This window comes from Kitasatospora sp. NPDC052896, assembly GCF_044547075.1.
Taxonomy (GTDB): domain Bacteria; phylum Actinomycetota; class Actinomycetes; order Streptomycetales; family Streptomycetaceae; genus Kitasatospora.
Genome location: NZ_JBITZU010000038.1, coordinates 1 through 40,829 on the forward strand (window position 1 = coordinate 1; position 40,829 = coordinate 40,829).

Here is a 40,829-nt window from a genome sequence, read left to right on the forward strand (position 1 = left end):
GGCAGGGTGAGCGCCAGGTGGTGCCCGGCCGCGTCGGTGAAGCCGGCCAGCGGGCCGCTGCCGCCGCCGGAGAGGGTCACGCCCGAGGGGGTCGCGGCCGGGGAGAACGTGCCGTCACCGTTCTTGTCCAGTGTCGCGTTGACGGGGGTCCAGGAGCCGTTCTTCTGGACCCGGATCGGCTGTTCGTTGCGGGTGACGGTCAGTGAGCCGTCGGGGTTGGCGACCGTCATGCTGGTCTCGGTGGTCAGCGCGTCGACCGTGACCTGCTTGCCGGTGGCCCTGGCCCGCGCCTGCGCCTGCTGCACCGGGCCGTTCGGGGCACCCGCCGCGCCCGGCGCGGTGGGGCTGACCGCGGACTGCGACACCGAGGGTGTCGTCAGCGTCGGAGTAGCGGCCAGGGCCGGACCTGCGGCGGTCGCGACCACCGTGGAGAGCGCTGCTACGAGCGTGAACTGATGGCGCAGTCTGCGCCGTGACGATGGCCTGAGGCCGGGTCGCTGCACTTAAGACGTCCTTAAAGCGATAAAAGACTTGGCAAAATTTAGGAGGAATTTATTGGGCAACTCTTTACCCGGTCCGCCTGGATTGATGTCCGATTCGCGCGATCATGAGGGGCTTCGCCCCCCTCGTGCACGACCCCCACCAGCCGTGCGGGTCCCGTGAAGGATCGCGTGCCGCCGAAAGGCTATTGCGGCACCTGTTCGAATGGCAATACGGTTCCCGGCGATCAAGCCGTCTGTTCGGCTACGTGTTTGACGGTCCTTCGAGGCCGATATTGTGGTGGGGGTTGCGCGTGCGTACGCGTCTTCATTGGTTCCCAGGATCTCGGGGGAGGGAGTGGGGACGCCGGGGCACCGTCGTCGGTGCCGCATTGGCGGCGCTGACGCTGGTCGTTCCGGTCGCCGCTGCCGACACCGTGGTCGGTGGGTACCAGTACAAGGGCAAGCTGTGGGCGGCGGATCCGCTCCCGGCCCAGCCATCGGTCAAGGGCCATGCGGTTTCTGGCAAGTCGGGTTCGACCAAGGTGCCGGAGCCGAAGGGCTCACGGGCGCTGGAGACGCACAAGGACGCGTCCCCGTCCTGGCCCGCCGCGTCGAGCAGCACAGTGACGCTGGCGGCCGGCTCCCCGGCCGCTTCCTCTTCTCCGTCCCCGGCCGCGACGCCGGTGGCGAACTCCCCGGTGTCGGTGGCGCCGGTCACCTCGCAGTCGGCACCTGCGCCGACATCGGTGCAGGTCAAGACGGCCGATCACGGTACGGCGCAGGCTGCCGACGTGAACGGTCTGCTGGTCGGCCTGTCGCGCGCCGACGGCCAGTCGGCCACCGGCGACGTGAAGGTCTCGGTCGACTACAACTCCATCGCCCAGGCGTACGGCGGTGGCTGGGCCTCGCGCCTGCACCTGGTCTCGATGCCGGCCTGTGCGCTGACCACGCCGGACGTTCCGGCCTGCCGCACGCAGCAGCCGCTAGCGACGACCAACGACCCGGTCTCGCACAAGCTGACCGCGACCGTCGCCGTCCCGGGCACCCCGGCGCGGGCCGCGCGAGCCGCGGGAACGGCCGTGCAGGCGGACGCGACCACCCAGAACTCCGGCACCGCGGTCGCCGCGGTCGCCAGCACGGGCGGTTCGCAGGGCGACTACTCCGCGACGCCGCTCTCGGCTTCGGGAGCATGGTCGGAGTCGTCGTCCGGTGCGTTCGAGTACAACTACCCGATTCCGGTGCCGCCGGCGCTGGGTGGCGGTGGCCCTTCCGTGTCCCTGTCATATAACTCGCAGTCGGTCGACGGCGAGACCTCGGCGCGCAATTCGCAGTCCTCGTGGATCGGTGACGGCTGGGACTACAGCCCGGGCTTTATCGAGCGTTCGTACAAGTCCTGTGCCAGTGATGGGATCACGGGCTCGTCGGACGAGTGCTGGGCCGGTTACAACGCCACGCTCTCGCTCGGCTCGCACACGGGTCAGCTGATTCGCGACAGCAACGGTGTGTACCACCTGCAGGCAGATGACGGCACCAAGGTCGAGGATCTGTCGGGTGCGTCGAACGGTATGTGGAACGGCGAGTACTTCAAGGTCACCACGACCGACGGCACCCAGTACTACCTGGGTCTGAACCACGCCCCGGGGACGACGTCGGACCCGGCGACGAACAGTGCGTGGGGTGTGCCGGTGTACAACCCCAAGCCGGGCGACCCCTGCTACAACGCCTCACAGGGCAACAACTCGCAGTGCTCGGCGGAGATGGGCTGGCGGTTCAACCTCGACTTCGTGGTGGACCCGAACGGCAACGTGCAGCGCTACGACTGGGCGAACGAGGCCAACTACTACAACATGGGCTACGGCCAGGTGGTCCAGTCCGGTGGCGGCGGCAAGATGACCGCCTACACCCGTGGCGGCTACCTGACCCAGATCTCCTACGGCTACAAGCTCGCAGACGAGCAGGCAGGCCACGACCCGGCTGCCAAGGTGGTCTTCAACACCGCCCAGCGCTGCACCACCTCGAGCAGCGTCTGCCAGTACTCCAACCTCAACGGCACCACGGCCACCAACTGGCCGGACACCCCGTACGACCTGAACTGCCCCGCCAACGCGGCTACCTCGGGCACCGGCAGCAACGTCTGCCAGCTCGCGGCGCCGACCTTCTGGTCGACCTACCGGCTGCAGTCGATCAACACGCTGGTGAAGAACGGCTCCTCCTGGCAGCCCGTCGACTCCTATGCCCTGAGCCAGGTGTTCTCCGACGCCGGCGGGACGATGGACCCGGTCACCGGCAGCACCGTCGACCCCAAGGACGCCGGCCAGCTGCAGTCGGTGATGTGGCTCTCCTCGATCCAGCACACCGGCCAGGACACCTCCGCCGGTGGCAGCGGTCCGATCACCCTCGACCCGGTCACCTTCACCGGTGTCGAGACGGACAACCGGGTCGACGGCCTCACCCCAGCCGCCCCGCCGCTGTTCCACCCGCGGATCTCCAGCATCCAGACCGAGTCGGGCGAGTCCATCGCGGTGACCTACCGCGCTCCGGAGTGTTCGCGGCTCAACAGCCACATGCCCGCCTCGCCGGACAGCGACACGATGGCCTGCTACCAGGTCTACTGGAACACCCCGGGCGGCGTGACCCCGATCGCGGACTGGTTCAACAAGACCCTGGTCTCGCAGATCACCGACAACGACCTGACCAAGGCCGGCTCCCCGGCCAGGGTGACCAACTACACCTACAGCGGTGGTGCGGCCTGGCACCGGGACGACTCCGACCTGACCGACGACCAGTACCGCACCTGGAACGACTTCCGCGGCTTCCGCACCGTCACCACCACCAGCGGCGCCGCACCGGATCCGATCAGCCAGACCGTCACCTCGTACTTCCAGGGCATGGACGGCGACTACAAGGCCGACGGCACCCAGCGCAGCGTCACGCTGACCAACTCCCTGGGTGAAGCCACTACCGACAGCCCGTGGCTGGCCGGCACCGTGCAGGAGTCCGACACCTACACCCAGGCCGGCGGCACCGTCGTCGCCAAGGAGCTGAACAGCGCCCCAACCCTCACCACGACGGTGAGTGCGCCGCGTACCGCCTGGACATCCAAGACCCCGGCACCGGCCACGCTCTCCACGTTGCCGCCGCTGGTCGGGCGCCGGGTCCAGTCCAGCTCAACCCGTTCGCTGAGCCTGCTCGCCAACGGGACCTGGCGCACCACCCAGACCAACACCGGCTACGACAGCCTCGGTCGCCAGTCGCAGCTCGACGAGAAGGGTGATCTCTCGGTCCCCTCCCAGGAGACCTGCACGACCACGACGTACGCGACGCCGCCGGCGAGCAACCCGATGATGCTGATGGACCCGAGCGAGAGCATCACGGTCTCGGGTGGCTGTGGCACCACGCCCGGCAGCTCGACCACCATCAGCGACAAGCGGTTCTTCTACGACGGCGACGGCAGCATCAGCAACCCGGGCACGCTCGGCCAGCTCGGCGCCAACGGCACCACGCTGGGTCTGATCACCGCCACCCAGTCGGTGCAGTCCTACGACGGCTCAGGCAAGCCGGTCTTCCAGACCACGGACTCGGCCAGCTACGACCAGTACGGTCGCCAGACCCGCACACTGGACAGCGCCGGTTCGGCGACGACCGTCAGCTACACCCCGGCCACGGGCACGCTGCCGACCTCGATGTCGACCACCAACCCGCTCGGTTGGACGGCGACCAGCACGCTGGATCCGGCGCGCGGCCTGACCACCCATGCGGTGGACGTCAACGGTAGGGTCACCGACACCCAGTACGACGCGCTCGGTCGTACCGCCCAGACCTGGCTTCCGGGCCGGACCAGGGGCACACAGAGCGCGGACAAGGTGTTCAGCTACTCCGTGCACGGCGCAGGGACCAACCCGGACCCGTCGACGGTCACCACGCAGTCGCTGCGCGAGGACGGCTCCTACAGCACCGCCGTGCAGTTCTACGACGGTTTCCTGCAGGAGCGGCAGACCCAGACCACCACCGCGGACAACTCCGCGGGCCGCCTGATCTCCTCCACGCACTACGACAGCCACGGCCTCACGCACTCCGCGGTGGCGCCGTACGTGGACACCACGACCGGGCCGAGCACGACGATGTTCGCCGAGGTGGAGAACACGCTGCCGTCGGAGACCGTCACCGGCTACGACGGCATGGGTCGGCCGATCAGCAGCACGCTGTACTCCAAGGCCTCACCGTTGTGGACCTCGACCACCGCCTACCCGGGCGCGGACGAGACCGACACCACCCCGCCGCCCGGCGGCACCCCGACCAGCACGTTCACCGACGCCCTCGGCCAGACCACTTCGACGGTGGCGCACGGCGGCAACGGCATCGGTGACGTCACGACCAAGTACACCTATACCCCCGGTGGTCAGACCGCCACGGTCGCCGACAACGCCGGGAACACCTGGAGCTACACCTATGACCTGACGGGTCGCAAGGTGTCGCAGACCGACCCGGACACCGGTACGTCCACCACGACGTACGACCAGTTCGGCAACGTCGCCACGACCACCGACGGCCGCGGCCAGACCCTCTCCTACACCTACGACCTGCTCGGCCGTCGGACCGGCGAGTACACCGGTACCAACACGACCGACCAGACCCAGCAGCTGACCTCCACGGTCTACGACACGCTGGCCAAGGGCTACCCGACCTCCTCCACTCGCTATGTGGGCGGTTCGGGCGCGGGTGGCAGCGCGTACGTGCAGCAGGTGACCGGCTACAACACGGCCTACCAGCCGACCGGGACCTCGATCACGATCCCGGCGGCAGAGGGTGCGCTCGCCGGTACCTACACCACCAGCGCCACCTACACCCCGAACGTCGGTCTGCTGTCCGGCACCGCCTTCGGTGCGGACGGCAACCTGCCCGCCGAGACCGTGGGCTACGGCTACAACCTCCAAGGCGGACTGGTCTCCACCGGCGCCGGCCGCTTCACGCACTACCTGGACCTCGCCAACTACAGCCCGCTGGGCCAGATCGAGCAGTCCACCTACGGCAACTCCGGCGTCCAACTGCGTACCGCGCAGACCTACGACGACGCGACCGGCCGGCAGACCACCAACACGGTCAGCCTGCAGACCGCGACGACCAGCCCGATCGACAACACGACGACGGGTTACGACCCGGCCGGCAACATCACCACCATCTCCGACGTCCAGTCGAGTGGTGGAACCACGCAGGCCACCGACACCCAGTGCTTCAGCTACGACGGCCTGGACCGGTTGACCACCGCATGGTCGGACACCGCGGGCATCAGCAGCCCGACGGCGGGTCAGTTGTCGCACTGCAACACCACGACGCCCTCCGCGTCCACCATCGGTGGCCCGGCGGCGTACTGGCAGAGCTACAGCTACAACCTGCTCGGTGACCGCACCCAGCTGGTCAATCACGATGTCACCGGCAACACCGCCAACGACACGACGCAGAGCAGCACCTACCCCGGCAACGGCACCGCTCCGGCCAACCAGCCGAACACCGCCACCACCATCACCACCAGCAAGCCCTCGACGGGCACCAGCACCCTCACCCCCCAGTACGACAAGGAGGGCAACACCACCAGTCGCACCACCACCGGTGCGACCGCCACCAACCAGACCTTCAGCTACGACGCCGAGGGCCGCACGGCCGGCGTCACCACCACGACCGGGACCAGCAGCCCGCAGACCACCGGCTACCTCTACGACGCCGACGGCAACCTGCTGATGCAGCGCGAGCCGACCAGCACCACCCTCTACCTGTTCGGTGGCGCCGAGCAGCTCACGCTCACCGGCAGTACCGTCTCCGGTCAGCGGTTCTACGACAACCCCGACGGCACGGTGATCGTCCGCTCCAGCAGCGGCACCGTCACCTACGAGCCCAGCAATCCCCAGGGAACCGCGCAGCTCGAGGTCGACGCCTCCAGCCTGGCCGTCACCCGTCGTGCCTACGACCCGTACGGCAACGCACGCGGTGCCACCCCGAGTACCTGGGCCGACAACCACGGGTACCTCGGTAAGCCGACCGATCCCACCACCGGCCTCGACCTCCTGGGAGCCCGCAACTACGACCCCACCATCGGCCGCTTCCTCACCGCCGACCCCGTGTTCGAGGCCGGCGACCCCAACCAGATGGGCGGCTACACCTACGCCGGCGACAACCCCACCACCAGCAGCGACCCCACGGGCTTGTGGTCCCTGCGCGGCGCAGTTCATTGGGCGCACAAGAAAGCCAACAGCGTCGGGAGCTACTTCGCCGGCGTGGGCGACGCCGTGGTCGGCGACCCGTGGGCATTCACCGTCAACAGTGCTCAGAAGATCGGGCAGGGCTTCGAGAATCTCCCCTGCCTGGGCGACTTCTACTGCACCCCGAGCTACAGCAAGCCGATCGCGGACAACCACCCGCTCGCCGACCTCTTCCACGTCAACACCCACTCCACCGCCTACCAGGCCGGTCAGTGGAGCGGCATCATCGGCGGCGCAGTGCTCGACGGAATATCCGCCGTCAAGTGGATCAGCGAGGGCGTCAGGGCGGTCAGGGCGGCCGAGGGCGGTGAGGGCGCGTGGAACCTCGCGAAGAGGTTCTTCAGCCACAAATCACCGCACCTCACGTCAGCCGAACCTCACCCCACTACCTCCAAGCGTGTCCATAAGCCGACCGACCCCGGAGCTGGTACGGCCCGAGGTGGCAGCGGAGGTAGCAAGGCAAGCAAGAGCCTCCAGCCGGATCGAGACAAGTATGAGGCTGCGGAGAAGAAGGCTCGCGCGCTCGGGCAAGACGAGTACCATAACTTCATCTCTGGCTCGTCCCAGGGGCAGCAGCTGGCATCTCAATTTAGGATCGAGTCCGCCAGTTCCCCGTTCACTGAGGATGGGCGCCTGACCCAGGAGGCGCTCGACGCATCCGAGCCGGCCATTCCGGGGAGCAAGCTGGGAAACCCTGTGCTGCAGCAGAGGTTCGCCGCGCGAGGTGGTGCTGCCCAGTGGGCCAAGTACGCTTCTCCCACGTACGCCAGCCCATTCGGTGACTACCAGCTGCACTTCTACTACAACAACACCAGCGGTGAAGTGATGTATGACCTGGATTACAAGGCCGTCATGAATCGAAGGATCAATGGCTGATGAAGGTTAGATTCAAAGGGGTCGAGGGGGTTGAGCGGAGAGTCCGCCAAGGATCGGCCACGCTGCGCGAAGGCATCGACTACTCGGTGCTGGAGATCTTCTGCCAGTCGGACGGCGTGAACTTCTTCAGGATCGAATGTCGAGACGGTGATATTCCTGGGCTTTTTGACTCCAGGATATTCGAGCTGAGAGAGGCAGGATTCCAATCCTCCTGGACATTCACCTTGGAGGCCGATGGTTCGATGACCATCGGTCCGGCCTCCTGGGCTGAGCCAGGATTCTGGGAGGACTATATGGACGGTAAGGTGCAGGCGTACGAGGCCTACCGTTATGAGCGGGATCGAATTATGGGTTCCTAGTTCGACAGTGGGATGAGGGCAGGCTTCGGATGACTTCCGAAGCCTGCCCGTTATTTTGGCTTTCCTTCGAGTGGCTGCCGTCGAGATTTTGCATGAGGATCGCGATCCGGAATTGTGGCGGTACAGGGTCCAGGCGGGGCTGATCGGACCCGCCTGATCTGTCGTGGCTCGGCTCGTGCTGGTCTGTAGCGGGTGTGTCCCGGGCTGGGTGAAGATACCTTCGGGCGAGGACGAGTCTGGTTCGGTGACCGTCGATTGACCTAAATAGTGCGTCGCTGGGTGGCGGCGTCTTGCTGGCCAGTAAATGCTGTGGGCCCCCTCGCCGAAGCGAAGGGGCCCACAGTCTCACAGGTGCGCCGCCAGGGACTCGAACCCCGGACCCGCTGATTAAGAGTCAGCTGCTCTAACCAACTGAGCTAGCGGCGCCTGCTGACAGGGAAGACTGTAGCAGCGGGGGAGGGGCGGGCCAAAATCGAATACCGCTGGACGGGAGTGGACGGGGTCACGCGGTGGGGAGGGGGTGCAGGTGGACCGGGCGGGGGGTGAGCGGGGTGCGGGCGACGGCGGGCTCGGGGCGTGCGGGGGCGTGCGGGGTGTCCTCGCCGCGGGCGGCGCGGACGCAGGCCCAGAGCAGGACGGCCGCGCCCGGGAGCCAGGGCTCGCGGCTGTCCGGCGCGATTAGCCAGCGGCCGGGGCCGGCACCGGGGGAGTCGGGCTGGTCGACCATGCGCTGCACGGGCGGGACGGTGACCGCGTCACCCTGGCCGTGGCAGAGCAGTGGCGGGACGTCCCGAGCCCACTCCTCCCAGGCGAGCAGGGTGCGCAGCCGGGGGGCGGCGCCCGGCTGGACGAAGATCAGCAATCGCCCACGGTAGCTGGCCACCGGGCCGCAGCCCGGGCCGGAGGCCCAGAGCTCGTCCAGGGCCCGGCGGCCGAACAGGGCCGGCATGCTCACCACGTCGAAGGCCCGGCCGCACGGGAGCACGGTCGGGGCCCAGGGACGTGATTCCCACAGTGCCCGCATGCTGCGCGGGTACTCGCTGGCGGAGGCCAGCCAGGCCTCGCCGGCCACCGTGAGGTACTCGACTGATTGATACGTCCAGATGTCCACGCGCAGCAGAGTGCTCCGGTGGCCGGCCGGGAGGCAATGAAAGCCGGGTTCGCCGGACAGGACGGCGCCCAGCGGCGTACGCTTTCCGGCCGCATATGCCAAGGACACCGGACGGCGGGCTCAGTGGCCTTCCGCGCGCTGCTGTCGTTGCAGGCCACGACCGTAGTCGATCATTCGCGCCGCGTAGTCGGGCGTCCAGTCGACCCGGGCGCCGATCTCGGCGGGGGTGAGCGCGTCGAACCGTCGCGGGTCGGCCAGTTGGGCCGCCGCGAGGGCCTGGAAGTCGGTGGCCCGCTCCGCGGCGATCCGGAAGGCCAGCGCCAACTCGGTCGACCTGCGCAGCAGTTCCGCCGGGTCCTCGATGCTCTCCAGCTGGAAGAACCGCTCGGGTTCGGCGACCAGCGCGTCGGGTTCGAAGAGCAGTGGAGCCGGGCGCAGGCGGCGCGGCGGGTCTTGGCGATCTGGCATGCGGGGACACCTTCGGTACGAGGAACGGATCTCGGCCGCCGTCCATTGTCGCGCGCGGCACCCGGTCGGGGGAACGGTGCACGGGCCCGCAGTCGCGCCTGGGGCGTACTTCGGCAGGTCGGGACAGGTCGAAAGCAGGTCGAGAGCAGCTGGGAAGGGGCCGGGAAGGGGGCGGGAGGGCAGGTCGAAGCAGGTGGGGAAGGGCAGATCGAGTGGATCAGCGCAGCCGGACCCGGTGTTCGGCGAGGTGGGCCAGCACCGCGTGGTTGGCCTCCCAGCCGTCCGGGAACTTGACCGTCACGCCCAGTTGCACCGGTTCGGTGGCCGGGTGTTCGTCGAGCAGCTCGGGGATGCCGGCCCGGGCCACCACGATGCAGGCGTGCCGGTGTCGGGAGGCGAGCACGCACAGCCGCCCGGTCTCCAGGTGGAAGGCGGTGGCGTCGGGCCGGCCGGAGAGCGGGTGCAGGACGACCGTGACGTCGTACTCGCGCCCCTGCAGCCGGTTCGCGGTGTCCACCGTGACGGCCGGGCCGGCGGTCGGATCCACCGGCACGCCCAGCGCGGTGAGCGTGGCCCGGACGGCGGCCGCCTGGTCGCGGTGCGCGGTGCCGACGGCGATCCGGCCGGCGGTGAGCGGGGTGCGGCCCTGCTCGGAGTGCGCGCTCAGGCCGCGGTCGAGCAGCCGCCGGACGGTCGAGGCGACCGCGGCCACCGCCTTCGGGTCGGTCCGCACGGTGTGCCGGGCGGGCAGCTCCAGCAGCGCCCAGCCGTGCTCGGCGGCCTCGTCGATCGCCGCGTCGACCGCCGTACCGTCCGGCCGCACGGTGGGGACCAGCAGCCGGTCGCCCGGGCCGGTGCCGGAGCGGAACGGCGTGTAGGGGTAGAAGGCGGCGGAGATCAGCGGCGCGGCCGAGGCGGGCAGCCGCCAGGAGACCGGCAGCCGGTGCGGCACGATGGTCGGATTGTGTGCCAGCAGGGTGACCACCGCGCTGCTCGACGGGTCGTACGAGAGCCCGGCCCACTGCTCGGTGCCGACCACCGTGAACGGGTCCAGCTGGCCCGGGTCGCCGACGAACAGCGCCCGCTCGAAGAGCCGGGCGACGGCCAGCAGTGCGTCCGAGCGCATCTGGTAGGCCTCGTCCACGATCGCGTGCCGCCAGGGCCCGACCTCCTTCACCCACTGCCACTTGGCCGCGGTGGAGATCACCACGTCCTGCTCCAGCAGGTCGGCCGGCCTGGTCGAGGCGGTGACGTTGGCATGCCGCAGTGCCTCGGCGGCCGGTCGGGCGTCGCTGCTGTGCAGGCGGCCGACGGTCAGCCCGGGCGTCTTGCCGGCCAGCCGGTCGACCAGGTCGTCCACCTGGCTGTTGGTCTGCGCGACGATCATCAACCGCTCGCCCGCGCCGACCAGTTCGCGCGCCGCCCGGACCACCAGGGTGGACTTGCCGGCCCCGGGCGGGGAGTCCACCACCACGCCGCGCGCGGCGTCGGCGGTCGGGTGGACGGTGGCGTCCAGGATCGCGGTGACGGCGGCGTCGGCCGCCGCGGCCGGGTCGGCGGCGGGCGAGGGCTGCAGAGGGCTCACGCGGTGGATCATTCCCACTCTTCGGCGGTGCCAGGCGAATCCTGGGCGGCGGACGGGGGACCACCGTGCGTCCACGGGGTGTCCTCCGGGTCGGGCAGTGGCGCGGACTGACGGGCGGTCAACTCGAAGAGCGTGAAGGTGACCCGCTCGCCGACCTCGGGCAGGCTGCCGGGCTCGGGCTCCTTGCGGCGGCCCATCCCGTTCAGCACCCGGACGGTGATCAGCCCGTCCGCCGGGTCGGCCGCGATGATCTCGGCCTTCTGGGCCGCCGGGCCGCCCGCCCGGTGCACCTCGCGGCCCGGGTCGGCGTGCGGCCGGTCGGTGGTGCGCACGGTCAGCAGCGGGCGCGGCCTGGGCGAGCGCCCGGAGGTGTCCCAGTCCGGCACCAGCTCCACCACCACGCCGCTGAACGCCTCGCCGGCCAGCCGCCGTTCGGCCATCGCCAGCGGATCGTCCAGCGCCTCCTGGACCTCCACCCGAACCTGCTCGCGCTCGCGCTGGGCGAGCTTGCGGGCGGCGGTGACGGCGTCGTCCCGGCGCGGCTGCGGTGGCTCGCCGGCGGCCAGCCGGTCGCGGTGGCCGGTGTACGACCAGCGGTCGCTCTCCCAGCGCTCGGGCAGGTGCGCGGCCGGCGGCAGGGCACGCAGCAGCTCCAAGCCGTGCCAGACGTCGTGCCAGGTGGGCAGCAGGACGGCGGTGAGCAGCTCGCGCAGCCGGTCCACCGCGTGCTGGACGGCCTGCCGGGCCTCCCGGGCGGCCGGGCTCCGCTCGCCGTGGGCGTCGGTCGCGTGGCGCAGCGTGGTGGCCGCGGTGTCGTAGCGGGCGATCGCGGGGGCGAGCAGCTTCTCGTCGAAGCGCGGGTCGGTGGCCGGGCCGGCCGGCGGGTGGCGCAGCTGGCCGTGCTCGTCCCGCTCGGTCTCGGCCAGTTGGGCGGCCTCGGCGCCGGTCAGGCCCGGCGGCGGGGCGTGCCAGGCGAGTTGGGCGGCCAGGTGCTGGTCCTCCAGGTGGCTCTGGCCGGTCGCCCAGTGCCGGGCGAGCAGGCCGGTCATCGGCAGCAGCAGGCTCGAACCGGGCACCTGGGCACGGTCGGTGAGGTGGGTCAGCCAGCGGCCGAGCAGCGGCACCCGGGCCGGCGCGGGGTACGGGCCCGGGTCCGGGTCCTCGGCGGTGCGGCGGAACCGGGTGGCCCGGCCGAGCAGCGCCAGGTGCCGCACCGATCCGCTGTTCGGGACGATCAACTGCGGTGCGTCGGAACAGAGTTCGCGGACCACCGGGGTCTGCTCGCCGGTCTCCGGGTCCCGCTCGGTGGCCTCCAGGTGCTCGACCTCGGCGCCGTAGGACTCCAGGTACGGCAGCAGGTCGTCGGCGAGCGCGGCCAGGAACTCGTAGCGGCGGGTCCGGTTGAGCGGCTGCGGCACCAGGTGCAGCCGGGGCTCGGCGCGATCGGTGCCGAGCAGCACGGCGAGCGGCGCGCCGTCCTCCACCGCGGCGGCGAGCGGGACCAGGACCAGCGGGCGCTCGGCGAGGTGCCGGTGACGGACGGTGGCCAGCGGCTCGGCGCGGCCACTGCGCACCGCCTCCAGCCGGGCCAGCGTGCTCAGCAGGCTCATCCGGCCACCTCGGCGAGGGGCGCGGTCTCCGCCGGGCGGCCCAGCGCCTCGGCCCGCAGCGCACCGGCCCGGGCCAGCCGGGCGGCCGCCTCGTCGTCCTCGCCGCAGCCCGTCACCTCCCCGGGGTAGGCCGCCGCCAGCGCCTCGCGGACCGTGCGGATCCGGCCCAGGTCGGCCCGCACGCCGCTGCCCAGTTGCTCGACCGCGTCCGTGCCGCGGGCCTGCGCCCGGCAGTGGAAGCCGAGTTCGCAACCGGAGAGGCAGTCCGGGCGGTACGCGGCCGGCACCCCGTCCACCGCCGCCGCCAACTCCGCCGCCGGCCGGGTCGGTTGACCGGCGTCGTCGGGCGCGAGGTCGAAGCTGGTGCCGGCCGGCAGGGTGTCCAGCAACTGGTCGATCCGGGTCATCCGGGCGAACTGGCGCCGGGTTGAGGCCAGTTCGCGACGGACGTCGATCACGGCGGCGGTCGGCCGCTGGCCGAAGTCGCGCGGGCAGACCAGCAGCACGTCCAACTCCGGGCTCCCGGGCACGACTTCCTCGTCGTAGGGGCCGCTCTTCGGACTCCGCCCGGCCGCCTCCTGGAGCGCCAGCACGTAGACCGCGGCCTGCCGGGCGGCCGCACCGACCTTCGCCGGATCGGCCGAACCGTCCAGCACCGGAAAGGACTTGATCTCCACGACGGTACACCGGCCGGCGTGCACCACCACCGCGTCCGGCTCCAGGAAGGCGGCCGAGCCGGCGACGGTCAGCCGCAGCATCGGGTGGTCAAGCAGCGTCCAGGCGCTCTCGTCCGCCACCGCCTCGGCCAGCGCCCGCGCCGTCCGCTCGGCGCGCACCGCCGGACCGGAGCCGGTCAGCAGGTCGGGCACCAGCACCCGGCCGGCCTCGCCCGGCGGCAGACCGAGCCGTGCGCGCAGCGGGTCGAGCAGCGCCGCACAGCCGTCGGCCTTCAGCCGGGCCTCGAAGACCGTGCCGCGGGCGATCGCGAAGGGGGAGCGGCCGAACGGCGCGGGCCGGCCCAGCCGCCCGGCGACCGCGGCCTTGTCCACCCCGGCCGCGTCGAGCACCGCGCGGCGTCGGCAGCCGGGATTGGCGGCCAGGGCGGCCAGCGCCCGGGCGTCGAGCCGGCGCTGCTCCGCGCCGCCGCGCAGGACCGCGAGCCGCTCGGCGATCGTCCGCTCGGCGGTCGCGGGCAGCCCGCGGGTGTCCGTGGGAGAGACGTTCATGGTGCTCGCCAGTGTCGCACCAGGGTCGGACAATCCGCGGCACCGCATGCCGGTCGGCCGGCACCGGACGGCGTCCCCGCAGGTAGCGGCCAGGGTGCTTCCCGCCCGGAGCGAGGGGTAGGCAATCATGGAGGGGCACGGTTCACGGCGCCCGGCGCCGCGCCCCCAGGTACTCAGGAGCTCCTTCGATGCCCGCTCGTCTGATCCTCGTCCGCCACGGCGAGACCGCGTGGTCCGAGAGCGGCCAGCACACCGGCCGCACCGACATCCCGCTCACCGACGCCGGCCGGGCGATGGCCCGGGCACTCGGCAAGCGGCTCCAGAAGGCGCCGTGGCGTGGCCTGCCCGACGCCCAGGTGTTCACCAGCCCGCTCTCCCGGGCCCGGGAGACCGCCGAGCTGGCGGGCTTCGGCGCGCGGGCGGTGGACCGCCCCGAGCTGATGGAGTGGGACTACGGCCGCTACGAGGGCCGCACCGGCGCCGACATCCGGCGCACCGACCACCCCGGCTGGCTGATCTGGCGCGACGGGGTGCCCGGCGGCGAGAAGCTCTCCGAGGTGGCGGCCCGCTGCGACGCCTTCCTGGCCGGCCTCAAGGACGACCACGGCACCCCGCACCCGGAGACCACCACCATGCACTGCGCGGACCGTGACGTGGTGCTGTTCGCGCACGGTCACCTGCTGCGGATCCTGGCCGCGCGCTGGCTGGGGCAGGCGCCGGAGTACGCGCAGCGGCTGAAGCTCGGCACCGCGGCGCTCTCGGTGCTGTCCTGGGAGTACGGCCTGCCCGCGATCGAGATCTGGAACGACCACAGCCACCTGGACACCATCACCGGCTGAGGTGGGCGTCGGCCGTCAGGCGGCCAGCGAGCGGTCGTACCCGGTGAGGAAGACCCGCACCTCGCGGACCGACTCGTGCCCGCGCAGGCGCGCCGCGGTGTCCGCGAGCATCGCCCGGATCCGGGCCGAGCGCACCTCGCCGAGCAGGGCCACCGCGGCCGAGCCGTACTCGGCGGCGCCGGCCAGGTCGCCCCGGCCCAGCCGGTCGTGCGCCAGCTCGGCGGTGTACAGCATCCGGTTGCGGACGAAGTGCGGCTGCTGCAGCGCGATCGCCCGGCCGGCCCGGTCGCCGGCCAGGTCCCACTCGCCCAGCGCCGACCAGCACTGCGACTCCAGGCCGGCGAGCTCGGCCTCGCCGAAGAAGGACATCCACTCCGGGTCGGCCTCGCTCTCGCCCCGGTCGAAGAGCGTGTGGGCGCGGCTCAGCGCCCGCTCACAGGCCGCCCGGTCCCGCAGCACCGCCCAGGCGCCGGCCTCGCGCAGCGCCAGCAGCGCCAGCAGCCGGTCGGAGTCGAGCTGGCGGGCGGCGCTCTGGCCGGCCTGGGCGGCCCGCAGTGCCTCCCGCGGGCGGCCGGCGTCGCGGGCCAGGAAGGCGCTGTTGCAGAAGACGTGCGCCTCCAGCGCGGTGTCGTTGGCCATCCGGGAGGTGGCCAGGGCCTCGGCGTAGAACGAGCGCGCGTCGGCCAGCCGGTTGGAGTCGTGCGCCAGCCAGCCGACCGAGATGGCCAGCTCCCCGGCGGTGGCCTGGAGTCGGCGCTCGGTGGCGAGTGAGTACTCGCCCTCGTTCAGCAGGGTGTAGGCGCCGCGCAGCGACTGGCCGGCGAGGTCGAAGAGGTTGTCGGCGCCGTGCGCGTCGTCGGCCTCCCGGATGTCCCGGACCGCCTGTTCGACGGCCTGGACGTCGGCCGCGCCGACTCTGCGCGGGGCGGGGACACGGGCGGGCGGCAGCGCGCTGCCGGGGACCGCCGCCCGGGCGGGGTCGTCAAGGCCGAGCACGGCGGCCAGGGCGGTCGGGCCGCCGCCCAGGAACGTACGGCGACGCACGTCGTCGTTCTCCTCGTCGGGATGGCGCGGGGTGGGCGGCGTGACGCGCCGGGCCGGGAGCAGGCCGCGGAACGCCGTCCGGGGGGTGAAGCCGAGGTCCGTCAGCGACCGGTCCGGCCAGAGGTGGCGGAAGACGCGCTCGTAGGCGTAGTTGGGACAGCGGATCTCGCCGGCCTCGACCCGGCCGATGTACCGGGCGTCGCAGGAGACGTGCTCACCGATCTCCCGGGCCGCCCGGCGGATCACGACGGCGAACTCGGCCGGCGAGCGGTCACCGCGCAGCTCGCGCATCGCGGTGTTGGGGGTGGGCGCGGCGGGTGCGGCGGCTGCCATGGTGCGCTCCGGGGTGGTGCGGGGCGGTGCCGATGGTGCGGGGCGGTGCCGGTGGTGCGGCGCGGGCCCGGGTACGGCTGGGTACGGAGGTGCGCGGTGGTGCGGAGGCGCCCCGGCGGGACCGGAAGGGGCGACCGGGGCAAGTGGCTCGACAGTACCGGCTGTGTCCGGGGGCGCAGGGCGTAAGTGCGGGAAAATGCCGACTATTTGATGTCAAATCAGACATATCTCTGGGCTTCTGCCATGAAATGCCATGGCTTGCTGTGAGTCGCCCCGTGGCCATCTGGGCGATCGGCCCGTTGTGTTGATAACTGGAGGCCGAGTAGCACGGGACCCCTCGGTCACATTCATACCATCAGTTCACTTGTCTCACTGGCGTTACCTCAACTCGCTTTGCCAGCGGTGAGGTTGCGCAGCTGGGGTGCGAACGCGAGGGAAGCAGGAGGCCCGCATGATGTCCACCGGGACGCCGTCCACCGGAACCCCACAGTTCCGCGGCCTGGTCGCCGGGGGCACCCCGGCCCGGGGGGCGGGCGCCGGGGCGGGGCGGCCGGCGCCGGTCACCGCGGTGGCACCGCCGCCGTCCGCGGCGGCCGAAGCGCCGGACCGCCGGTGCGGCAGTGAGACCGTGACGGTGTCACTGCGCCACGGGCTGGAGACCCTGGACATCCTGCGGCTCCGCCGGGCCTGCGGCTCGGCCCTGCAGAGCCCCGCCGGGGCCACCATCTCCTTCGTGGTCCCGGCCGGCACCGCCGAGCGCTGGCACCTGCCCGGCACCTTGTGTACGGCCGGCACCCTGCCCGCCAGCTCGACCGACCCCCGCTGGCTGGTCCCACCGGCCGCCGACGGGACCCCGGCCGCGACCGACCCCTGGGTCCTCCGCTCCGCCCTCTGCGAGGCCGCCTGCACGCTGACCGCCGGCGGCCTCGGTCCGTTCTGAGCCCGGTCGCGTCCCAGTTCGGTCCCGTCCCCGCCCGGTCCCGAGGCCCACCTGCGCTTTCGTCCGGGAGATACTCGCTCCATGGGACGAGACCAACGAGCCTCCCGCGGCCGCCGCGGCGCCCCCGCCATCCCGGGCGAGCCGGCCGCCGCGAACACCCCCCGCGCCCGGCGCACCGACACCGGCCTCGCCGAACTCGTCCCGGACCGCGACCGCCCGCAGGCCTGGTCGCTGCTCCTCGACGGTGCGCCGCAGTCCCACGTGGACCTCGCCGACCCCACCCGGCTCGGCTTCGAGTACCAGCGCCGGCTCGGACACGTGGCCGACCTCGTCGCGCCGCAGGGCCGGCCGATCCAGGCCCTCCACCTCGGCGGGGGCGCGCTCACCCTGCCCCGCTACGTCGCCGCGACCCGACCGCGCTCCCGGCAGCAGGTCGCCGAACTCGACGCCGCGCTGACCGAGTGGGTCCGTGCCGAACTCCCGTTGCAGCCCGGCTGGCAGATCAAGGTGCGCGGCGCGGACGCCCGGACGGTGCTCGAACGCGCCCCCGAGGGCGGCGCGGACCTGGTGATCGCCGACGTCTTCTCGGGGGCCCGGGTCCCCGCCCACTGCGCCACCGTCGAGTTCGCCGCCCTGGCCGCCCGGGCCCTCGCGCCGGGTGGCCTGTACACGGCCAACATCACCGACGGCTCGACGCTGGCCTTCGCCCGTGCCCAGGTGGCCACCCTGCTCGCGGTCTTCCCCGAGGTGGCGCTGATCGCCGACCCGGCCGTGCTGCGCGGCAAGCGCTTCGGCAACCTGATCCTGGTGGCCGGCCACACCGCACTCCCGATCGCCGAACTGACCCGCCGCACCGCCTCCGACGCGGCCCTCGGCCGCGTGGAGCACGGCCGGGACCTGGCCGCCTTCACCGGCGGCGCGGCGATCGCCACCGACACCGCCGCGGCCCCCTCCCCGGCACCGCCCCCCGGAACCTTCCACCCCGCACCCCGCTGACCCCCGCCGTCCCACCCTCCTCGGGCGCGCCGCCGCTCCCGGGGTTGCGGCACCCGGCCCAGCGCGTCAGTGCCCGCGCGGCAGGCCCCGGTGCTTGTACATCGCCGCGCCGGTGAGCAGCAGACCGGCCGCGATCGGGATGAAGACGGCGTCCTGCGAACCCGTGGCGGCCAGCGGCCCGATGTTCACCGGGCGGTGCGCGGCCGCGGCCGGGGTGCTCTCCTCGGCCAGGCCGATCGCCGGGACGGTCGCGGGGACCCCGGGCTGGGCGTCGACCGCGAGCCGGTCGTTGTCCCAGGAGGCGGCGACTTCGACGCTCCGGGCCGCGAGGACGGTGCCCGAGCCGTCGGTGGCGGCGGGGGCGCTCGGGCGTTCGACGGATCCGCCCGGCCGTCCGAGGCCGCTTCCCGGCTCGGCCCACGCCTGGTCCGCCGGGCCGGTCCCCGAAGCGTCCTCGCCGTTCGACGCGCCGTCCGGGACGGCCGCCCCGCCGTGGCTCGCCACCCCGCCCGCGCCGGGGTGCGCCGGGCGCGCACTGGCTCCGCCCGTCCCGGACGGCTGCCCGTGCGGCCGCGCCTGGCCCGGCACCGTGGGCAGCAGCACCGAGGCGATGGTGAAGGCGTCCGGCACTGCCGCGACCTGCCCCGGCAACGGCAGGTCGCCTGCCTTGATCCGGCTGTGCAGCAGCTGGTCGACGGTCCCGGTCGGTCGGCCGGCGGCTGCCGGACCCGCCGTCCCCACCACCCCGTTGACCGCGCCCATCGCCGCGCCGGCCGGGTCCCCGGCGTGCCCGGCACCGCCGGGGACGAGTGCCCCGCCCAGATCCGTGGCCCGGACGGTGTCGGTGAGCGGCCTGGCGGTCACCGCGGCAGCGCTCTGCACGCCGAGGCCGAGTCCCCAGACCTGGGCCAGCACCACCGCACCGGCCGCCAGGGTACGGGGGCGCGGCCGGGGTACCCGCCAGCCGCCCGCGCCGCTCCGTTCATACGCGCCGCTCCGTCCGCCCGCAACGGTCCGGCCGGTCGTCGGGGTGGCGGGCTGTGGTTCGGACGCGCGATTGACTCCCACGCAAGGGGGAACGAGTCGCCCGCCCGGGAGGTCACGCCGACTGCCGTCCCCGCCGATGCGGTACGAACGGTGGTGGTTTTCGGCCGATCTGACGTCGGTCCGTCGCCCACCGGTCGGCGCGCCCCCGACGCTCCGTCAGAGCCGCCCTCGGGCCGACCCGCTCCGAGCGAGACTCAGGAGTTGGGACGCAGGGTCCAGAGCACCGTCATCTCACCGGTCACCGCGCCGTCCTCGCGGGTGATCTCCACCGCCACCGGGAACTCCGGCCGCTGCCCCGCGTCGAGCTCCGCGACGATCTCCGCCACCGGGCGCCCGAGCGTCGCGGTGGCCGTGACCGGGCCCATCGCCAGCTTGCGGTAGGCGATCTCCGCGCTGACGGCCAGCGGCACGGCCCGGGAGAGCTGGTCCCCGAAGGCGGCCAGCACGATGCAGCCGCTCGCCGACTCGCCGAGGGTGAACATCGCGCCGGCGTGCGGCCCGCCCACGTGGTTGTGGAACTCGGCCTGGTCCGGCAGCTGCAGCACCGCCCGCTCCGGGCTCGTCTCCAGGTAGACGAGGTTCAGGGTGCGAGCCATCGGGACGGTGGAGGCGAGCAGCTCGCCGATCGTGGGTGTGGTCATGCCGTCATGTTACTTGCCGGTAGCTTCATTGGGCAGGGGGATCCGTCGTCGGATTTCCGCGCCCCGCCAGGCGATGCCGGGGAATGCCCGGAAATGCCATGAGGGCCTGATCTCCAGGAGATCAGGCCCTCATGTGCTGGGGTGAGTGACGGGACTCGAACCCGCGGCCACCTGGACCACAACCAGGTGCTCTACCAACTGAGCTACACCCACCATCTGTCCGGCGCGTTCCCGCTCCGACAGGAAGAACTCTACAGGATCGGAGCGGGTGCTCGCGCCAGGGTTCGCTCCCTCGGCGGGCCGAGTGACCGAGGCCACTCGCGCGTGCCGCGACACCGGGCCCGGAACCGCCGAAGGGCGGCGACCGGGTCTCCGGTCGCCGCCCCGAGCTGGGCCGATGCCCTCGGTCAGGCGGAGGGGAGTTGGTGCTTGGCGGCCACCGCGCGGGCCGTGTCGCCGTCCGGGCCGGGCGGTGGCACGAACACCGCCTCGCGGTAGTACCGGAGTTCGGCGATGCTCTCCCGGATGTCCGCCAACGCCCGGTGGCTGCCGCCCTTCTGCGGGCTGTTGTAGTACGCCTTCGGGTACCAGCGCCGGGCCAGCTCCTTGATCGACGAGACGTCCACGATCCGGTAGTGGAGGTGGTTCTCCAGGCTCGGCATGTCCCGGGCGAGGAACCCGCGGTCGGTGGCGACCGAGTTCCCGCAGAGCGGGGCCTTGCCCGCTTCCGGCACATGTGCCCGGATGTAATCGAGCACCAGCTTCTCGGCCTCGGCCAGGGTGACCCCGTCGGCGAGCTCGGTGAGCAGACCGGAGGCGGTGTGCATCTCGCGTACCACCTCCGGCATGGTCGCCAGAGCCTCGTCCGGCGGGCGGATCACGATGTCCACGCCCTCGCCGAGGATGTTGAGCTCGGAGTCGGTGACCAGCGCCGCGACCTCGATCAGGGCATCCCGATCGAGGTCCAGGCCGGTCATTTCACAGTCGATCCACACCAAACGGTCGTTCACACCCCTCACCCTACGGCGCGATCTCGGGAGGCGGGCAGCGGGAGACCGCCGACGGGCCCCGGGGGGTCGTCGGGGTGGCCGGGCCGGCGGGCGTCTGGCGCGGTGTCAGCCGCCCGCCGGGCGTCCGGACCGGCCACCGGCCCGGGAACGCCCGGCAGGCCGCCGCGACCGGCGGCCGGGTCCGGTGCGGCGCCGTCCCGTGACGGGGCCGCGGGGGGCTCCCCGTCGGTCCGGCCCTCGGCCCGTCCGACCTCCCGTCGCGCGGGGTCCGGACGGTGCCCGGAGCCCTTGCCGCGGGCGCTCGGCTGGGGGTGGCCGTCCTCGGCGACGGCGTGCTCCACCGGCCGGGCCGGGCCGCGCCGCGGGGCGGGGCCGCTCTGCGGCGGGACGAGCGGTCGCAGCCGCCCGGACTGCGGGACGCCGGGAGCCTTCGCCGCCCGTCCCGCGCCGCCGCCCGGACCGCCCGGCAGCACCGGTCCGAACGAGGCCGCCGCACCGAACTGGCCGCTCGTCCCCGGACCGGTCACCGCGCCGGGCATGGACCCCGCGCCGAGCCCCGGCACCGGACCGCAGGCCGGACCCGTCGTGCCCGGATGGCCGGTCCCCGCCACCGGTCCGGGCGGCGGCACCGACGCGGCGTACGGCCCGACCGGCGCCCCCGCGGGCACCCCGGCCGGCCGCTCCGCGCCGCCACCCTGGGCGGGCACGCCGACGGCCGGGCCGGGTCCGGGCCGACGGGCCCGGTAGCTGGTCCGGTACGCGGCGGGGGAGACCCCGAGCTGGCGCCGGAAGTGACCGCGCAGCGCCACCGGCGAGCGGAAGCCGCAGCGCCGCGCCACGTCGTCTACCGACAGCTCGGACGTCTCCAGCAGCCGCTGGGCCTGCAGCACCCGCTGGGTGATCAGCCACTGCAGCGGCGCGCTGCCGGTGAGCGTGCGGAACCGCCGGTCGAAGGTGCGCCGGCTCATGTAGGCGCGGGCCGCCAGCACCTCGACGTCGAACTGCTGGTTCAGGTTCTCCAGGGCCCAGGTCACGACCTCGGCGAGCGGGTCGTTACCGATCTCTTCTGGTAAAGACTGATCGATGTACTGGGCCTGCCCGCCGCCGCTGCGGCGGTTGGGTACCACCAGGCGCCGGGCCAGCGCGTTGGCCGCCTCGGCGCCGTGGTCGCTGCGCACCACGTGCAGGCAGAGGTCGATGCCGGCCGCGGTGCCGGCGGAGGTGAGCACGTCGCCGTCGTCCACGAAGAGCTCGCGCGGGTCGACGTGCACCCGCGGGTAGCGCTTGGCCAGGGTCGGCGCGTACATCCAGTGGGTGGTGGCGGGCCGGCCGTCCAGCAGGCCGGCGGCGGCCAGCACGAAGGCGCCGGTACAGAGGCCGATGATCCGCGCGCCCTCGTGGTGCGCCTTGCGCAGCGCGGCGATCGCCTCGACCGGCGGTGGCTGGGAGATCGATCGCCAGGCCGGGACCACGATGGTGCCGGCCCGGGCGAGCGCCTCCAGTCCGAACGGCGCGGTGAGCGTGACGCCGCCGGTGGTCGTGAGCGGGCCGTCCTCGCCCGCGCAGACCAGCAGGCGGTAGCGCGGGACGCCCGCGTCCTGGCGGTCCACCCCGAAGACGGAGAGCGGGATCGAGCTCTCGAAGATCGGCGCGCCGCCGAAGATCAGCACGGCCACCGTCTCGCGCCGGCGCCGGCCGGAGAGCTTGCGCGGCAGCACGCCGGCCAGCGGTCCGGCCAGCGGTCCGGCGGCCGACCCGGAACCGCCCGGGCCGCCGCTCACGTTGGCGGTCACCGGCCCGGCGACCGGGCCGTGCTGGGCGACACCGGCGTACTCCTGGGGGATCGTCCGGCCGAACGCGGCGCGCAGCGCGGAGCCGTTCACGGCGGACGCGCCGTCCGGCGCGGGCGCGGAGCCGCCGTACGGCGCGGTGGCGCCGCCGTACGGCCCCAGGGCGCCGGGGCCGGTGGCCGCGGGATCGGCGGTGAGGTAGGGGCGGGCGTGCGGTGCGAGGGGGGCGGTACTTCGCGGGGCGCGGCCGACATGACCGGCCGGGGACTGGCCGCCGTCAGGACCCGTCTCGCTCCTGCTCACCCTGTTCAAGGCGCCCAAGCCCCCCTCGGTGGTGTCGTGTGGTGATGCGGCACTGCTCAACAAGATCGAATCTACTGGCTGGACCGTCGCCGTTGTGACAAGTTCACCATCCGACGCTATGTCGACATGGCAATTTGGCGTGATGCATTCGATCACGAAGCGTGGCACCCGTCGACCCCTCTGGGAAGGGGGCCACCGCAACCGTGGCTGGTTGCGGTACGACAGAACCCCGTTGACGACGGAGCGCTGTCCTCGTGTGACGTTCTGGAGTGCAGGTATGTCCAACGATGCGCATGTGGCGCGAATTTGACTGAAAATCGGTGTTGCGGAGAAGGGGCGCGCGGTGTCCGCGCGCGCCCGAACGTGCTTCGGCCGGGCGCCGGGTCTGACGCTCCGCCGGATCTTTTACCCTGCGCCGGGGTGGTCCTGACGCCGGGTGGGGGACGGTTCCTGCCGCGGCCGGCCCGAACAGGCCAGTCGTCGTGCGGGTCCGGGGCCACCCGGTGCGGGTCAGCCGGTGGCCGTGGCGGCGGCAGCGGCGGCAGCGGCGGTGGAGGCTCGTCCGGCGGGGCCGCGGTAGGGGCGGGCGCCCGCCCGGAGCGGGGTGCGCGCCGACAGCACCAGGCCGACCGCCTCCGGTAGCCCGGGGGCGCTCAGGGTCGGCCGGTAGCCGGGCTCGGACCACGGGCGGCCGTGGTGCAACCAGACGCTGCGGATGCCCGCCAACTCGGCGCCCGCGATGTCGGCCGGCCCGTGGTCGCCGATCATCCAGGTGTCGGCGGCCCAGTCGCCCGAGCCCGCGACCCCGCAGCGCCGGGCGGCTATCTCGAAGATCAGCGGATCCGGTTTGGCACAGCCGGCCTCCTCGGAGACCACCCAGGCGTCGACCAGCGGCGCGAGCCCGGTCCGCCGGATCTTCTCCAGCTGCGGGCGGGTCTCGCCGTTGCTCACGATGCCCACCGTCCAGCCCGCGGCCCGCGCGGAACTGACCGCCTGGAGGTGGGAACGCGGACAGCGGATAAGGGAGTTGATGCCTCGTCGGTAGTGCGCGAGCAGCGCGTCCAGGGGGCGGTCCAGGCCGTAACGGCGCCTCGCCGCACCGAGCACGGTGCCGCGTGGGACGTAGCCACCGCCGTCGAGGGTCACGAGCCAGTCCAGCTCGGCCGAGGGGAGCCCGAATTCGCGGAGGAACTCCTCCGCCCACGCCCGGAAGGCGGCGTCACGTGGAACCAGGGTGTTGTCGAGGTCGAACAGGAGCAGCGGCATGCCGAGCATGTTGCCAGCGGCATAGTCCATGGGGGAACGGTCCGAGCCACGGCCGGATCGCCTCAGCTCTGCTCTTCCGTACCACCCGTACCTGGAGTGTGGCCGACCTGTTGCGTCGGCCGAATCTGTCGGGCAAGCTCCTGGGAACCTCACAAGTGGGGGCGCGCGGCTCCGATCACGCGGGGGCGCACGCCGGTGCCTTCACGCCGCGGCCATTCGGCGGATCGTTGCCCTACCAGGCCTTCAAGGCTGGGCGGCCAGGCCGGGGCGTCGTACTCTGAAAGGAACAGGTCACCCACGGTGCCGATCGGCCTCCACCGAGCACGTGCCCATGACTGGCCTGCCGCCTGGGCAGCGCTGTCCTCCCTGTCGGCCCCTCTCACTCGAAGAGTCTCGATTCATGGCCGGTTCTGAGCCTCCCCGACCTTCTGGACCGTTCCGCTCCCTCGGGGCGGCAGACTCCCGCTCGCTGCCCTCCGCAGACCCTCAGGACGTGCCGTCGCGCCCGGCGCCCTCGGTTGCCCGCCGCGCGGTCGGCTGGGCCCGCAGAGGCTGGCCCAGGCCCCGGCAGCGCGGCGGGACGCCGGTCGCCGCCTCGGCCGGCCCCGGCGCGCCGGGCGGGGACTCCGTGGCGTCCCCGCCCTCGCGGCGCACCGAGTGGTACGAGGGGAAGCTCCCGCAGCAGCGGCCCGAGGCGCCCGGACCGTGCGATCCGGCCTTCCAGCACGGCGTGGTGGTGGGCTTCGACGGGTCGCTCTCCAGCGAGCGGGCACTCGCCTACGCGGTGGGGATGGCTCGGCGCTCCCGGTGCGGCCTGGTCATCGTCCACGTGGCCAACCGTCTGCCGGCCACGGTCTGGGCCGGGTGCGAGCCCCCGGTCTTCGTGGATCTGCCGGACCACCGGACCGAGTTGCTCGGCCTGGAGTTGGCCTGCGCCGACTTCCTGGTCGGCGTGCCCTGGATCCTGGTCGAGCGCGGTGGTGACATCTGCCATGAGATCGAGGAGGTCGGCAAGGAGTACGCCGCCGACGCGATCGTGGTGGGCACCACCCACGGGCTGCTGGGGCGGCTGTTCGGTTCGGTCTCCGGCCGGCTGGCCCGGCGCGCCAACCGTCCGGTGATCGTGATCCCCTGAGCGGGCCTCCCCTTCTGTCGGTACTGGACGTTCTGTCGGTGCCGGACGGGCGATGGGTGCCGGACGGGCGATGGGTGGTGGACGGGCCCGCAGTCGGTCGACTGCGGGCCCGCCGGGTGCGACTGATGGCCGATCAGCCGCTGGTGCGTCAGGGTTGGCGCGTCAGGACGTGACACCCAACTCGCGGGCGATGAGCATCCGCTGGACCTCGGAGGTGCCCTCCCCGATCTCCAGGATCTTGCTGTCCCGCCAGAAGCGGGCGACGGGGTACTCGTTCATGAAGCCGTAGCCGCCGTGGATCTGGGTCGCCTCGCGGGCGTTGTCGACGGCTGCCTCGGAGGAGTAGAGCTTCGCGATGGCCGCCTCCTTCTTGAAGGGCTCGCCGAGCAGCAGCCGGGAGGCCGCGTCCCGCCAGGCGAGGCGCGCGACATGGGCGCGCGTCTCCATGTCGGCGATCTTGAACTGGATGGCTTGGTTGGCCCCGATCGGCCGCCCGAAGGCGTGCCGGGTCGCGGCGTAGCTGATGGACTGGTCGACGCAGCCCTGGGCCAGGCCGGTGGACAGCGCTGCGATGGCGATGCGGCCCTCGTCGAGGATCCGCAGGAACTGGGCGTACCCCCGGCCCTGTTGGCCGAGGAGGTTGGCTTCGGGGACTCGGCAATCGGTGAAGGACAGCTCTCGGGTGTCGGAGGCGTTCCACCCGACCTTCGAATACTTCTTCGACACCTGGAACCCGGGGGTGCCGGCAGGAACGATGATGGACGAGATCTCCCGGCGCGCCGAGGGCTTCCCGTCCTCTTCACTCGAACGAGCGAGCGGTTCGGTGAGCGCAGTGACGGTCACCAGGCCGGTGATGTCGGTACCCGAGTTGGTGATGAAGCACTTGGTCCCGTTGATCACCCACTCCCGGGTGGCCTCGTCGAAGCGGGCGGTGGTCCGGGTGGCACCGGCGTCCGAGCCGCCCTCCGGCTCGGTCAGTCCGAACGCGCCGAGCAGCTCGCCGGAGGTCAGCCTGGGCAGCCACTCCCGCTTCTGCTCCTCGGTGCCGAAGCGGTAGATCGGCATCGCGCCCAGCGACACCCCCGCCTCCAGGGTGATGGCCACCGAGGAGTCCACCCGGGCGAGCTCCTCCAGGGCGAGGCAGAGGGCGAAGTAGTCGCCGCCCATCCCGCCGTACTCCTCGGGGAAGGGCAGGCCGAACAGGCCCATCCGCCCCATCTCCTTGATGATCTCGTACGGGAACTCCTCGCGCTCGTAGTAGTCGCCGATCGCCGGCGCCACCACGTCGTTGGCGAACTCGGCGACCGTGCGGCGCAGTTCCTCGTACTCGGAGTCCAGTCGGTGGTCGAGCATCGGGTTCCTCCCAAGGTGTGGCCGGGGCTTCGGCCGGAGCGGGGGCGGCGCGGGCCGCGTGCGGGGTGTGCCGGACCGGGCCGTGGGCGGGCCGGGCCGACGGCCGGTCGGGGGGCGGCGGGTCGCGCCGCGGTGGCTACGGCGTGCCGGAGCCGTCGGACGGGTCGTCGGGGCCGGCGCCGGCCGGTGCGCCGGCCGAGCCGGCCAGCGCCTGGACCGCGCGGGACGGGCTCGGTCGGCCCAGCCGTCCGGCCAGCCAGCCGCTGGTGGCGGCCAACGCGGCCAGGTCGACGCCGGTCTCGATGCCGAGGCCGTGCAGCATCCACACCAGGTCCTCGGTGGCGAGGTTGCCGGTGGCGCTCTTCGCGTACGGGCAGCCGCCCAGGCCGCCGGCCGAGGAGTCGACCACGGTGACCCCGCAGCGCAGCGCGGCCAGCGTGTTGGCCAGCGCCTGGCCGTACGTGTCGTGGAAGTGCACGGCGAGTCGGCCGACCGGCACGCCGGCCTCGCCGAACGCCGCCAGCAGCGCGGCGACCTGGCCCGGGGTGGCAACCCCGATGGTGTCGCCGAGGCTCAGCTCGGTGCAGCCGAGTTCGAGCAGCCGCAGTCCGACCGCGACCACCTGGGTCGGCGCGACCGGACCCTCCCAGGGGTCGCCGAAGCACATCGAGAGGTAACCGCGGACCGGCAGGCCCTGACCGGCGGCCCGCTGGACCACCGGCCGGAACATCTCCAGCACCTCATCCACCGAACGGTTGAGGTTGCGCCGGGCGAAGGCCTCGGTGGCGCTGGCGAAGACCGCGATCTCGCCGGCGCCGTGCGCCAGTGCCCGGTCCAGGCCGCGCTCGTTGGGGACCAGCACGGGCAGCCGCAGGCCGGGGTGGCGCGCGGGCAGTCCGGCCAGCCGGGGCAGCAGCTCCTCGGCGTCGGCCAACTGCGGCACCCACTTGGGGTGCACGAAGCTGGTCGCCTCCACGGTGCGCAGCCCGGCGGCGGCCAGCCGGGTGATGAACTCGGCCTTCACCTCCACCGGCACCAGCGCGCTCTCGTTCTGCAGGCCGTCGCGCGCGCCGACCTCGTGGATCCGCACCCGGGCGGGCAGCGCCGGGTCGCGCACCACGCTGGGCAGGCCGAGGTCGAGCGGGCCGGGCTCGGGGGACGTCGTCATCAGGCCACCGCCTCGGATTCGTCGGCCGGCTCGTCCGGGAGCACGACGGCGAGCAGCTGCTCCATCGCGACCGTGGCTCCCGCGGTGACCGGCAGTTCGCTGACCGTGCCGTCGTGCGGCGCGGCGATCACGTGTTCCATCTTCATGGCCTCCAGGACCAGGAGCGGCTGGCCGCGCCGGACCCGGTCGCCGGCCGCGGCCTTGACCACGGTGACGGTGCCGGGCATCGGTGCGGTCAGCGCTCCGTGATGGGCGTCGGCGGCGACCGTGCGGTCGGCCACCGGGTCGTGGGGGTGCACCGCCCAGCTGTCGCCGCCGAGTCCCAGCCAGATCACCGGGCCCGTGGCGGTCGCCGTGGGGGCGTTGTCAGTGGCGAGTGCGAAGGTGGTTCGCAGGCCGTCCAGAGTGAGGGACAGATCCGTGGCGCCGAGCGTGGCGCGGGCCCGGCGGATCGGTCCGTCGTCGAGCTGGATCTCCAGGTCGGAGAGGAGTGCTGACGGATTGTCCGATGAATGGGTTGTCGTCTCGGTGCTGCCGGGGCGGACCCGCACCGAGACCGGATCGTGCCCGGCGATCCGGAGGCGGTGCGTCGTCCACGCTGGTTCGCCGGCCAGGCGCCAGCCGGAGGGGAGAGCGAACGGGTCGGTCCAGCCGTCGGAGGCGGCGGTCGGGGCGAGCCGCAGGTGCCGCGCGAGTGCCGCGGCGAGGTAGACGGTGTCCGGTGCGCCGGGTGCGGTGCCGGCGTGGTCCGGCTGGTCGGCCAGCAGTTCGGGGGTCTGCTGGGCGGCCCGCTCGACCAGGCCGGTGTCGAGCCGACCGGCGACCACCTCGGGGTGGGCGAGCAGGCGGCGCAGGAAGCCCGCGTTGGTGGTCACGCCCAGGATCCGGGTGTCCGCGAGCGCGGCGCGCAGCCGGTGCAGGGCGGTCGCGCGGTCCGGGCCGTAGGCGATCACCTTGGCCAGCATCGGGTCGTAGGAGCTGGTGACGGCGGTGCCCGCGCTGAGACCGGAGTCGACCCGGACGCCGTCGCCGGTCGGCTCGTCGAGCAGCAGGATCCGGCCACCGGTCGGCAGGAAGTCCCGCGCCGGGTCCTCGGCGCAGATCCGGGCCTCGACGGCGTGTCCGAGGAAGGAGAGATCGGTCTGGGCGAACGACAACGACTCACCGGCGGCGATCCGCAGTTGCCACTCGACCAGATCGAGCCGCTCCGGGCCGAGTGCCCCGGGACCGGAGGGCGCGACGGCGAGGGCGAGTTCGGTCACGGGGTGTTCCACCTGGAGGCGGGTGTTCATCTCCATGAAGAAGAACTCGCGGACGGCGCCGTCCGCGCCCGGCTGGTCGGGGCGCGGGGCACGCGGGTCGTCACCGGGCACGATGAACTCCACCGTGCCGGCACCGGTGTAGCCGCAGGCCTCGGCCGCCCGGACGGCGGCGGCGCCCATCGCGGCCCGGGTCCGCGGGTCGAGCAGGACGGAGGGCGCCTCCTCGATCAGCTTCTGGTGCCGGCGCTGGAGGCTGCACTCGCGCTCGCCGAGGTGCACGGTGGTGCCGTGGGCGTCCGCGAGGACCTGCACCTCGATGTGCCGGGGGTGGTCGACCCAGCGCTCGAGCAGCAGGGTGTCGTCGCCGAAGGCGGTCCGGGCCACCCGGCGGGCGGCGGCCAGCTCGGCCGGTAGCTCGGCCGGGTCGCGGACCAGCCGCATGCCCTTGCCGCCGCCGCCGGCCGACGGCTTGATCAGCACCGGGTAGCCGATCTCGTCGGCCGCCAGGGCGAGTTCCCCGTCGCTGGTCGCGCCCGCCCGGCTGCCCGGGACGACCGGGACGCCGACCGCGCGGACCGCCTCCTTGGCGTTGATCTTGTCGCCCATCAGCTCGACCGCCTCGGCGGGCGGGCCGATGAAGACCAGTCCGGCTTCGGCGCAGGCCCGGGCGAAGCCGGGGTTCTCGGCCAGGAACCCGTAGCCGGGGTGGACGGCCTGGGCACCGGTGCGCCGGGCCGCGGCGATGATCTGGTCGCCGCGCAGGTAGGTCTCGGCGGCGCTGCTGTCGCTGCGGTCGGCGGGTCCGAGCCGGACGGCGAGGTCGGCTTCGTGGACGTGCCGGGCGTCCGCGTCGGCGTCGCTGTACACGGCGACCGACCGCACGCCGAGCCGTCGGAGGGTGCGGATGACCCGGACGGCGATCTCGCCGCGGTTGGCGACCAGGACGGTGTCGAACATGGGAGGCGTTCCTCCGAACGAGGCGGGGAGAGTGGTGCGGCGCGGGGGGAGCGGTTCGGCTGCGGGGACGGCGCGGCGGTGCCGGGCGGGCCACTACATGCGGAACACGCCGTACGGTGCGGGGGCGGCCAGCGGGGCGTTGGCACAGGCGGTCAGGGCCAGCCCGACCACCGTCCGGGTGTCCATCGGGTCGATCACCCCGTCGTCCCAGAGCCGGGCCGAGGCGTAGTAGGCGTTGCCCTGGCGCTCGTACTGCTCGCGGACCGGGCGCTTGAACTCCTCCTCGTCCGCGGCGGGCCACTCCTCGCCGCGTGCCTCGAACTGGTCGCGGCGGACGGTGGCGAGCACCGAGGCGGCCTGCTCGCCGCCCATCACCGAGATCTTGGCGTTCGGCCACATCCAGAGGAAGCGGGGCGAGTAGGCCCGGCCGCACATCGAGTAGTTGCCCGCGCCGTAGGAGCCGCCGATCACCACGGTGAGCTTCGGCACCCGGGTGCAGGCGACCGCCGTGACCATCTTGGCGCCGTGCTTGGCGATGCCGCCCGCCTCGTACTGCCGGCCGACCATGAAGCCGGTGATGTTCTGCAGGAAGAGCAGCGGGATGCCGCGCTGGTCGCAGAGCTCGATGAAGTGGGCGCCCTTGAGCGCGGACTCGGCGAAGAGCACGCCGTTGTTGGCGACGATCCCGACCGGGTGGCCGTGGATCCGGGCGAAGCCGGTCACCAGGGTGGCGCCGTACTCCGCCTTGAACTCGGCGAACCGGCTGCCGTCCACCAGTCGGGCGATCACCTCGCGGACGTCGTACGGCGTGCGCGGGTCGACCGGGACCGCGCCGTACAGCTCGGCCGGGTCGACGGCCGGCGGCTCGACCGGGACCACCGGCCAGGGCCGGGCGGCGCGCGGGCCGAGGCCGTCGACGATGGTGCGGACGATGGAGAGCGCGTGCGCGTCGTCCTCGGCCAGGTGGTCGGTCACCCCGGAGGTGCGCGAGTGCAGCTCGCCGCCGCCCAGCTCCTCGGCGGTGACCACCTCGCCGGTGGCGGCCTTCACCAGCGGCGGCCCGCCCAGGAAGATGGTGCCCTGGTTGCGGACGATCACCGCCTGGTCGCTCATCGCCGGCACGTAGGCGCCGCCCGCGGTGCAGGAACCGAGCACGGCGGCGATCTGCGGGATCCCCGCCGCCGAGAGCCGGGCCTGGTTGTAGAAGATCCGGCCGAAGTGGTCGCGGTCCGGGAACACCTCGTCCTGCATCGGCAGGAAGGCGCCGCCGGAGTCCACCAGGTAGACACAGGGCAGCCGGTTCTCCAGCGCCACCTCCTGCGCCCGCAGGTGCTTCTTGACCGTCATCGGGTAGTAGGTGCCGCCCTTGACCGTCGCGTCGTTGGCGACCACCAGCACCTCGCGCCCGGCCACCCGGCCGATGCCCGCGATCACGCCGGCCGCCGGGGCGGCGCCGTCGTACAGGCCGTCGGCGGCGAGCGGGCAGAGCTCCAGGAACGGGGAGGCGGGGTCGAGCAGCGCGTCCACCCGGTCACGGGGGAGCAGCTTGCCGCGCGCGGTGTGCCGCTCGCGGGCCTTGGCGCCGCCGCCGAGGGCGGCGGCGGAGAGCTTGGCGCGCAGCTCGGCGACCAGCTCCCGGTGCGCCTCGGTGTTCGTCCGGTAGCCGGCCGAGCCGGGCTCGACGGTGGAGCGCAGCCGTGGCGCGGGGGCGGCCGCGGCCGGGTGCGCGCCCGGGGCGGACGCCGTCTGCGCGGTGCCGCCACCGAGGCCGGCCGCGTCCAGCGGGTGGGGCGCGGTGAGGCCGGGCGTCGACAGGACCATCGCAAGAGCTCCCTTGCTCCCGGAAACCCGGTGGCGGGGCCGTGGTTGGGCCTCGGCCACCAAAGTTAATGGTGGTTAACTCCTGCGGCCAGGTTAACCATCGATAACTCCGCTGTCTACGATGGTCCCCATGTCGAACGTCCCCGCCACCTCCGCGACCCCGCGCCGTGACCAGATCCGCCGTGAGGCGGCCCGCCTGTTCGCCGCCCGGGGGTTCCTCGGGGTGGGGGTCGACGAGATCGGAAAGGCGGTCGGGATCAGCGGCCCCGGCCTCTACCGGCACTTCTCGGGCAAGGACGCGATGCTGGCCGACCTGCTGGTCGGGATCAGCGAGCGGCTGCTGGAGGAGGGCCGCCGGCGGGCCGGGGCGGCGGACGGTCCGCAGGCCGCGCTGGAGGCGCTGATCAGTGGACACGTCGACTTCGCGCTGGACGACTCCGACCTGATCACGCTGCACGACCGCGAGCTGCTGCACCTGCGGGAGGAGGACCGCCGGCGGGTCCGACGGCTGCAGCGCGGCTACGTCGAACTCTGGGTGCAGGTGGTCCGGGAGGCCTTCCCGCGACTGGCCGACCCCACCAGCGAGCCGCTGGCCCGGGCGGCCGTGCACGCGGTCTTCGGCCTGCTCAACTCCACCCCGCACAGCATCGGGGTGAAGCTCGCGCAGGGTGACCGGGCCGGGTTGCCCCGGGCCGAGATGGCGCAGCTGCTGCACCGGCTCGCCCAGGGCGCCTTCGCGGCGGCCTCCGACGGCGTGGCCGAGGGCGTGGCCTGAGGGGCGATCGAGTACGGCGGGCCGGTCGGGCGACGTAGGTCGATCGACCGGCCCGGACCGGTCCCGCCGCCCGGTGTCCCGGCCGGGTCGCCGGGCGCAGCCTGGGGGGAAGGAAAATCGGCCGGCCGCCGTTGCACCGGCCGGGTCCCCGCGGCGCCCCCCGCCTTCGTCATGGACGGCCGCCTCACGAAATGGTTAGTATCCCTAAATATGCCTGAGACTCACGGCTCCATCAGGGAGATACCCTCCGCCGGCGAACCGGCCGCGAGCCCCGCGGCGGTGATCGAGCGGCCCCGGGCCGGCGCACCCGCGCCCGCCGACCGTCCGGCCGACTCCCGCCGGCCCAACGACCCGGGCCCCGGGACGGGCTGGCTGCGTCGGCTGGCCGCCTACAGCTGGGTCTACCGCCGCAACGTGCTGCTCTCCTTCGGCGCCTCGCTGGCCGGTATGGCGGTCACCGCGATCGTGCCGCTGATCGTCCGGTTGATCATCGACGACGTCATCACCACCCACACCCGCGCCCTCGCCCCCTGGGCCACCGCCCTGGTGGTGGCCGCCCTGCTGGTCTTCGGCTGCACCATGGTCCGCCGCTACTACGGTGGCCAGCTCGCCGTGGACGTCCAGCACGACCTGCGCACCGCCCTGTTCCGCTCGCTCACCCGGCTGGACGGCGTCCGGCAGGACCAGTTGGACACCGGCCAGGTGGTCGGCCGCGCCACCTCCGACCTGCAGCTGATCAACGGTCTGCTGTCGATGCTGCCGATGATGACCGGCAACCTGCTGCTCTTCGTGATGTCCATCCTGGTGATGCTCTGGCTCTCGCCGGTGCTCACCCTGGTCGCCCTGGTGATGGGCCCGGCGCTGTACGTCATCGCGATCCGCAGCCGTCGCCGGCTCTTCCCCGCGACCTGGGCCGCCCAACAGGAGACCGCGGCGGTGGCCGGCGTGGTGGACGCCGCGGTCGGCGGCGTCCGGGTGGTCAAGGGCTTCGGCCAGGAGGAGCAGGAACTCGACAAGCTGGAGGGCGCCTCCCGGACGCTCTACGCCGCCCGGCTCCGGGCGATCCGGCTGAACAGCCGCTACTCCCCGGCGATGCAGGCGATCCCGGCGCTCGGCCAGGTCGCAGTGCTCGCCCTCGGCGGCTGGCTGGCGGTGGACGGCGAGGTCACCCTCGGCACCTTCGTCGCCTTCTCCAGCTACGTCAGCCAGATGACCGGTCCGGTCCGGATGCTCACCATGCTGCTGACCGTCGGCCAGCAGGCCCGGGCCGGCGTGGAGCGGGTCTTCGACCTGATCGACGAGCGGCCGCTGGTCCAGGAGCGGCCGGACGCCCACCCGCTGCGACCGGTCCCCGGCGCCCCCGCGCTGGAACTCGACCAGGTCGACTTCCAGCACCACACGGCCGACGGCAGCGCCCGCCCGGTGCTGAACCGACTCAGCCTGACCATCGAGCCCGGCGAGACGCTGGCCCTGGTCGGTGCCTCGGGTTCGGGCAAGTCCACCGTCGCCCAACTGGTGCCGCGGTTCTACGACCCGAGCGCCGGCACGGTCCGGCTGTACGGGCAGGACCTGCGCGAGCTCACCCTGGAGTCGGTGCGCGGCGTGGTCGGCGTGGTGCCGGAGGACAGCTTCCTCTTCTCCGACACCGTCCGCAGCAACATCGCCTACGGCCGCCCCGACGCCACCGACGAGGAGATCGAGGCCGCCGCCCGGGCCGCCCAGGCCGACGGCTTCATCCGTGAACTGCCGGACGGCTACCTGACCGAGGTCGGCGAGCAGGGCCTGACCCTCTCCGGCGGCCAGCGCCAGCGGATCGCGCTGGCCCGGGCGATCCTCGCCGACCCACGGGTGCTGCTGCTCGACGACGCGACCTCGGCGGTCGACCCGCAGATCGAGGCGGAGATCCACGAGGCGCTGCGCAGCGTGATGACCGGCCGCACCACGCTGCTGATCGCCCACCGCCGCTCCACGCTGCAGCTGGCCGACCGGATCGCGGTGCTCGACCGCGGCCGGCTGGTCGACCTCGGCACGCACGAGGAGCTGACCGACCGGTGTCCGCTCTACCGGTCCCTGATCACCGACCCCGAGGCCGGCGCCGGACACCCGGTCGAGCCGGCCGAGCCGGAGCCCGCCCCGGCGGCCCCCGAGCCGGCCGTCGGTCCGGGTCGCGGCCTGCACGGCGTGCTCGCCGCCCGGGCCGCCGACCCCGAGCTGCTGGCCAAGGTCGCCGCGCTGCCACCGGCCGTCGACACCCCGGCCGTCCCGCGCGCGGCGGCCGCCGCCGGGGACCCGCACTTCAGCCTCGGCCGGCTGCTCCGCCCCTTCCGCGGCATGCTGGCGCTGGACCTGGTGCTGCTCGCCCTGGACGCGGTGGCCGGCCTGGTGCTGCCGGTGCTGATCCGGCACGGCATCGACGACGGCGTCTCCAAGGCGGCGATGAGCGGGGTGGCCGTCGCCTCGCTGGCCGCGCTGGTGGTCGTGCTGCTCGACTGGGTGGTGCAGGTCGCCGAGACCCGGGTCAGCGGCCGGACCGGCGAGCGGGTCCTCTACACCCTGCGACTGAAGATCTTCGCGCACCTCAACCGGCTCGGCCTGGACTACTACGAGCGCGAGCTGGCCGGCCGGATCATGACCCGGATGACCACCGACGTCGACGCGCTGTCCAGCTTCCTGCAGACCGGCGTGGTCACCGCCGTGGTCAGCCTGCTGACCTTCTTCGGGATCTTCTTCGCGCTGCTGATCATCGACGTCGGTCTGGCGCTGACCGTCTTCACGGTGCTGCCGCTGCTGGTGGTGGCGACGGTGGTCTTCCGGCGGAAGTCGCTGGCGCAGTACCAGATCTCCCGCGAGCTGATCAGCACGGTCAACGCGGACCTGCAGGAGAACGTGGCCGGGATGCGGATCGTCCAGGCGTTCCGGCGGGAGGCCGGCAACACCGAGCGGTTCGCCGCCACCGGCCTCGCCTACCGGCACGCCCGGGTCAAGGCCCAGCTGTACATCTCGCTGTACTTCCCGTTCGTGCAGTTCCTGTCCAGCGTCTCGGCGGCCCTGGTGCTGATCGCCGGCACCTCCCGGGTCGACGCGGGTACCCTCACGGTCGGTGCCCTGGTCGCCTACCTGCTCTACATCGACCTCTTCTTCGCGCCGGTCAACCAGCTCTCGCAGATCTTCGACGGCTACCAGCAGGCGGCCGTGGGCCTGGGCCGGATCCGCGAGCTGCTGCGCACCCCGACCACCACTCCGAACGCCGTCGACCCGGTCCCGGTCGGGCGGCTGCGCGGCGAGATCCACTTCGACGGCGTGGACTTCGCCTACAACGGTGGCGGCGAGGGCAACCCCCAGGTGCTCTCCGGCATCGACCTGCGGATACCCGCGGGCCAGACGGTGGCGCTGGTCGGCGAGACCGGCGCGGGCAAGTCCACGCTGGTCAAACTGGTCGCCCGGTTCTACGACGCGACCAGCGGCACGGTCCGGATCGACGACACCGACATCACCCGCTACGACCTGACCGACTACCGGCACCGGCTCGGGGTGGTCCCGCAGGAGGCCTACCTCTTCGCGGGCACGGTCCGCGACACCATCGCCTACGGCAGGCCGGAGGCGAGCGACGCCGAGGTGGAGGCCGCCGCCCGGGCGGTCGGTGCACACGAAATGATCAGCGGACTGCCCGGTGGCTACCAGCACGAGGTGGCCGGCCGCGGCCGCAACCTCTCGGCCGGCCAGCGCCAGCTGATCGCGCTGGCCCGGGCCGAGCTGGTGGACCCGGACGTCCTGCTGCTCGACGAGGCCACCGCCGCGCTCGACCTGGCCAGCGAGGCGCTGGTCAACCAGGCCGCCGACCGGCTGCGGGACGGCCGGTCGGACCGGCCCGGTGGCCGCACCACGCTGGTGATCGCGCACCGGCTGACCACCGCGGCCCGGGCCGACCGGGTGGTGGTGCTGCACCAGGGCCGGGTGGTCGAGGACGGCACGCACGCCGAACTGCTGGCCGTCGAGGGGTACTACGCCCGGCTCTGGCGGGCCTTCGTCGCGGACGGGCACCCGGCGCCGGTGGTCGGCTGACCGGTCCGGGGAGCGGTCAGGCGGCGAGCAGCGCGGTCAGCAGGGCGGAGACGTCGGTGCCCCGCGGCAGGTCGCTGACCTGGCCGTCGCCGACCTCGACCACCATCCACTCGCCGCTGTCCGCGCGCAGCGCCAGGTCGGTGGTGACGAACCGGCAGCCGAGTGCTCGGACCAGCGGCCGGACCCGGGTCAGGTCCGGGTCCGGCCGCTCGCCCGGGGTGTCGGGGTGCGGGCCGACCAGCGCCGGCTCGCCGTCCAGCCACCAGACCCGGGCTTCGGACGCCCGTCCGCCGGCCCGGTCGGCCGCCACGAACGGGTGGAAGCGGCGCAGCACCACCCCACCGCTCAGGAACTCGCCCTGCAGCTCGACGAAGCGGGCCACCACCCGGCGGACCGCGGCCGGGTCGGCGAGGTCGGGGATGTAGCAGGCCTCGTGCCACTCCTGCTTGCGGGACTTGACGTAGTCCTTGACCACGGCCGGGCCGTGGCTGCCCAGCCGGCCGGCCGCCGCCGCCAGCTCACCCGGCCCGGCGTCCGCGGGCAGCCACACGCTGACCGGCGTCGCCCCCTCGAACGTGCCGTACCAGCCGGGGAGTTCGTGTGCGGCGGCGTAGCCGGCGGCACTGGTGAGCAGGCGGCAGCCGCGGTCGGCCAGGGCCCGCTCGAAGGCCGCGTATGCGGCCACCGGGAGCATCCAGCCTCGGTACCAGGCCGGCCCGGTGTCGGCCGGCACCCGCCGGACCGCCTCGGCGGCCCGGCCGGCCAGCAGCGCGTCGTGGTCCACCAGCGCCGTCCCACCGCCCAGGCCGCGGATCAGCTGGGCCTCCGCGGAGTAGTGCGGATCGACCCGGCGCTCGGCGAGCGGGTCGTGCGGCAGCAGGAGAGTCGGCGGGGGCATGCGGACCAAGTTAGCGGGGTGCGGCGGCGGAGCCGGTGATCCCGGTCAGGGGCGGCGCCGCCGGGGGTGCTCGGTGGCCGGACCGACCTGCCAGTCGTGGGCACGCAGTTCGCGGTCGTGCAGCGCGTCCGGGTTGACCACCACGGTCAGCTCGGCCTCCGCCAGCTCCTCGAAACTCAGCCCGGTGACGTCGAGCAGCAGTTCGGTCGGCACCGAGATGGCGATCGACGAGCGCCAGGCCGGCAGCACCGCGAGCGTGGTACCCCGGCCGACCCGGATCAGCTGGGCCGCGACCCGCCGGAAGCGGGGGTCGGAGGGGCGCGACGGCGGCTCGACCGCGCGCTGGGCGCCGCCGATCAGGATGCCGAGCGCCGGCTCCTCGGGTCCCTCCCGGCGCACGTCGCCCTGGCCGGGAGCCGGGGCACGCTCCGGCAGCGCCCGGCCGTCCGAGTGATCGGTCTGGGCCGGCTCTTCCGGCTGCGCGGGGACGGCCGGCGACCCGGGTACCGCGGGTGGTTCCGGCTCGGTGCGGCTCAGCCGGCGGGCGGGTGCGGGCCGCCGGATCCGCGGGCGGGGCCGGGCGGCCGGGTCACCGCGGTCGGCCGGCTCCTCGAAGGCTCCGGGTGCCGCCTCCAGGATGGTGCGCGGCGACGGCAGCACCGTCTCCGGGGCGGGGACGGGCGGCTCGGCCACCGGATCGACCCCGGCCAGCTGCAGCAACTCCCGGACCTCGGAGACCGACTGGTGGCTCGCGGCGGCCAGCCGGTCGATTCCAGCACCCCGTTCGTATGCCGAACGCAGCCGCGAGGCCAGCCCGGCGCGCAATTTCGCCGTGGTGGCGGCGCCGGGGTCCGGCTTGCCGTCGACACGGCCGTTCGCGCCGGTGGGCGGGCCGACCTGGGCCGGACCGGGGGCTGCGGGATCGGCCTGCGGCTGGTCCGGTGTGTCCATCGGTATGAACGACGAGCTCATCGGTGAGGGTCCTCCGGGGTACAGTCCGCCCGATCCTGCCGTACCGGGGGGTGCACGTCCATGGGGAGCTGCGGTACTTGACACACGGTGAGGCCCTGTCCACCGGGCGGAACCCCGATGGTGTCCTGGTCAGCGGAGAACATACCCCGGCTCCCTGAGAGTTGATGATCAATTGGCTGAGCGTCCGCTCGAACCGGGGTGCCCGGCGGGTGGGCGGCCGGCCGGGGATGGGAAGAATGGTGCCGGGCGGGCCCGGTCCGCCCGGTCTCCCACCCCATCCGGCTGTCCTGGAAGGACGAACCACGCATGGCCACGCCGCCGCTCGCCCACCCAGCCGTCGATGGCGGGCTGATCCGGTCCCGCCGCCTGGAGCCGGGTGACCGGGTGGCCCTGGTCGCTCCCAGCGGCCCGATCGACGCGGAGCGGCTCCGGGCCGGCTGCGCGATCCTGCGCTCCTGGGGCCTGGAGCCGGTGGTCGGCGCGCACGTGCTGGACGCCGATCCGCGGCTCGGCTACCTGGCGGGCACCGACAAGGACCGGGCCGCCGACTTCCAGCGTGCCTGGCTCGACCCGTCGATCGCGGCGGTGCTCTGCGCCCGTGGTGGGTACGGCGCCCAGCGGGTCGCCGACCTGCTGGACTGGGCGGCGCTGCGGGCCGCGCCACCGAAGGTGCTGATCGGTTTCAGCGACGTCACCGCACTGCACGAGCTGGTCGCCCAGCGACTCGGCCTGGTCAGCCTGTACGGGCCGATGGGCGCTGCCACCTCGTTCGTCGAGGACGGCCCGACCGCCGAGCACCTGCGCCGCACCCTCTTCGAGCCGGCCACCGTACTGACCCTCACCGGCCCCGAGGCCGGTCCGCTGATCTCCGGCCGGGCGCGCGGGGTCACGGCGGGCGGCTGCGCCTCGGTGTTGGCGGCGGAGTGTGGCACGCCCGGGGCTCGTCGCTCCTTCGCGGGCACCCTCCTGTTGCTGGAGGACGTCAACGAACACCCCTACCAGCTGGACCGGATCCTCAGCCAGTTGATCCGGTCCGGGGCACTGGCGGGGGTGCGCGGGGTGGTCCTGGGCTCCTGGTACGGCTGCGGGAGGCCGGAGCGGATCCGGGACGTGATGGCCGCCCGGCTGGCTCCGCTCGGTGTGCCGGTGCTCTGGGAGCTCGGCTTCGGGCACTGCCCGTCCACCCTGACCGTCCCGCTCGGCGTGCCCGCACTGCTCGACGCGGACGCCGGCACGCTCACCCTGGACCGGCCCGCGCTGGCGGACGGGACCGGAGCGGCCGAGCCGGCGCCGGAAGCGTTGGCCACCGAGCCCTCCCCGGTGGATTCCTTCCCGGTGGACTAGGGTGCGCGCGTGACCTCGGACCTCGACGACCTTCCCGAGTGCCGGCCGGCCGATCTGGTGGCCGACTTGCTGGCCACCCTGCGGACCGCCGCCCAGCGGCGCGGCCGGATGATGCTGGGACTCACCGGCGCGCCCGGCGCGGGCAAGTCCTGGCTGGCGCGCCATCTGGTCCGGGAGGTGGAACGGGCCGAGGGCGCCGGCAGCGCCGCCTACGTGCCGATGGACGGCTTCCACCTCTCCAACCCGCAGCTCGACCGGCTGGGCCTGCGGGCTCGCAAGGGCTCGCCGCCCAGCTTCGACGCGCTGGGCTACGCGGCGCTGCTCCACCGGCTCGCCGGTGACCGGTTCCACGACATCTACGTCCCCGACTTCGACCGGGACCTCGACGAGCCGGTGGCCGCCCGCCACCTGGTCACGCCCGCCGCCCGGCTCATCGTCACCGAGGGCAACTACCTCGCCGCCGACGGGCCGGGCTGGTCGCAGGCCCGCGCGCTGCTCCAGGAGGTCTGGTACCTGGAGGTGCCCGACGAGGTACGGGCGGACCGTCTGATCAGGCGGCACTTGGCCGGCGGGCGCGATGGCGGGGCGGCGCGGGCCTGGGTGGACTCCAACGACCAGCCGAACGGCGAGTACGTGAAGCTCAGCCGTGCCCGCTGCACCCGGGTCATCCGGATGGCCGCCGAGTTGCCCCCGGCAAGCACAGGGAGTAGTGTTCCCTAGTCGCTCGGCAGGGAGCACCGGACACGCGTCTGCGCGGACGGTCCCGGGGCGGCCACTCTCTCGAAACACCATTCGCAGCAAGAAGCCCGGCTTTTCGCGCGCTGTCGCGGGTCGGCCTTGTTTTGCTGTGTTCGTATTTCTGGGAGTGGGTCCGGATTCGCTTTTCGGAGCGGGACTGGGCT

General features: G+C 73.2%; 26 protein-coding genes, 2 tRNA genes and 2 pseudogenes. 10 read left to right on the forward strand and 20 right to left on the reverse strand.

Annotated features, from left to right (window positions below):
* Positions 1-365, reverse strand: a 365-nt coding sequence (locus ACIGXM_RS35400) for a hypothetical protein (protein WP_396568232.1), incomplete at its 3' end; no start/stop codon positions are given.
* A 506-nt stretch (positions 366-871) separates the two neighbouring features.
* On the opposite strand from ACIGXM_RS35400, the gene ACIGXM_RS35405 reads away from it, so the two are divergent.
* Both ACIGXM_RS35405 and ACIGXM_RS35410 read left to right on the forward strand, forming a co-directional pair.
* On the forward strand, positions 872-7,612 hold the full coding sequence (locus tag ACIGXM_RS35405; protein WP_396568233.1) for an RHS repeat domain-containing protein: 6,741 nt from the start codon (positions 872-874) through the stop codon (positions 7,610-7,612).
* Complete coding sequence (locus ACIGXM_RS35410; protein ID WP_396568234.1) at positions 7,612-7,971, forward strand: hypothetical protein; 360 nt, start codon at positions 7,612-7,614, stop codon at positions 7,969-7,971. The genes ACIGXM_RS35405 and ACIGXM_RS35410 overlap by 1 nt, the downstream gene beginning before the upstream one ends.
* A 352-nt stretch (positions 7,972-8,323) precedes the next feature.
* On the opposite strand, the gene ACIGXM_RS35415 is transcribed toward ACIGXM_RS35410, so the two are convergent.
* The 6 genes from ACIGXM_RS35415 to ACIGXM_RS35440 all read right to left on the reverse strand — a co-directional run bounded on the left by ACIGXM_RS35415 (position 8,324) and on the right by ACIGXM_RS35440 (position 13,971).
* Positions 8,324-8,397: transfer RNA gene (locus ACIGXM_RS35415), tRNA-Lys, on the reverse strand.
* Positions 8,398-8,473: 76 nt separating this feature from the next.
* Positions 8,474-9,082 carry a bifunctional DNA primase/polymerase gene (locus ACIGXM_RS35420; protein ID WP_396568235.1) on the reverse strand — a complete coding sequence of 203 codons (609 nt, stop codon included), beginning with the start codon at positions 9,080-9,082 and terminating at the stop codon, positions 8,474-8,476.
* Positions 9,083-9,202: 120 nt separating this feature from the next.
* Positions 9,203-9,550, reverse strand: coding sequence for a hypothetical protein (locus tag ACIGXM_RS35425; RefSeq protein WP_396568236.1), 348 nt, complete (start codon positions 9,548-9,550; stop codon positions 9,203-9,205).
* 217 nt (positions 9,551-9,767) lie between these two features.
* Entirely contained in the window at positions 9,768-11,126 is a 1,359-nt protein-coding gene (locus tag ACIGXM_RS35430) for an AAA family ATPase (protein WP_396568257.1), read from the reverse strand.
* A 17-nt stretch (positions 11,127-11,143) separates the two neighbouring features.
* Positions 11,144-12,745, reverse strand: a complete 1,602-nt coding sequence (locus ACIGXM_RS35435; RefSeq protein WP_396568237.1) for a hypothetical protein — start codon at positions 12,743-12,745, stop codon at positions 11,144-11,146.
* On the reverse strand, positions 12,742-13,971 hold the full coding sequence (locus tag ACIGXM_RS35440; protein WP_396568238.1) for a hypothetical protein: 1,230 nt from the start codon (positions 13,969-13,971) through the stop codon (positions 12,742-12,744). Before ACIGXM_RS35440 ends, ACIGXM_RS35435 begins: the two co-directional genes overlap by 4 nt.
* A 188-nt stretch (positions 13,972-14,159) precedes the next feature.
* On the opposite strand from ACIGXM_RS35440, the gene ACIGXM_RS35445 reads away from it, so the two are divergent.
* Positions 14,160-14,810 (forward strand): histidine phosphatase family protein, encoded by a 651-nt coding sequence (locus ACIGXM_RS35445; protein ID WP_396568239.1) that lies wholly within the window; start codon positions 14,160-14,162, stop codon positions 14,808-14,810.
* A 15-nt stretch (positions 14,811-14,825) separates the two neighbouring features.
* On the opposite strand, the gene ACIGXM_RS35450 is transcribed toward ACIGXM_RS35445, so the two are convergent.
* Positions 14,826-16,187, reverse strand: a complete 1,362-nt coding sequence (locus ACIGXM_RS35450; protein ID WP_396568240.1) for a tetratricopeptide repeat protein — start codon at positions 16,185-16,187, stop codon at positions 14,826-14,828.
* A 451-nt stretch (positions 16,188-16,638) separates the two neighbouring features.
* Between ACIGXM_RS35450 and ACIGXM_RS35455 the strand changes: the two genes are divergently transcribed.
* Entirely contained in the window at positions 16,639-17,127 is a 489-nt protein-coding gene (locus ACIGXM_RS35455; RefSeq protein WP_396568241.1) for a hypothetical protein, read from the forward strand.
* An 81-nt stretch (positions 17,128-17,208) separates the two neighbouring features.
* On the forward strand, positions 17,209-18,123 hold the full coding sequence (locus ACIGXM_RS35460; protein WP_396568242.1) for a spermidine synthase: 915 nt from the start codon (positions 17,209-17,211) through the stop codon (positions 18,121-18,123).
* Positions 18,124-18,189: 66 nt separating this feature from the next.
* Here ACIGXM_RS35460 and ACIGXM_RS35465 read toward each other — a convergent pair whose 3' ends face one another.
* From ACIGXM_RS35465 to ACIGXM_RS35490, 6 genes and pseudogenes are all read right to left on the reverse strand, one after another.
* The gene (locus ACIGXM_RS35465) at positions 18,190-19,041 is read right to left on the reverse strand and encodes a hypothetical protein (RefSeq protein ID WP_396568243.1); all 852 of its coding nucleotides are present in this window, start codon (positions 19,039-19,041) and stop codon (positions 18,190-18,192) included.
* Between the two features lie 323 nt (positions 19,042-19,364).
* Positions 19,365-19,811, reverse strand: a complete 447-nt coding sequence (locus tag ACIGXM_RS35470; protein ID WP_396568244.1) for a DUF4442 domain-containing protein — start codon at positions 19,809-19,811, stop codon at positions 19,365-19,367.
* Positions 19,812-19,948: 137 nt separating this feature from the next.
* Positions 19,949-20,024: transfer RNA gene (locus ACIGXM_RS35475), tRNA-His, on the reverse strand.
* 194 nt (positions 20,025-20,218) lie between these two features.
* Positions 20,219-20,821 (reverse strand): oligoribonuclease, encoded by a 603-nt coding sequence (orn, locus tag ACIGXM_RS35480; RefSeq protein WP_396568245.1) that lies wholly within the window; start codon positions 20,819-20,821, stop codon positions 20,219-20,221.
* Between the two features lie 515 nt (positions 20,822-21,336).
* Positions 21,337-22,560 (reverse strand): annotated as a pseudogene (locus tag ACIGXM_RS35485) (helix-turn-helix domain-containing protein); the annotation flags it as partial.
* An 864-nt stretch (positions 22,561-23,424) separates the two neighbouring features.
* Positions 23,425-24,210: an HAD family hydrolase gene (locus ACIGXM_RS35490; RefSeq protein WP_396568246.1), complete on the reverse strand. Its 786-nt coding sequence runs from the start codon at positions 24,208-24,210 to the stop codon at positions 23,425-23,427.
* A gap of 667 nt (positions 24,211-24,877) precedes the next feature.
* Between ACIGXM_RS35490 and ACIGXM_RS35495 the strand changes: the two are divergent.
* Positions 24,878-25,315, forward strand: a pseudogene (locus ACIGXM_RS35495) (universal stress protein); the annotation flags it as partial.
* Between the two features lie 162 nt (positions 25,316-25,477).
* Here ACIGXM_RS35495 and ACIGXM_RS35500 read toward each other — a convergent pair.
* The 4 genes from ACIGXM_RS35500 to ACIGXM_RS35515 form a co-directional block, all read right to left on the reverse strand.
* Entirely contained in the window at positions 25,478-26,668 is a 1,191-nt protein-coding gene (locus ACIGXM_RS35500; RefSeq protein WP_396568247.1) for an acyl-CoA dehydrogenase family protein, read from the reverse strand.
* A gap of 136 nt (positions 26,669-26,804) precedes the next feature.
* Positions 26,805-27,836: a hydroxymethylglutaryl-CoA lyase gene (locus ACIGXM_RS35505; protein WP_396568248.1), complete on the reverse strand. Its 1,032-nt coding sequence runs from the start codon at positions 27,834-27,836 to the stop codon at positions 26,805-26,807.
* Positions 27,836-30,055 (reverse strand): acetyl/propionyl/methylcrotonyl-CoA carboxylase subunit alpha, encoded by a 2,220-nt coding sequence (locus tag ACIGXM_RS35510; RefSeq protein ID WP_396568249.1) that lies wholly within the window; start codon positions 30,053-30,055, stop codon positions 27,836-27,838. The genes ACIGXM_RS35505 and ACIGXM_RS35510 overlap by 1 nt, the downstream gene beginning before the upstream one ends.
* A gap of 93 nt (positions 30,056-30,148) precedes the next feature.
* The gene (locus tag ACIGXM_RS35515) at positions 30,149-31,876 is read right to left on the reverse strand and encodes a carboxyl transferase domain-containing protein (RefSeq protein ID WP_396568250.1); all 1,728 of its coding nucleotides are present in this window, start codon (positions 31,874-31,876) and stop codon (positions 30,149-30,151) included.
* 130 nt (positions 31,877-32,006) lie between these two features.
* Between ACIGXM_RS35515 and ACIGXM_RS35520 the strand changes: the two genes are divergently transcribed.
* Entirely contained in the window at positions 32,007-32,651 is a 645-nt protein-coding gene (locus ACIGXM_RS35520) for a TetR/AcrR family transcriptional regulator (protein ID WP_396568251.1), read from the forward strand.
* Between the two features lie 210 nt (positions 32,652-32,861).
* Positions 32,862-36,713: an ABC transporter ATP-binding protein gene (locus tag ACIGXM_RS35525; protein ID WP_396568252.1), complete on the forward strand. Its 3,852-nt coding sequence runs from the start codon at positions 32,862-32,864 to the stop codon at positions 36,711-36,713.
* Between the two features lie 16 nt (positions 36,714-36,729).
* On the opposite strand, the gene ACIGXM_RS35530 is transcribed toward ACIGXM_RS35525, so the two are convergent.
* Together ACIGXM_RS35530 and ACIGXM_RS35535 are read right to left on the reverse strand one after the other, a co-directional pair.
* A complete protein-coding gene (locus tag ACIGXM_RS35530) occupies positions 36,730-37,611 on the reverse strand; it encodes an ATP-grasp domain-containing protein (protein WP_396568253.1) in 882 nt (293 codons plus the stop codon).
* A 45-nt stretch (positions 37,612-37,656) separates the two neighbouring features.
* Positions 37,657-38,583, reverse strand: a complete 927-nt coding sequence (locus ACIGXM_RS35535; protein WP_396568254.1) for a hypothetical protein — start codon at positions 38,581-38,583, stop codon at positions 37,657-37,659.
* Between the two features lie 306 nt (positions 38,584-38,889).
* On the opposite strand from ACIGXM_RS35535, the gene ACIGXM_RS35540 reads away from it, so the two are divergent.
* Together ACIGXM_RS35540 and ACIGXM_RS35545 are read left to right on the forward strand one after the other, a co-directional pair.
* Positions 38,890-39,927: an LD-carboxypeptidase gene (locus ACIGXM_RS35540; RefSeq protein ID WP_396568255.1), complete on the forward strand. Its 1,038-nt coding sequence runs from the start codon at positions 38,890-38,892 to the stop codon at positions 39,925-39,927.
* 9 nt (positions 39,928-39,936) lie between these two features.
* Complete coding sequence (locus ACIGXM_RS35545; RefSeq protein ID WP_396568256.1) at positions 39,937-40,647, forward strand: nucleoside/nucleotide kinase family protein; 711 nt, start codon at positions 39,937-39,939, stop codon at positions 40,645-40,647.
* Positions 40,648-40,829: the final 182 nt, after the last annotated feature.

Excerpts from the sequence above, each read along its gene's own strand:
- ACIGXM_RS35520 (WP_396568251.1), top strand. The coding sequence starts at position 32,007 with ATGTCGAACGTCCCCGCCACCTCCGCGACCCCGCGCCGTGACCAGATC.
- ACIGXM_RS35455 (WP_396568241.1), top strand. The coding sequence starts at position 16,639 with ATGATGTCCACCGGGACGCCGTCCACCGGAACCCCACAGTTCCGCGGC.
- ACIGXM_RS35435 (WP_396568237.1), bottom strand. The coding sequence starts at position 12,745 with ATGAGCCTGCTGAGCACGCTGGCCCGGCTGGAGGCGGTGCGCAGTGGC.
- ACIGXM_RS35460 (WP_396568242.1), top strand. The coding sequence starts at position 17,209 with ATGGGACGAGACCAACGAGCCTCCCGCGGCCGCCGCGGCGCCCCCGCC.
- ACIGXM_RS35525 (WP_396568252.1), top strand. The coding sequence starts at position 32,862 with ATGCCTGAGACTCACGGCTCCATCAGGGAGATACCCTCCGCCGGCGAA.
- ACIGXM_RS35425 (WP_396568236.1), bottom strand. The coding sequence starts at position 9,550 with ATGCCAGATCGCCAAGACCCGCCGCGCCGCCTGCGCCCGGCTCCACTG.
- ACIGXM_RS35470 (WP_396568244.1), bottom strand. The coding sequence starts at position 19,811 with ATGACCACACCCACGATCGGCGAGCTGCTCGCCTCCACCGTCCCGATG.
- ACIGXM_RS35490 (WP_396568246.1), bottom strand. The coding sequence starts at position 24,210 with ATGGACTATGCCGCTGGCAACATGCTCGGCATGCCGCTGCTCCTGTTC.
- ACIGXM_RS35540 (WP_396568255.1), top strand. The coding sequence starts at position 38,890 with ATGGCCACGCCGCCGCTCGCCCACCCAGCCGTCGATGGCGGGCTGATC.
- ACIGXM_RS35505 (WP_396568248.1), bottom strand. The coding sequence starts at position 27,836 with ATGACGACGTCCCCCGAGCCCGGCCCGCTCGACCTCGGCCTGCCCAGC.
- ACIGXM_RS35445 (WP_396568239.1), top strand. The coding sequence starts at position 14,160 with ATGCCCGCTCGTCTGATCCTCGTCCGCCACGGCGAGACCGCGTGGTCC.
- ACIGXM_RS35500 (WP_396568247.1), bottom strand. The coding sequence starts at position 26,668 with ATGCTCGACCACCGACTGGACTCCGAGTACGAGGAACTGCGCCGCACG.
- ACIGXM_RS35510 (WP_396568249.1), bottom strand. The coding sequence starts at position 30,055 with ATGTTCGACACCGTCCTGGTCGCCAACCGCGGCGAGATCGCCGTCCGG.
- ACIGXM_RS35450 (WP_396568240.1), bottom strand. The coding sequence starts at position 16,187 with ATGGCAGCCGCCGCACCCGCCGCGCCCACCCCCAACACCGCGATGCGC.
- ACIGXM_RS35410 (WP_396568234.1), top strand. The coding sequence starts at position 7,612 with ATGAAGGTTAGATTCAAAGGGGTCGAGGGGGTTGAGCGGAGAGTCCGC.
- ACIGXM_RS35535 (WP_396568254.1), bottom strand. The coding sequence starts at position 38,583 with ATGAGCTCGTCGTTCATACCGATGGACACACCGGACCAGCCGCAGGCC.
- ACIGXM_RS35440 (WP_396568238.1), bottom strand. The coding sequence starts at position 13,971 with ATGAACGTCTCTCCCACGGACACCCGCGGGCTGCCCGCGACCGCCGAG.
- ACIGXM_RS35515 (WP_396568250.1), bottom strand. The coding sequence starts at position 31,876 with ATGGTCCTGTCGACGCCCGGCCTCACCGCGCCCCACCCGCTGGACGCG.
- ACIGXM_RS35530 (WP_396568253.1), bottom strand. The coding sequence starts at position 37,611 with ATGCCCCCGCCGACTCTCCTGCTGCCGCACGACCCGCTCGCCGAGCGC.